This is a genomic window from Leisingera sp. F5 (genome assembly GCF_001593695.1).
Genome location: NZ_LUKH01000013.1, coordinates 55403 through 111758, shown reverse-complemented (window position 1 = coordinate 111758; position 56356 = coordinate 55403). Strand labels below are relative to the sequence as shown.

The following is a 56356-nucleotide window of genomic DNA, read 5'->3' as shown; positions in this document are numbered from 1 at the left end:
TGCTGGCGGGTGCTGGGCATTGTTCAGCCGCCCTTGGCCAGCTGCAGTGCCAGCTGGTAGATTTTGCGCCGCGGCAACCCGTGCATTTCAGCCACGATTCCGGCGGCGTCTTTGACCGAATTGCCCTGAAGTGCTGCGAGCAGGTCGCTTTCCAGATCGCCCTCGCTCACCTCAGGCTCCTGCGCCCGGTCAACCAGCAGCACGATCTCGCCCTTGACCGGTTTTTCCTCCAGCCCAGAGGCCAGATCTGTCAGCGGCGCACGGCGGACTTCTTCAAACTTCTTGGTCAGCTCGCGGCACATTGCAGCAGGACGGTTGCCCAGCACCAAAGCCATATCCGCCACCGAAGCAGCCACCCGTTTGGGAGATTCATAAAAGATAAGCGTGCCCGGAATTTCCCGCAGCTCCTCCAGCCGCTTGCGCCGGGCGCCGGAGGCATTGGGCAGGAAACCGGTAAAGAAGAACGCATCCGTGGGCAGCCCTGCCAGCGTCAGCGCCGTGGCCGCCGCCGAGGCGCCGGGCGCGCAAGTGACGGTATGGCCTGCCTCTGCCGCCGCCCGGCTGAGATCATAGCCAGGGTCGGCAATCAGCGGCATTCCGGCCTCAGAGGCATAGGCAACGGATTTCCCCTCTGCCACCGCCTCCAGCAGTTTACCACGTGCACCGGCGCCGCTGTGGTCGTGGTAAGCAATGATCCGCCGCCCGCTTAATGGAACACCGTGAATCTCCATCAGCTTGCGCAGCGAGCGTGTATCCTCAGCCGCAAGCACATCTGCCGAGGCCAGCACATCCAGCGCACGCAGGGTAATGTCGCGGGCGGTGCCAATGGGCGTGGCAACAAAGTAAAGCCCTGGGGCCAATATGACATTCTGGTGATTCAACGCTGGACCCGCCTTTTTGGTCGTTTATGATCCGCCCTTAAACCCACACGGCGCAGCGGCGCCGGGAGAACGGAGTTTCAAGTCCATTATGTTTGCTGTTTTCAAACGCGCCCGCAAGGCGGCACTGACAGCTGCCGCGGCACTTTCCGCCATTGCCCTGACCGCCTGTGACCCGGTTTCTCTTGGCACCGGCCCGACAATCAACACGTCCAAACCTGTGCCGGTGGCGCTGCTGGTCCCGCGCGGCTCGGCGCAGCAGGGCGACAGCGTGCTGGCGCAAAGCCTGGAGAACGCTGCCCGCATGGCGATTGCCGACCTGCAGGGCGTGCAAATCGATCTGCGGGTTTATGACACGGCCGGCAGCCCCGAAGTGGCCTCGGGTGCTGCGCAGCAGGCGCTGAAAGACGGCGCCCGTGTCATCCTGGGCCCCGTCTATGCCGAGGCCGCCAATGCCGCAGGCATCGCGGCACGCCAGCGCGGCGTGAACGTGCTGGCCTTCTCGAACAACCCTGCGATTGCCGGCGGCAATGTCTTTATCCTGGGCCCGACCTTTGACAATACTGCGCGCAGGCTGACCAGTTTTGCAGCCCGTAATGGGAAGCGAAACATTCTGATTGTCGGCGGCAACGATGCTGCCGGGGTTGCCGGGCGCACTGCCATTCAGCGCGCGGCCAGCCAGACCGGTGCCAATATTGCAGGCAGCGTCGGCTATGAGCTGTCGCAGCAGGGCGTGATCAACGCCATTCCGGCGATCCGCAATGAATCGCGCCAGGCGGATGCGGTGTTCCTGACCTCGACAACCGCAGGCGCCTTGCCGCTGCTGGCTCAGCTGCTGCCCGAAGCCGGTGTGGATCCGGCAGAAAAGCAGTACATCGGCCTGACCCGTTGGGATATTCCGGCCCAGACCCTGGCCTTGCCCGGCGTACAGGGCGGCTGGTTTGCGATGCCCGACCAGGGCAAGGTGCAGCAGTTCAGCGCCCGCTACCAGGCGAGCTATGGCGGTTCGCCGCATTCGATCGGCAGCCTGGCCTATGACGGGATTGCCGCAATCGGCGCGCTGGTGGCTGCTGGCAAATCGGACGCCCTGACCTCCGCCGCGCTGACCCAAGGCGCCGGTTTTCAGGGGGCCGGCGGCATCTTCCGCCTGCTGTCTGATGGCACCAACGAGCGCGGCCTGGCGGTTGCCACCATCCAAGAACAGAAGGTCGTGATCATTGACCCTGCCCCAAGCAGCTTCACCGGCGCCGGATTCTGAACCCGCTGCCAGCGCCGCGCAACACGCGGCCAACGGCTTTCCCGAACCGCTGGGACCGCTGATCTGTGATCCCGCGGACATCTTTGATGCCGCCGCGGTCCGGGCGCAGATCAAGGCCCTGGCGGAAGACAACGCCCCCGCGGCCCTGCGCGGGGAAACCGTCAAGATCCTGAAGGCGGCAAACAAGGCTGGGCGCGCGGCGATTGCCGCGGCCTTTGCCGCGGCCCCCTTTGCGGCGCGGAATTTGACCCGCTCCTACACATTCCTAACCGACGGCCTGGTGACCACGGCGCTTTATGTGGCGGGCGAATTGCTGCATCCTTTGGCCAACCCGACCCGGGGCGAGCGTATCGCGGTGATCGCGGTCGGAGGCTATGGCCGGGGTGAAATGGCCCCTGCCTCAGACGTCGACCTGCTGTTTTTGACACCCTACAAGATCACTGCCTGGGCGGAGAGCGTGATTGAATCCATGCTTTACATCCTGTGGGACTTGCGGTTGAAAGTCGGCCATTCCAGCCGCACCATCAAGGACTGCATCCGTCTGGGCGGCGAAGATTACACCATCCGCACCGCAATGCTGGAGCACCGGTTCCTGGCAGGGCACGGACCGCTGGCAAAAGAGCTGGAAAAGCGTCTGAAGGCAGAGCTGTTTTCCCAGGACGCGCCTGACTTCATCGAGGCGAAACTGGCCGAGCGCGACGCCCGCCACCTTAAGCAGGGCCAGCGTTACATGGTTGAGCCCAACGTGAAAGAAGGCAAAGGGGGCTTGCGCGACCTGCAATCGCTGTTCTGGATCGCCAAGTATCTTTACCAGGTGCAGGACGCCGAAGATCTGGTGCCGCTGGGTCTGTTCCGCCCCGCGGAGATGGAGCGGTTCGCCAAAGCCGCAACCTTCCTTTGGGCAGTGCGCTCGCATCTGCACCTGGCCACCGGCCGTGCCACCGAGCAGCTGACTTTCGACCTGCAGGTCGAATTGGCCAGCCGCATGGGATACCAGGACAAGGCCGGCCGCCGCGGGGTGGAAATCTTCATGCAGGAGTATTTCCGCCATGCAACGCGGGTCGGCGATCTGACCCGGATCTTCCTGACAAAGCTGGAGGCCAGCCAGCAAAAAGGCGCGCCGCTGCTGGAGCGCATCTTCCGTCGGCGCCCGCGGATCAAGCCCGGCTACAAAGTGGTGCACAACCGGCTGGATGTGCTGGATCCGGAGGCCTTTCTGGCCGACCGGGTGAACCTGCTGCGGATTTTCGAGGAAGCCCTGCGCACCGGCATGCTGATCCATCCCGATGCCATGCGGCTGGTCACCGCCAACTTGCGCCTGATTGATGACGGCATGCGCAACGACAGGGAAGCCCGGCGCATCTTCCTGGACCTTCTGCTGAAACACGGCAATTCCGAGCGGGCGCTGCGGCGGATGAACGAACTCGGCGTGCTGTCGGCCTTCCTGCCGGAATTCGAACCCATCGTGGCGATGATGCAGTTCAACATGTATCACTCCTATACGGTGGACGAGCACACCATTCAGGTGATCGCCAACTTCGCCGCCATCGAACGCGGCGAGCTGGAGGATGAGCTGCCGCTGTCCTCCTCGATCCTGCGCAAGGGGCTGAACCGCAAGGTGCTGATGGTGGCGATGCTGCTGCATGACATCGGCAAGGGCCGGGTGCAGGACCATTCAATCCTGGGCGCGCAGATTGCCCGCAAGGTGGCACCGCGGCTGGGGCTGAAGCCGTCGGAATGCGAAACCGTGGAATGGCTGGTGCGCTATCACCTGCTGATGTCGGACATGGCCCAGAAACGCGACATTGCCGACCCGCGAACGGTGCGCGATTTCGCCAAGGCGGTGCAAACGGTCAAACGGCTGGACCTGCTGCTGTTGCTGACGGTCTGCGACATCCGCGGGGTTGGCCCGAACACCTGGAACAACTGGAAAGCCGCCCTGCTGCGGGCGCTTTACGGCCAGACCCGCGCAGCGCTCGAAGGCGGCATGGAGGCGCTGAACCGCGAACACCGCGGGGCGTCGGCCAAGAAAGCCCTGCGCGAGGCGTTGCAGGATTGGTCCAAAGCCGACCTCAAAACCGAAACCGCCCGGCACTATCCGCCCTACTGGCACGGGCTGCACATCACCGCCCATGTGGATTTCGCCGAGATGCTGCGCGATTACACCGCCAAGGGCGATCCAAGCGAGGTGATGATCCGGCTTTACCCGGATGTCGACCGCGACGCGACCCGCGCCTGTTTCGTGATGGAGGACCATCCCGGCATCTTTGCCCGCATCGCCGGCGCGCTGGCACTGGTCGGCGCCAATGTGGTGGATGCGCGCTCCTACACCACCAAGGACGGCTATGTGACCGACGCCTTCTGGATCCAGGACAGCGAAGGCCACCCTTTCGATCCGATCCGCCTGCACCGGCTCAAGCAGATGATCGAAAAGACCCTGAAGGGCGAGGTGATCACCCGCGATGCGCTGAAATCCCGCGACAAGATCAAGAAACGCGAGCGCGCCTTCAAGGTGCCGACACATATCACCTTCGACAACGACGGCTCGGAAATCTACACCATTATCGAGGTCGACACCCGCGACCGTCCCGGCCTGCTCTATGATCTGGCCCGGGCGCTGGCCTCGGCCAATGTCTACATCGCCAATGCGGTGATTGCGACCTACGGCGAACAGGTGGTCGATGCCTTTTATGTCAAAGACATGTTCGGCCTGAAATACTATGCAGAGTCCAAACAGCGGACGCTGGAAAAGAAACTGCGCGAGGCAATTGCTGCTGGCGCAAAACGGGCGGATACATGAAACCGATCAAACTGCTATCGGGCTTCCTGACCGTCGGGTTCTGGACGCTGGCAAGCCGGATCTTGGGCTTTGCACGCGAGATCCTGATCGCCGCCTTCATCGGCCCCGGCCCGGTGCTGGATGCCTTTATCGTGGCCTTCCGCCTGCCCAACATGTTCCGCCGCTTCTTCGCCGAAGGTGCCTTTAACGCGGCCTTTGTGCCGGCTTTCTCCAAACGCTACGAGGCCGGCGAGGATGCCGGAACTTACGCCCAACAAGCCTTTAACCTGCTTGCCGCAGCAGTACTGGCACTGGTTGGCCTCGGCATGGTGTTCATGCCGGGGCTGGTCTGGCTGACAGCGGGCGGGTTTGTCGGCGATGCGCGCTTTGATATGGCAGTGGGATACGGCTACATCGTCTTTCCCTACATCCTGTTCATGTCGCTGGCCGCATTGTTTTCCGGGGTTCTGAACGCCACAGGGCGCTTTGCCGCCGCTGCCGCCGCACCTGTGCTGCTCAACATCTTTGCCTGTGCAGCCATGGCAGCCGGCGCCCTGCTGGGCGGAGATGTTGTGATCTGGCTGGTCTGGACCATTCCGGTTGCAGGTGTGGCCCAGCTGGCGCTGGTCTGGGTTGCCGCCGCCCGTGCAGGCATTGCCCTGCGCCCCGGCCTGCCCCGCTGGAACACCGAGATGCGCAGCCTGATGACTGTTGCCGTGCCGGCGGCGCTGGCCATGGGGGTCACCCAGATCAATCTGGTTGTCGGGCAATACGTGGCCTCTGACATCGAAAAAGCGGCCAGCTGGCTGTTCATCGCGGACAGGCTGTACCAGCTGCCGCTGGGTGTTGTCGGCATCGCGGTTGGCATCGTGCTGCTGCCCGCCCTCTCCCGCCGCCTGCGCGCCGGAGACAGTGCCGGCTCGCAGGACGCCCTGTCACGGGCCGGGGAGTTCTCCCTTCTGCTGGCCGTGCCCTCCGCCGTCGCCTTCATCACCGTGCCGGTGCCGCTGGTCTCGGTTCTGTATGAGCGCGGCGCCACCGGACCTGAGGATGTAGCCGCCATTGCCATCGCCGTCGCCATCTATGGTGCCGGCCTGCCCGCCTTCATGCTGCAGAAGGTCCTGCAGCCGCTCTATTTCGCCCGCGAAGACACCAGAACCCCATTCCGCTACGCGCTGGCGGCGATGGTGGTGAACGCCGCGCTGGCCTTTGGCCTGAAGCCGGTGCTGGGCTGGATCGCCCCCGCCATCGCCGCCTCCGCTGCCGGCTGGGTGATGGTGGCACTGCTGGCACTCGGCGCCCGCAGCATGGGGGATGAGGCCCGGTTCGACACCCGTTTCCGCACCCGTGCCTGGCGCATCCTGGCGGCCTCTGCCGTAATGGGGGCGGTGCTCTATGGCGCAGCCTCAGCCGCGGGCTGGCTGTTTATGCTGGACTACTGGCGCTACCTGTCCCTGCTTGGCCTGGTGGTGCTGGGCGGCGTGGTCTACTTCGCCGCAGGCCAGACCCTTGGCGCCTTCCGCCTGTCGGAGTTCCGCACCGCCCTCAGCCGCCGGAAACAGGCCTGACCCCCGCGCCCCTTCGGGTCGGCCCCGCCTGCAATCGAAAGGGCGCCTTCAGGGAAAACCTGCCCCTGAAGCGCTTCTCAGCAGACCTCCCGCCGCGCGTCAGCGCGGCCCGGCCCAACGGCTGGAAATGCCCCGTCAGGGGCATCGGCAGCGGGCGGGAGCGCTCCGGTCTCAGTCGTGGCGGATACGATTGCGGATCCGCGCCCAGCCGCCCGGCGCCAGGAAGAACGACAGCCCGAACCCGGTGGCAAAGCCTGCCAGATCCGCGACCCAGTCCTTCTGGCCGCCAAACAGCAGCCCGAACAAGAGCTGCGCCCCCATCAGAAAGGCTATCAGCGAAAACGCCCGGCTCTGCTGCGCCCCGACCGAGGCCAGCGACCGCCACAATAGAAACGTGAACGCCCCGATCAGGCCATAGACCGCCGGGAAGCCGCCAATCAAAGGCTGGCCGCCGCTGATCAGCAGCGCATAGCCCAGCGCGCCGCCAGCACCGGACAGCACAAAGATGATAACCATCGCCAGATCGCCCATCACCTCGCCTACCATCTTGCCCATCGCCAGGACAAAGACGCAGACAAACAGCGCGTGGGTAAAGGCACCGTGCACAAAGGGATACGACACAAAGCGCAGCAGATGCTCCGGCAGCCAGCGGCCACTTTCCTGCATCCACCAGAAGATCTCGCTGGAGAACGCATAAGACTGGATCGCCTCCAACCGCCAGCCGATCGCCGATGCGTCGCCTAAGATTCCGCGGGCGCCGAGCGAAAACACCGCCTCGATCCCGATGATGATCAGCACGATTGCAATAACGGCTGCAGGCAGCGGGTTGACCGGTGCGGTATTTTGCGGACTGCTCATTGAGTCTCCTTATAGTGCGGAACTCTCCGCACCTGTTGACCTATCCAAGCCCCATGGGTAAGCCACCGGGGTTGCTATTTCCAGACGGGAGTTACGCCTAGATGAGCGAAACCACATTCACCCCGCGCGTCTTTTCGGGGATTCAGCCCTCCGGCAACCTGCACCTGGGCAATTACCTCGGTGCCTTGAAGCGGTTCGTCGACTGGCAGGCCAAGGATGTGGAGTCCATCTATTGCATGGTGGACCTGCATGCGATCACCGTCTGGCAGGATCCTAAGGACCTGATGAAATCCACCCGCGAACTCTGCGCGGGCTTCATTGCCGCCGGTCTGGACCCGGAAAAATCCATCCTGATCAACCAGTCCCAGGTGCCCGAACACGCGCAGCTGGCCTGGATCTTCAACTGCGTCGCCCGCATGGGCTGGATGCAGCGGATGACCCAGTTCAAGGACAAGGCCGGCAAGAACGCGCAGAATGCCTCGCTCGGCCTGTTTGCCTATCCGGCGCTGATGGCGGCGGATATTCTGACCTACCACGCCACCCATGTCCCGGTGGGCGAGGATCAGAAACAGCATCTGGAGCTGACCCGCGACATCGCAGCCAAGTTCAATCACGACTATGGCGTCGATTTCTTCCCGATGACCGAACCGGTGATCGAAGGCGCGGCCACCCGGGTGATGAGCTTCCGCGACGGTTCCAAGAAGATGTCCAAGTCGGACCCGTCGGATGCCAGCCGCATCAACATGACCGATGACGCCGACACCATCGCCAAGAAGATCCGCAAGGCCAAGACCGACCCGGAGGCGCTGCCCTCCGAGGCCAAAGGCCTGGAAGAGCGCCCCGAGGCGCGCAATCTGGTGAACATCTATGCCGCCCTGAACGAACAGAGCGTCGATCAGGTGCTGGCCGATGTCGGCGGCAAGCAGTTCTCCGAGTTCAAGCCGATGCTGGCGGATCTGGCGGTGTCGAAACTGGCGCCGATTTCAACCGAGATGGCGCGGCTGATGGGGGAGCAGGACGAGATCGACCGTATCCTGACCCGCGGGTCCGAACGCGCGCGTGAAATCACCGCGCCGATCCTGCGCAAAACCTATGAGATCGTCGGCATGGTGCCGCCGGTCCAGCTATAACCACCCCACGCTGCGTCAGCGGGCCAATCAGGCTTGCTGACGCAAACCGCAGCCGTGTTCTCTATTCTGCGTCCGGCGCGGGTTGCCGACGGGAAATCAACCCGTATTTCAGCGCAAAAGACCGCAGTGAAAATCTGCCGCCAAAGGATTTCAGCTGCGGGCGGCCCGATTGGCGGTCGAATTCGTGATTGTCGATCACCCGCTCCGCACAGCCGCAGCCTTCGCCCAGACCGACCTTCTTGTAATAGAACTTCTCGAAACTCTCAGGGTTTGCCATGCCGCCCTCCTATTGGGGCGAAAGTCTAACGCGAAGCGGCGCAAACGCAAAAGAATCTGTGCCGCCTGTTTGCCTCAGGCAATTGTGCGGGCTTGCGCAGGCGTCAAAGCCCTTTGATTCCATTCAAAACCAGATCGGCAGCCAGCCGCGCATAATCGTCGCGTGCCTTGGAACCAGCGCCGGAATTCCACATGTAATACCAGTTCAGCATGCCGAAGACCGACATGGTCGCGCCGCGCAGCTTGGCCGTTTCGCCCTCAAACACGTCGGGCGCCACCGCCGCCAGCGCATCACTCACAAACTGCACCATTTCACGCTGATAGGCGCGCAGCAGCTTCTGCTGATCCTCGGGCAGCGCGCCCATGGCGCTGATCTGCACCTGATGCTCGTGATCTGCGCCCTGATAGGCCAGCATGATTTCCGACACGATGCGGCGCAGCCGGTCCTCGGGGCCGCAGCCCTCCAGCTCCACCCCGCAGACCCGGTCGCGCAACTCGCAAAGGTAGGTATCAAGGAGGCCAAACAGCACGGCATCCTTGCTGTCATAATAGTGGTAGATATTCGCCTTGGAGATCCCGCATTCGCGCGCCAGCTGGGTCATTGACGCCCGGTCATAGCCTGCTTCCGCAAACACTTTGGCTGCGGATTTCAGGATCAGCGTGCGTTTCTGATCATGGTCTTTTGCGATGGTGCGGGCCAAAACTCACTCCCCCGTTCAGGACTTGCCGCGGTTGTCGACGACGCGCTTGGCCTTGCCCTGGCTGCGCTCAACCGATCCCGGGTCGCCTACAATGATCTCGGTGGAAACGCCAACCATATCCTTGATCCGCTTGGTCAGCATCCGCGCCGCGGCGGTCTTGCTCAGCTCATCCGTGGCATCCGGATTGGCTTCCACATAGACCCGCATCGCATCCATCCGGCCGGATTTATACAGCTCGATCTGGTAATGCGGCGCCAGCCCGCCAGTGGCCATCAGCTGCTCTTCCACTTGGCTGGGAAAGACATTGACGCCGCGCAGGATGATCATGTCGTCGCTGCGCCCGGTGATCTTCTCCATCCGCCGCATCGAGCGCGCGGTGCCCGGCAGCAGCCGGGTCAGGTCGCGGGTGCGGTAGCGCACCATCGGCAGGCCTTCCTTGGTCAGCGTGGTGAACACCAGCTCCCCCATCTCGCCATCCGGCAGCACCTCGCCGGTCTGCGGGTCGATGATTTCCGGCAGGAAGTGGTCCTCCCAGATCACCGGACCGTCCTTGGTCTCGACGCATTCATTGGCAACACCCGGCCCCATGATTTCGCTGAGGCCATAGATATCGACCGCATGCATGTCGAAGGCATCCTCGACCTCCTTGCGCATCGCGTCGGTCCAGGGTTCGGCCCCAAACACGCCGACCTTCAGCGAGCTTTCCCGCGGGTCCATGCCAACCTTATGATACTGCTCCAGGATGTTGAGCATATAGGACGGAGTCACCATGATGCCATCGGGCTGGAAATCAGTGATCAGGCCGACCTGTTTCTCGGTCTGCCCGCCCGACATCGGCACCACGGTCGCACCCAGCCGTTCAATCCCGTAATGGGCGCCCAAGCCCCCGGTGAACAGCCCGTAACCATAGGCGTTATGCACCATGTCGCCCTTGCGCAAACCAGCCGCGCGCAAAGACCGTGCCACCAGATCGGCCCAGTTGCTGATGTCATTTGCGGTATAGCCCACCACAGTCGGCTTGCCGGTAGTGCCGGAGGACGCATGCAGGCGCATAATCTGTTCGCGCGGCACCGCAAACAGACCAAAGGGGTAATTGTCGCGCAGGTCGTTCTTGTAGGTGAAGGGAAACTTCGCCAGATCCGACAGCTGCTGCAAATCGTCCGGGCGCACGCCCGCCTCGTCGAACCGCTGCTTGTACATCGGCACATTGTTGTAGGCATGGCGCAGCGACCATTTCAGCCGCTCCAGCTGCAGAGCGCGGATTTCGTCGATCGAGGCGATCTCGATCGGGTCCAGATCAGCCTTGTTGGGGGTCAGGTCTTTCATGGCATCCTCCACGCCTTATTCGTCAAACAACTGGCCTTTGACCGCCCGGGAAAAGCCCCGGAATTCGGCAATCTGCCGGCCGTCCTGATTGGTCACAGTCACGTCGTAAATGCCGCTGCGCCCGGTCAGGGAAATCTCGCGGGCCTTGGCAATCAGCTTGTCTCCCAGCCGCCCGGGCGCGGTGAAGCTGATCACGTTGTGCTGGGCCACGGTCGACTGGTTGCGGCTGTTGCAGGCAAAGGCAAAGGCGCTGTCGGCCAGCATAAACGTGACGCCGCCGTGGCAGATGCCATGGCCGTTGCAGTGGTGCTGCGCAATGGTCAGCTCCAGCGTCGCCTCGCCCTCGTCCACATGGGTGATCTCCATCCCCGCCCACTTGGACGCACGGTCTTCCGCCCACATGGCAGCAGTGGATTTTTCGGCACGCTCTTTCGGGGTCATGGTCATTTGCCTTTGAACACGGGGGCGCGCTTTTCCAGGAAACTGGCAACGCCTTCCGCGTAGTCTGCACTTTCGCCGCAGGTCTTCATCGCGTCTGCCTCAGTTTCCAGCTGGTCTGACAGCGTGTTGACCGCCGCGGCTTGAATGCACTGCTTGGTCAGCCCCAACCCCAGCGTTGGGCCACCCGCAAATTTCTCCGCCATGGCGCGTGCCTCAGCCATCAGCCCGTCATCCGGCAGAGCCTTCCAGATCAGTCCCCACTCCTCCGCCTTCTTCGCAGGCAGCGGGTCAGCCGTCAGGGCCAGACCCTTGGCACGCGCCTCGCCCAGCAGGCGCGGCAAATGCCAGCTGCCGCCGGTATCCGGGATCAAGCCGACCTTGGAAAAGGACTGAATGAACTTGGCGCTCTCGGCGGCCAACACCATATCGCAGGCCAGCGCCAGATTGGCCCCTGCCCCGGCAGCCACACCGTTCACCGCGCAGATCACCGGGAAGTTCAGCGAGCGGATCAGCCGCACCAGCGGCGCGTAAAATGTCCGAACGGTCTGGCTCAGGTCCGGCGGCCCGTCCATCTTGCGCGGGTCGCGGTCGCCCAGATCCTGGCCGGCGCAGAAACCGCGCCCAGCGCCGGTCAGCAGCACCGCCCGGGCACCGCCGTCGCGTGCACCTTCCAGCGCTGCGCGCAAGGCGTTGTGCATATCCTCGTTGAAACTGTTCAGCCGGCCCGGGCGGTTCAGGGTGATCTCCACCCAGGTCCCGTGGTCCTCCACCAGAATTGTATCGCTCATCGCTCCCTCACCCTGTCAGCGGTGCATCTGACAAATTCCTTGCATAAACCGACCGGACGGTCAATATATCTCAGCATCGGATTCCAGCCAGCCGGCCCCGCCGGCCTGACGAAAAGGACAGCATCATGAGCCTTCAAGAGATTTCCAGCTTTGCAGCGGGTCAATGGGTCGCACCGGGCGCAGGTGCGCGCAACATCTCCAGCGCCATCACCGGCGAGGTGATCGCCAGCGCCGGCAACGACGCGCTCGACGTGCAAGGAATGCTCGACTACGCCCGCACCGTGGGCGGCGCCAACCTGCGCAAGCTGACCTTCCACGACCGCGCCCGGATGCTGAAGGCGCTGGCCGGCCACCTGAACCAGCACAAACAGGCGCTCTACGATCTCAGCTTTGACACAGGCGCCACCCAGTCCGACCATATGATCGACATCGACGGCGGCATCGGCACCATGTTCGTCTTCGCCTCCAAGGGCCGCCGCGAGATGCCGGACGGCCACGTCTACCTCGACGGCGATGTCGAGCAGCTGAGCCGCAACGGCACCTTCCTGGGCCAGCACATCTGCACCCCGCTGCGCGGTGTCGCGGTGCACATCAACGCCTTCAACTTCCCGGTCTGGGGCATGCTGGAAAAACTGGCCCCTACCCTGCTGGCAGGCGTCCCCGCCATCGTGAAACCCGCGACCAACAGCTGCTATGTGACAGAGCTGGCGGTGAAACTGATGCTCGACAGCGGCATCCTGCCCGAGGGTGCGCTGCAACTGGTTTCCGGCGGCCTGGGCGACATGCTGGACCACCTGAACATGCAGGACGTGGTCAGCTTCACCGGCTCCGCCAATACCGCGCTGAAACTGCGCGCCAACCCGGTGATCCTGGAAAACTCGGTCCGTTTCGTCGCCGAACAGGACAGCCTCAACGCCTCGATCCTCGGCCCCGACGCGCAGCCCGGCACGCCGGAGTTTGACCTGTTCGTCAAGGAAGTCAGCCGCGAGATGACCACCAAGGCAGGCCAGAAATGCACCGCCATCCGCCGCATCATCGCGCCGCAAGCGCAAGTGGATGCGGTTATCGAAGCGCTGTCAGGCCGGCTGGCGAAGACGAAAATCGGCGACCCGCGCCTGGAAACCACCCGCATGGGCGCGCTGGTCTCCAACAGCCAGAAACGCGACGTGCTGGAGAAGGCCGCGATCATCGGCCAGGAGGCCGAGCGCGTCTTCGGCGACCCGGCAAACTTCTCCGTCGATGGCGCCGACGCTGAAAAAGGCGCCTTTGTGCCGCCGATGCTGTTCCACTGCGCCGACCCCGACAACGCCCAGCGCGTGCACGACACTGAGGCATTTGGCCCCGTCTCCACCATCATGGGCTACCGCGATCTGGACCACGCAATTGAACTCGCCAATCGCGGCCAGGGCTCGCTGGTGGCCTCGGTCATCACCCACGACCCTGCCACCGCCCGCGAGGTCGCCATCGGCGCCAGCGCCTACCACGGCCGCCTCTACTTCAACAACCGCGACTCGATGAAGGAGAGCACCGGCCACGGCTCCCCCCTGCCCCACATGGTGCATGGCGGTCCGGGCCGCGCCGGCGGCGGCGAGGAACTGGGCGGTGTGCGCGGCGTCAAACACTACATGCAGCGCACCGCCATTCAGGGCTCGCCCGATATCCTGTCCGCAATCGGTGAGAAATGGGTGCCTGGCGGTGCCGAGATCAAAGGCCCGGCGCACCCCTTCACCCGCAAGTTCGGCGAATTGTCCATCGGCGAGACGCTCCATACGGCGCCACGCACCGTCACGCTGGAAGATATCGAGACCTTTGCCCATTTCACCGGCGACACCTTCTATGCCCACATGGACGCCGCCGCCGCCAAGCGGAACCCGTTCTTCCCGGGCCGCGTCGCCCATGGATACCTGCTGCTGTCCTTCGCCGCCGGCATGTTTGTCGAACCCGGCGAAGGCCCGGTTCTGGCCAATACCGGCCTTGATAACCTGCGCTTCATGAAGCCCATTTCCGCCGGCGAAAGCATCAAGGTGCGGCTGACGGTCAAGAAGAAGACCCCGCGCAATGAGGACTACGGCGAGGTCCGCTGGCACGTCACCCTCACCAATCAGGACGGCGAGATTGCGGCAGAGTATGAGCTGCTGACGATGAACGCATTCTGAACCTGCGCAAAAGTGGTAGGCAGCGGTAACGCTGCCGTGCGCCCGGACTGGTCTAACCGGTCCGGGCGAACTATATTTATCCCTATGAACGAACAGCAAAACCCCTGGTTTGACACCACCGTCCAGCAGCTGAACGACCCGCAGAACCAGCGGGTCTGGTCGGTAATCGTGTCGCTGTTCGGCGATCTGGCCCAGGACAAGGGCGCCCAAATCAGCGGCAGCGCCCTGACCCGCATCATCACTCCGATGGGGATCAAGCCCGAAGCAATCCGGGTGGCGCTGCACCGGCTGCGCAAGGATGGCTGGATCGAAAGCGCCCGCGCAGGCCGTGCATCTATCCACTATCTGACCGAATACGGCCGCAACCAATCCGCCGCAGTGACGCCCCGGATATATGGCCGCAGTGCCGCAGCGCCTGGTGACTGGCATGTGCTCATCGCCGAGGATGGCACCGGCCAAGCCACCCTGGACGAGGTCCTTCTGCTACCCAACTACGTGGCCGTGAACCGCACCACTGCCCTGGGACATGGGCCGATACCGCACAATCTGGATGACATATTGGCCGCAAAGGTCAGCAGCATCGCAGTTCCAAGCTGGCTGAAGAAACGTCTGTTTCCTCTGCAACTATGTGAAGCCTGTAAGGAATTGCAGCAGGATCTGGAACAAATTGCTCCGCCGCCAACCCGGCTGACTCCGGCTCAAACCGGTACTCTGCGCACCTTAATCGTACACCGCTGGCGCCGCGTAGTTCTGCGCCATCCGGATCTGCCCTCCGGCTTCCATCCTGAAAACTGGACCGGCGAGACCTGCCGCACGCTGGTGTTTGCCCTGCTGGACAAACTGCCCCGCCCGGATCTGGCAGAGTTCGACAGCCTGTCGGAATAAACCGTGCTGCAAGCAGCCCTCGCTCCCGCGACAGTGGTTGTGAAGGGTTTCCCCGGACAAAAAAGAACGCGCAAATGTTTGAAGTTAAGCCGCTTTTTCACGTGGTTTGAAAAATGCCCGAAGAATCCGTGATTCTCTCCCTTTTCTGCTTGACCCGGCAGGCCGCATTCCGTAAATCGCGTCCACACAGAGCGGCGGAGTAGCTCAGTTGGTTAGAGCAGCGGAATCATAATCCGCGTGTCGGGGGTTCAAGTCCCTCCTCCGCTACCACCCCTCCTCAAAACGCTGACAATCCAGGCGCCCGGCGGAAGATCTGCCGTGGATTTCGGCTTGAGACCTAACCGATAGCCTGAGCGATCAAACCCAGCGCCACCTGCCTCGCATCCCGGGCCGGAGCGCTGCTGTGACTCATCGCTGCCAGCACAATCGCCCCCTCCTTCAAGATCATCAGCTGACGGGCCAATGCCGTTGAATCCCGGACACCGGCCTTGGCAGCCAGCCCCGTGAAATGCTCCTGCAACAACCGCTTGTGCTCCGCCGATTGCACGTTGATCGGGTCCTGGCCAGACTGGTATTCAGCGCTCGCCTTGATGAACATGCAACCCTGAAAGCCGGGCTGCTCAAACCACTCCTCCAGCACGTCAAACAACGCCTCCAGCTGGCCCCGCGGAGTATCGGCACGCTCCTCCAGCCGCCGGTACAGCCAATTTCGGAAGTCCTCGTCCCTGAGCCGCAGCACCGCCAGGATCAGCTCCTCCTTGGAGCGGAAATGCTTGTAGATCGAGGTTTTCGACACCCCGGTCTCCGCCGCCACCAGATCCATTCCGGTGGCGTGGAAACCGTTCCGGTAGAACAGATCCAGCGATTTTCGAATCAGCTCGGCACGTTTGTTGGGCCGCATGACAGCTCCTGAGGCTCAGTTTTTTTGTACTGATCAGTACATATTATCCCCGTGGCTGCGGTCAAGCTAACCGGCCTAAATGCCGGCGTTTTGTGCGCTGAAACCCCGAAATCAGGAACGCCTCTGCGCAAGATTATCGATTCTGCCTCTTGATTTAATTTACCGATCTGTTCACTTTTGTTGCAAAGTTGACAGATCGGTAAACAAACATGACAGAAGCTCCCCGCCCCCCGCTGCCGCCCTTCACCCGCGAGACCGCAATTGCCAAGGTCCGCGCTGCCGAGGATGCCTGGAACAGCCGCTCGCCTGATATCGTGGCACCGGCCTATACTCTGGACACAGTCTGGCGGAACCGGGCTGATTTTCCCAACGGCCGCGAAGAAATCCACGCCTTCTTGAGCGGAAAATGGGACCGCGAACAGGATTACCGGCTGATCAAGGAGCTGTGGGCCTTCACCGGCAACCGCATCGCCGTGCGCTTTGCCTATGAATGGCGCGATGCCGGCGGCCAGTGGTATCGCTCCTATGGCAACGAAAACTGGGAATTCGCCGAGGATGGCCGCATGGCGCACCGCTTTGCCTCGATCAACGACTTGAAAATAAGCGGAGAAGACCGCCTATTCCATTGGCCGCAAGGCCCGCGTCCGGCGGATCACCCCGGCCTCAGCGATCTCGGTCTTTGACCAGAAGAGGCGCACCGCGTTATACCTTGCCGGGTAAATCATCGGGTCCGGCAAGGCACAGCAGGAATGTTAAAACGGCCGTTCCTGATGCGGTGATTTACCAAAATACCGGCGGTAGACCTTGGCAAAGTGGGTCTGGCTGTTGAACCCGGACGCCAGCGCCACATCAATGATCCGCATGTTGGTCTGCAACAGCAGGCTGCGGGCATAATCCAGCCGCAGCTTGGTGTAATAGACCTTGGGCGTGGTTTGCAGGTATTTCGAGAACAGCCGCTCCAGCTGGCGTACTGACAGGCCAACCAGGTCTGAGATGCCGCCAGGCGTCAGCGGCTCCTCCAGGTTGCTGCGCATCAGGCTGAGCGCGGCAGCGAGTTTTTCATGCCGAACGCCAGTCCGGCCATATTCGGAAACCGTCTGATCCTGATTGCCCTTGCGCGCCGAAGAACAGACCATCAGATCCGCCGCTCCCGTTGCGACGGCAGCCCCGTGATGATCCGAGATCAGGTTCAGCATCATGTCGATGGTGGCAGTGCCGCCGGCGCAGGTGATCAGTTTTCCGTCCATGGTGAACAGCGAGTTCCTCACCTCCACGTCCGGATGCGCCTCGGCTAGAACGGCCCGCAGCGCCCAATGGGCCGAGACCTGGCGTCCCGTCAGCAGCCCGGAGCGTGCCAGCGCCAGCACACCGCCTCCCAACGCCCCAAGCGCCGCCCCCATGCGTTGCGCTTTACGCAGCCAGCCCAGAACCTTAAGCGACCCCCCCGGCTCCTGCCCCTGGCCGCCGCAAACAAAGATCATATCGCCGCGCAGAAGTCCCGGCAGGCCGCCGTCTACTGCCACGCCAAGCCCGTTCGGAGCGGTGACGGACAGGCCGTCTTCGCTGACCACGCGCCAGTTATAGCGCGCGGTCCCGTCGTGTGTGTTGGCCGCCTCCAGTGCTGCCACCGCGCTGGACAAATCCAGCGGTGAAAACGTCGGCAGCAGCAGGAAGATGCAGCGGCAGGCCGGTGCCGCCTCCACCGCTTCGGGGAGCGTCCGCATGGGGCTGGTCATGATGTCCGCTCCCCCGCTCTGATCAGGCGCGCATGTTGGCGCCATTGGCGTCGTAAACCGGTGCGCCCAGCACCTCAACGTCATACATCTCGCCCAGGATCTCCACCTGCAGCCTGGTGCCGGCCGCCGCGTGTTCCGCCGTCACATAGCCCATCGCCATCGAGGTCTGCGCGTGATGCGCATAGCCGCCCGAGGAGATATAGCCCACCGCTGCGCCATCCTTCAGGATCGCCTCATCGTTCGACACATCAATGCCGTCCACGTCGATGGTCATGGTGACCAGCTTGCGGCTGGGGCCTGCTTCCTTGGCAGCCAGCGCGGCCTCCTTGCCGACAAAATCCTTCTTCCAGTTGATGAAGACATCCATGCCGCTTTCCGCCGCGTCGAAATCGGGACGGAAGTCCAGCGTCCACACGCCCCAGCCCTTCTCCAGCCGCATCGACATCAGCGCCCGCGCCCCGTACCAGCGGTAGCCCAGATCGGCGCCCGCGTCCTCAATCGCCTCCGCCAGGCGCAAGAGGTACTGCGGCTTGCAATAGATCTCATAGCCCAGCTCGCCCGAGAAACTGATCCGGTTCAAAATCACCGGCACGCCGCCCACAAATGTCTGGCGCAGGTCGCGGAACTTGAACGCCTCGGCAGAGACATCCTCGCGCGTGATCCGCTGCAGCAATTCACGCGATTTCGGCCCCGACAGCGCAATGCCGTGCCAGTCGTCCGAGACATTCTGATAATTCACGTCCTCCGGCAGATCCTTTTCAAACCAGCGGCGGTGCGCCTCCTGCATGGCACCGGATCCGAACAGCATGAAGTGATCCTCGCCCAGGCAGGCCACGGTCAGGTCACCGTACAGCTTGCCCTTCGGCGTCAGCATCGGCGTCAGGGTCAGACGGCCCGGTTTCGGCACATACCCCGCCAGCACGTGGTCCAGATAGGCCCGCGCGCCCGCGCCCTTGAACTCATGCTTGGCAAAGTTGGCAACCTCGATGCCGCCCACCGCCTCGCGCACCGCGTTGACCTCGCGCGCCACATAGTCATGCGAGCGGTTGCGCTCAAACGTTGGCTCCTCATGGGCATCCTCGGGACCATCGGCAAACCACAGCGCATTTTCCAGGCCAAAGCCCTGCCCCATCCGCGCGCCCTTGGCGACCAAGCGATCGTACAGAGCAGTTGTCTTCTGCATCCGCCCCTTCGGCAGCGTCTCATTCGGGAAGGTCATCACGAAGCGGCGCTCGTAGTTCTCGGTCGATTTCACGGTGCCCCAGCCGGGGGTTGCAAACTCGCCAAACCGCGCCACATCCATCGCCCAGACGTCGATGGACGGCTCGCCGTCGATCATCCACTCGGCCATGGTCAGGCCGACGCCGCCGCCCTGGCAGAAGCCTGCCATGACACCCACGGCGCACCAGTAGTTCTTCATGCCCGGCACCGGGCCGATCATCGGGTTGCCGTCGGGGCCGAATGTGAACGGCCCATTGATCATGTCCTTGATGCCCGCTTCCCCGATTGCCGGGATACGCTCAAACGACATCTCCAGACGGTCAGCAATCCGGTCCAGATCGGGCTGCAGCAGCTCATGCCCGAAATCCCAGGGCGTGCCATCCACTTTCCAGGGCGTGCCCTTCGGCTCATAGGTGCCCAGCAGCATCCCCTGCCGTTCCTGCCGGAAGTAGATGTTGGCCTCATAATCGATGCCGGCCGGCAGGCGGGTCGGGTGGTTGGCGACCGCGTCGATCTTGTCGGTGATCAGGTAATGGTGCTCCATCGGCTGCACCGGCAGGTTGACGCCCTGCATGTGGCCGACTTCCCGCGCCCACAGTCCGCCGCAGTTCACGATATGCTCGGCATTGATCACGCCGTTTGGCGTTGTCACGTCCCAGCTGCCATCAGCGCGCTGGGTGGTGCCGGTCACCGGCGTATGGGTGAAATACTTTGCGCCATGCACCTTCGCCGCCTTGGCAAAGGCATAGGTCGCACCCGACGGATCCAGATCGCCGTCCTGATCATCCCACAGCGCAGCGTGATAATGTTTCGGGTCGATCAGCGGGTGGCGTTCGGCCACTTCCTTGGGGCTGATGAATTCCTGGTTCAGACCCATGTAACGTGCTTTCGAACGCTCGCGCTTCAGATAGTCATACCAGGTCTTGTTCGACGCCAGATAAAATCCGCCGGTGATGTGCAGGCCAACACTGTGGCCAGACAGCTCTTCGATCTCTTTATACAGGTCGATGGTATAGGATTGCAGCCGCGAGATGTTCGGGTCCGAGCTGATGGTATGGATCTGCCCCGCCGCGTGCCAGGAGGAGCCAGAAGTCAGCTCGTCTCGTTCCAGGAGCACCACATCCTTCCAGCCGAACTTGGCCAGGTGGAACAGGATCGAGCAGCCAACAACGCCGCCGCCGATGATCACCGCCTTGGCGTGGCTCGGCAGCTTCTTGTCGCCGGTGCTCTCTTCCTTGTGGATGTTAAGCGTCGATTGGGCAAAATTGTCTGACATGGGTTTTGTCCTCAGGTCTGGGGCAAGCGGCAGCTGGGCCGTGAGAGATCTTGGTTAGCGGGCCGAAGCAGCGGGTTAGTACCAGGCGTCCGGGATTTCTTCTTTGCGGCGGGCGACATAGGCGGAGAGTTCTTCCTTCACCGCTTCGTCCATCGGCGGCGCCTGATACTCGTTCAGCATCTGGTTCCAGCGTTCATAGGCGCGCTGGCGCATATCCTTGGAGCCGCCCTCCTCCCAGCTTTCGACATTCTCGCTGTCGCTTAGCTTCGGCTCATAGAACGCGGTCTGGTAGTTGCGCATGGTGTGGCCGGAGCCGAGGAAATGGCCGCCCGGTTCCACCTCGGTGTAAGCATCACGGGCAAAGGCTTCGTCGCTGGTGTCCAGGCCTTGACTCAGCACCTTCTGATAAGATCCCAGCCGGTCCGCATCCATGATCAGTTTCTCAAACCCGGTGCACAGGCCGCCCTCCATCCAACCGGCTGAATGCAGGACGAAATTCGCGCCCGCCAGCATGGTCGAATGCATCGAGTCGGCACTTTCATAAGCCGCTTGCGCATCCTCGATCTTGGACGCCGTCAGCGACCCGCCGCAGCGCAGCGGCAGGCCCGCACGCCGGGCCAGTTGGCCAATGGCATAGTTCGACACTACCGGCTCCGGCATGCCAAAAGTCGGCGCGCCTGATTTCAGCGACATGGACGACAGGAAGTTGCCCAGCACAAAGGGCGCGCCCGGGCGCACCAGCTGGCTGAAGGCACAGACCATCATCGCCTCCGCCATCGCTTGCGCCACAGAAGCCGCAGTGGAGACCGGCCCCATCGCGCCCGTAAGGATAAACGGCACAACGATAATTCCCTGCCCGCGGGCGCAATAGGTGCGCACGGCTTCGGTCACCACCTTGTCCACCAGCAGCGGCGAGTTGGTGTTCACATTGCCCATGATCACGCAGTTTTCGTCCATGACATCTTTGCCAAAGACGATCTCGGCCATATCGACACTGTCCTGCGCCCGGCTCATCTCGGTGATCGCACCCAGATGCGGTTTGTCGCTCAGCGTCATATGCGCATAAAGCATGTCAAAATGGCGCTTGCTCACCGGCACATCGCAAGGCTCGCAGATCACCAGCCCGCCATGATGCAGGTTCGGATGCATATAGGTAAGCTTCACCAGTTTCTCAAAGCTCTCCATATCGCCATAGCGCCGCCCGCCTTCCAGATCGCGCACAAACGGCGCGCCATAGATCGGGGCAAAGACCTGATTGGTACCGCCAATGGTTACCGAGCGTTCCCGGTTGCGGGCCAGCTGGGTGAATTCCCGCGGCGCCTTGGCGCACAGGGCCCGGATCCACTGCGCATCCGCACGGACGGTGTCGCCGTCGATCCGCGCGCCGGCTTCTTTCCAGATCCGCAGCGCCTCCGGATCGTCACGGAACGCAATGCCGACATCTTCAAAGATCCAGTCCACCTGGGCCTCGATCTTGGTCAGTTTCTCCTCATCCAGCACATCAAAGAACGGCAATGTGCGCTGGACAAAGGGCGATGCAGGGGCACCCGCCGGGGCGGTGTTTCGATCGCGGGATGCGCGGGCGCGTCGGGCCATGGGGCTCTCCAGTCTCCAAATGATGACTCACACTATTCCCGCCGCCCGCGTTTGTGACGGTTGAAAAATCTGATCGTTTGGATAATCAAGAGTTATGCAAGAACTCTGGAAGCTCCTCACCAGCCCCCGCCACTTGATTGTTTTCGAGGCCGCCGCCCGGCACGGCTCCTTTACCCGCGCGGCGGAGGAGCTGAACGTGCAGCAGCCGGCTGTCAGTGCCGTAATCAAGCAGATGGAAGCGTCATTGGGCGTTATTTTATTCCGCCGCAGCCACCGCAAGGTCGAGCTGACCGGGGCGGGAATGCGGCTGTATACTGATGTCTCCAAGGCGCTGGGGGACATCCTGTCCTCCGCCAAAGCAGTCCGGCAATTCGGGCGGAATGACCATGTCACGCTCAATTGCTCCTCGGCTTTTGCATACTACTGGGTGATGCCAAGGCTGACCCAGCTGCACGAGGCGCACCCCGATATCGACCTGCGGCTGCAAAGCTCGGACCGGGAGCCGGATATCAACACCGAAGGGATTTCTCTGGCGGTGCGGCGCGGGGGTGGCAACTGGCCGGGCTGCCATTCAGCCTTGATTGCGCCTGAGGTGATTTATCCAGTTGCCAGCCCGCGGGTGATGGCCTCGGCCGTCAATCTGGCAACAGTGCCGAACCTGCTGCACGAACGTTTGATCCACTTGGAGGAACCGATCCGCGAACGCCCCAGCTGGCAGCAGTGGTTTTTCCATTTCGGGGTGACGGGCCGGCTGCCCGCGGCAGGTTTGCGGCTCAACGATTACGCGCTGGTGCTGCAGGCGGCGATTGCCGGCGAGGGCTTTGCCTTCGGCTGGCAGCATGTGACGCAGCCGCTGATCAAACAGGGGTTGCTCGCCGCACGCACGGAATGGTCCTGGACCACCGGCGCGGGCTTCTATCTGGTGTGGTCCAAGAGCCAGGACCTGGTCCCTAACGCCGAACTGGTGCGGCAATGGCTCTTGGATATGGTACAATCCGGCCCCGCGTGACTTATGCGATCCCGGAAGGATCCTTGGCACGCCGCATCGAGGCCTGGCGGGTCAGGTAGAGCCGCCGCACGAAGGCGAGGATAAACAGCGCGGTCAGGATCAGCACAATGGTCGGCGCGGGCGCGCTGTCGAGAAAGAAGCTGGCATAGGTGCCCGCCAGCATTGAGAACATACAAACCAGCACGGCAACCCACAGCATGGTGCTGAACTTGCGCACCACCAGAAATGCGATCGCCCCCGGCGCAATCAGCAACCCGATCGCCAGGATCAGCCCCGCCGCCGACAAGGTTGCGACAATGGTCAGCGACAGCGCCGCCAGCAGCCCGTAATGCAGCACCGTCACCGGCAGGCCGGAGGCCTGCGCCTGGGCCGGGTCAAAGCTGTGCAGCAGCAGGTCTTTCCATTTCAAGACAAGCGCCGCACCGACCACCAGGGAAATGATGCCCGCCGTCAGCAGCTCATGCGGCTCCACCCCCAGCATGTTGCCGAACAGGATGTGATCCAGATGGGCGTTGGTCTCAACCGAGACATAAAGCACGATGCCAAGGCCGAACATGCCAGAGAACACCACCCCCATCACGGTGTCCTGCTTGACCCGGCTGTTGCCCGACAAATAGCCGGTGGCCACAGCGCAGAGCATACCTGCGGCAAAGGCGCCTAGGATCAGCGGCAGCCCCACGATATAGGCCAGCACGATGCCGGGCAGCACCGCATGGCTGACCGCATCGCCCATCAGCGCCCACCCCTTCATCACCAGAAAGCAGGAAAGCAAGGCAGTGGGCACAGAAACAATAAGCGAGATCAGAAAGGCGTTCTGCATGAACGCAAACTGGAACGGCATCAGCAGCGTATCGAGGTCCATTACACGGCTCCCTCTTGTGCCATGGACCCGCGCTTCAACGCCTCGCGTGCCTTGCGTTTGGCGGCCAGCAGCCCGTGTTTCGGTGCAAAGACAAAGACCGCCAGGAAGATCAGCGTCTGCAATGTCACGATGATGCCGCCAGTAGCGCCGTCCAGGAAGTAGCTGGCATAGGCGCCAAAGAAGCTGGTGAGGGCGCCGATCAGCACCGACACCATGATCAGCCGCGGGAAGCGGTCGCACAGCAGATACGCCGTCGCGCCGGGCGTCACCACCATGGCGATCACCAGAAAGGCACCGACGGTTTGCATTGCCGCGACCACCGAGGCCGACAGCAGCACAAAGAACACTGCTTTCAGCAGCCCGGGCCTGAGGCCAATGGTGCGGGCGTGGTTTTCGTCAAAGAAGGTGACCATCAGGTCTTTCCACTTGGCCAGCAGCACCGCCAGCGAGACAAAACCGATGATCGCCAGCTGCAGCGTGTCCTCGGGTGTGATCGCCAGGATGTTGCCCATGGTGATGGTCTGCACCGAGACCGACATCGGGCTGATCGACACGATGAACAACCCAAGGCCGAAGAAGGAGGTGAAGATCAGGCCGATGATCACATCAACCTTGAGGCCTGAGCGCTCCGACAGGAACAGCATCGCCCCCGCCGCTAGCCCGCCAGCGATGAACGCGCCCAGCGCAAACGGCAGGCCCAGAATGTAAGCCCCCGCCACACCCGGCACCACCGAGTGCGAGAGCGCATCACCGATCAGCGACCAGCCTTTCAGCATCAGGTAAGCCGACAAAAAGGCGCAGACGCCGCCGACCAGGGCTGAGACCCACATCGCATTGGTCATATAGCCGTAGGAGAACGGCTCCAGCAGGTATTCCATCATTCCTGTTCCCGGCTCTCGCGGGTCTGCGTTCTTTCGCCGTATTGGACAAAGGGGCGCTCGTCGTCGGTCAGGATGGTGACCTCGCGGGTGTCGCCGTCATCATGCAGCGCATCGCCGCCCAGGGTGAAATGCCGCAGCACCCCGCCAAAGGCATGTTCCAGATTGGCGCGGGTAAAGGTGGTCTCGGTCGGCCCGAACCCCAGCACCGTGCCCTTGACCAGCACCGTGCGGTCGCAGAACTCGGGCACGCTGCCCAGATTGTGGGTGGAAACCAGCATCACCCGGCCCTCCTCGCGCAACTCGCGCAGCAAGGCGATGATCTGCTCTTCGGTTTTTACATCGACGCCGGTAAAGGGCTCGTCCAGCAGGATCACCTGCCCGTCCTGCGCCAAGGCACGGGCCAGGAACACCCGCTTGCGCTGGCCGCCGGACAGTTCGCCGATCTGGCGGTGGCGGAAGTCCTGCATATTGACCCGGCGCAGGGCCTGATCGACGGCCTCGTGATCCACTGCCTTGGGGCGGCGCAGGAAACCCATATGGCCATAGCGGCCCATCATCACCACATCCTCAACCAGCACCGGAAAGGCCCAATCGACCTCCTCGGATTGCGGCACATAGGCGACCAGGTTCTTGCGCAGTGCTTCCTTGACCGTGATGCCAAGAATGCGGATTTCGCCATGTGCGGCCGGCACAAACCCCATGATCGCCTTGAACAGGGTCGATTTGCCGGCCCCGTTCACCCCGACCAGCGCCGCAACGGTGCCGCGGGGAATGGAAAAGCTCGCATTCCACAGCGCAGTATGGCCGTTCCGGTAGGTAACGGTGACATCTGTTGCGGCGATCCCGTCATCGGCGGGCGTGGCGCTGGTATTCATTATGTGGGTCTCGCTGGCATCAAGCATGGGGCTGTCCTGCAGAGTTACACACAGAAAATGTGCTTTGTGAAATGAAATGCCCCGCAACATGTGCTGCGGGGCGGAGATATTTACCGTGAAAAGCTCAGTTGGTGACCTCGGTCAGACCACGTGCCACAGTTTGCGACGTGACCCTGAGCAGGTCCAGATAGGTGGGCACCGGGCCATCCGCTTCGCTGAGCGAGTCGACATACAGCTCACCGCCATAGGCGACGCCGGTTTCACGGGCCACCTGCTCAGCCGGGGCGGTGTTCACGGTGCTTTCGCAGAACACCACCGGGATATCGTTGGCCCGCACCCCGTCGATCACACCGCGCACCTGCTGCGGGGTGCCGACCTGGTCGGCGTTCATCGGCCACAGGTACAGCTCCTTCATGCCGAAATCGCGGGCCAGGTAGCTGAAGGCGCCTTCGCAGGTCACCAGCCAGCGCTGATCTTCGGGGATTGCTGCGATCGCCTGGCGCAACGGATCGATCGTGGCGCGCAGCCGGTCTTTGTATTCGCCCGCGTTCTTGACATAAACGGCAGCGTTTTCCGGATCGTGTTCGGCAAAGGCTTCGACGATGTTGTCGATATAAATCAGCGCGTTATCCAGACCCATCCAGGCGTGCGGATTGGGCTTTCCCTCATAAGATCCGGCAGCGATCGGGATCGGGTCGATCCCGTCGGTCAGTGTCACCGAAGGCACGTCCTCCATATTGGACAGGAACTGTTCGAACCACAGCTCCAGGTTCATCCCGTTCCACAGGATCAAATCCGCATCAGACGCCCGCACGATATCACGCGGGGTCGGCTCATAGCCGTGAATCTCTGCCCCCGGCTTGGTGACCGAAACAACTTCGGCGGCATCCCCCGCCACATTTGCTGCCATGTCTGCCAGCACGGTGAAAGTGGTGACAACCTTCATCTTGTCTTCAGCCATGGCGGCACTGGCCGCAACAGCCGCAACAGCGGCGGCGGAAACTGTCTTGAGCAGGTTCGGGAACATCCGATTCTCCGTTTTGAACGATGTCTTTGATGCATCGTTATTGCAAATCATTCGCAACTGTCAACGAAAATGAGAATGATTTGCAAAAGCAGCTCGCCCCGCAGAACAGGCTGCCCTGTAACCGCTCCCTGCCAAATGGTTAACAGCAGTTAACGGCGTCTTAATGTTGCCCGGATCGCAACCGGCATTTCGCCCCAATCACCGCCTAAACCTGAAGCTGCAGCCAGAACGGCGCGGGACTGAACCTGATCCTTCGACCTACTGAGCGAGCACATTTCCCATGATTTCACCTGGACATCTCTCCAGCTGTTCCGATGCTATCCGGCTGCTGATCACTGGCACAGCTGAGCCCGGCAGCCCGGCGCAGATTGTTCAACTGCAATGCAGCAGAACCCTGCGGCAACCGCTTTGCGAAGCGCTGGCCAACGGCTTGCTCCAGAAATTTCCTGGCGCCGCGGTTACCGCTGCAGACGAGCAGCAGGCCAGTCCAGACCTGACCTTGCGTTTCGTCGAACAAACTCAGTCGGTTGACTGGATCTCCGGCAGTTTGGCCTGGCAGCATAGCGACGGCCGCAGCGGCCAAGGCCCGGTCATCGAACAGTCGGTCATGGATGGGCAGCTGACCGCAGACGACCTTGCGGATTATGCCGCCCAATTGGTCCAGCACACTGAATTCCCTTTGTAATTTAACGATCTAGGATGGAACACGGTCATGTGTGAATATTGCGGTCAAGCCAATCACAGAATTCCCGAAAGCACCGACGGCAGCGGCTCCGGCTCAGGCGGCCAGTCTGCCGGCAGCAAGCCCACCTACACCGTCGATCAGGTGGCAGAGTATCTTTACAAGGGATATTGGCAGTCGACGGGCCGCACGGAGCGCTCCTTTGATGTCGAAACCGGCGGCCAGCTCACCGTCAACCTCAGCGGGCTTAACGGCACCGGCAAAGAAACCGCTCGCAAGGCGCTGGAAAGCTGGACCGCGCTGAGCGGGATTGAGTTCGTCGAAACCACCGGCAGCGCCAAGATCACTTTCGACGACAACCGGTCAGGCGCCTATGCCAGCTCCTCGGTCAGCAACGGCACAATTCTAAGCTCCAGCATCAATGTTGATGATGCCTGGGCCCAATACGGCAATTATTACCTGCAGACCTACATCCATGAGATCGGCCACGCCTTGGGCCTGGGCCATACCGGCAGCTACAACGGCAGCGCCAGCTACGGCTCGGACGCGCATTTTGCCAATGACAGCTGGCAAATGTCGATCATGTCCTATTTCAGCCAGTCTGAGAACACCGCGGTGGATGCCTCCTTTGCCTATCTGGCGACTGCACAGCTTGCTGACATCGCGGCTGTTCACCATCTCTATGGCACGCCGGTGAACATCGAAACCGGCAACACCACGTATGGCGACGGGCAAACCACCGGCCGCTTTGGTATGGACCTGAACGGCGGCTTCGGCGTTGCGATTGTCGATAACGGCGGCATTGACCTGATTGACCTCGGTTCACGCAGCTACAATCAGGTTCTGAACCTGAATGAGGAAACATTTTCCAGCCTGAACGGAAAGAATGGAAATTTCGCCATTGCCCGCAGCACCGTGATCGAAAACGCCATTACCGGTTCGGGTGTTGACCATATCACAGGAAACGCAGCGGATAACCAGCTGGAAAGCGGTGCCGGCAATGACCAGATCGAAGGCGGTGACGGAAACGATACCCTGATCGGCGGCGATGGTGCTGATTTGCTGACCGGCGGCAATGGCGCCGACCGTTTCGTATACACAAGCCTCAGCGAAAGCGGTGATTCCATTGCTGATTTTGACCTGGCATCAGGCGACAGGATCAACATCGCGCAGCTGCTGCAAGCGATTGGCTATGAAGGGGATGACCCGGCAGGCGACGGCGTTGCAACGCTGCAGGCCGGCAGCGGCGGATCCTGGCTGAAAATTTCGCACGGCGGCAACAATGCCCTTTTGGTCTTTCTTGTCGGCGTGAATGAGGACGCCAGCCTGGCAGAAATCATCAACATCTCCGGCACCCCGGGGCCGGCACCGGACCCCACACCCGATCCGGAACCCACACCGGATCCTGATCCAACGCCCGATCCTGACCCGACACCCGACCCGGATCCGACACCTGATCCGGATCCGACACCCGAACCGGATCCGACCCCGGGAACCATTGATAACGATTATGTATTCGACGACACTTTCGTGACGCAATGGACCGTTCAGCTCGGCACCGTCACGGACACAAATGGCGGCATCGACACCCTGGATCTAAGCGCGGTCACGCGGGCGTCCACGATCGACCTGGCCAGCGGAGCTTTCGGAAGAATCGGTTCCAAGACCCTGACAATCAGTGAAGGCACCGAGATCGAAAACGCCATTCTGGGCAGCGGCAACGACAAGGCCTATGGCAACGACCTTGCCAATCTGATCGAAGGCCGTGCCGGCAACGATCTTCTGGAAGGGCGCGGCGGCAATGACACGCTGAACGGCGGCACCGGTAACAACAAGATCTATGGCGGCCTGGGCGATGACAGCCTGACTGCCGAGGACGGAAACGACAAAATCTACGGTGGCGACGGGGACGACGCACTCCATGGCGGCGGTGGAAGAAACTTCCTGACCGGCGAAGAGGGCGATGACACCGTGACGGCCGGTTCCGGTGCAGACCGGATTTACGGCGGCCTGGGCAATGACAATTTGGACGGCGGCGATGGCAAGAACCGGATTGCAGGCGGCGAAGGCGACGACGCCCTTACCGGCGGTATTGACAAAGACCAGCTGTCAGGCGGCGATGGCAACGATACGATGTCTGCCGGCGATGGTGACAACAAGCTGGATGGCGGCGAAGGCGATGACAGTATGTCCGGCGGCAGCGGCAAAGACAAAATGTCAGGCGGCGAAGGCGACGACACGATGTCTGCCGGCGATGGCGACAACAAGCTGGACGGCGGTGCGGGTGATGACGTCCTCACCTCTGGCAGCGGCAAGGACAAGCTGACAGGCGGTGAAGGGGATGACACCCTGTATGCCGGCGATGGCGATAACAAGCTGGACGGCGGTGCCGGCGATGACAGTTTGTCCGGCGGCAGCGAAAAGGACAAAATAAAGGGCGGCGATGGCGACGACACGATATACGCCGGTGATGGAGACAATAATCTGGATGGCGGTGACGGGAACGACCAGATCACCAGCGGCGCAGGCACTGATAAACTGAAAGGCGGAATGGGGGATGACACGCTTTCGGCTGGTAACGGCAATAACAAGGCTGATGGCGGCGATGGCGATGACATGCTCAGCAGCGGCAGCGGCAGTGACCAGTTGAAAGGCGGCAATGGCGATGACACGCTGTCGGCCGGCGCAGGAAATGACAAGCTGGATGGCGGCAAAGGGGATGACAGCCTCAGCGGCGGCAGCGGCACTGATAAGATCAAGGGCGGATCGGAAAACGATGACCTTTCGGGCGGTGCCGGAATTGACACGCTTGATGGCGGGTCCGGTATGGACCGGCTGGAAGGCGGCGCCGGGGGGGACCAACTCAAAGGCGGCAAGGATGCCGATGTATTTGTCTTTGCTTCGGCCGAGGACGCAGGGGATACAATCGCCGATTTCAAGCTGAGCGACGGGGACATGCTCGACATTGACGGGCTGCTTCTGGATCTGGGCACCAATCTTGAGGATGCCCTGTCCAGCGGCAACCTGAGCCTTAGCGACAGCCGTGCGGTTTGGCTGGAGTATGACGCGGACGGTGAGGGCGGCGAGGACGCGTTTCAGATCGCCTATCTGAAAAGGGTCAAGTCAAGTGATGAGCTGACCGACGACTGGTTCATCTAAGGCTCGCGTGAAAACGGACGCCCGGTCTCCGGCAAGGGGGCCGGGTGTTTAATTCATGCGTTGCAACCTGCAGAAGGCTGCGGTCAGGATTTCGGCTGCTGAAACCGGGCCGCACCACGCGCGCCATCCGGGGTGATCGACGTCAGCGACAGCGTGTGATCCATGTTTTTCATCCTGTGCCGCAGCATCATCCGTGTCAGCCGGTTCAAATCGCTCGCGTAGTCCGGCTGCCCGGCCACATTCTCCAGCTCCCCCTGCCCTTCGCTGTCAAACAGCATCGGTGGCAGATCAGCGGCGAACTCAACCAGCGTGAACCTCGCATCCCGCAAGATCCCCAGACAGCTGTCGCTGGACGAGGTTCCCAGCGCCTGCTGCCATAGCGTCGGCTTCAGCGGCTCTGAAAAATCCAGTTCCGAGAAGGAATATTGCCGCCAATCCTGCGGAGTCTCTCCCTGCAACAGCGGTAGCAGCGACCGCCCGTCCATCGAATTCGGGATCTCCTGCCCGGCCCACTCCAGAATGGTCGGCGTCACATCAATGGATTCGGTCATGTGGCTGAGACAGGCGCCTGCGTTGCCTTCATTGCCTGGCATCCGGATGATCAGCGGTGTATGATAGGCCGCGTCATAGACTGTCATCTTTCCCCAGGAATGCCGGTCGCCCAGCATCTCGCCATGGTCAGCAGTGATCACCACCATGGTGTCGTCATACTGGCCCGTGTCTTTCAGGAATTGGATCACCCGCCCGACATGATGGTCCACTTCGCTCGCGAGTCCCAGATAGACCGCGCGCAGGGTGCGGATGTTGTCATCCGTCGGCTCAAGATCCGGAAAACCTTCGACGAACCCCGCAATCGTGCTCTTGCGCAGTACCGGATCAAAGAACGGATGCTGTTCGCATTCCGCATCCGGTGTCGCCAGCCGTTCCGGCAGCGGCAGCGACGCCGGGTCGTACATGGTGTTGTAGGGGGCCGGCGCCACCAGCGGCGGATGCGGGCGGATATAGGTCAGATGCGCGAACCAGCTTTCCTTGCGGTAGGCCGTCATCTTTCCCAGAAACGAGTTGGTGAGGAACGCCGTATCGCTGTCTTCCGCCGAGTAAAGCGCAGGGTCATTCAGCTTGGGCGCGCCGCCACCTGGCGACACCGGTTTGTAGACATCCCAGTAGTTTTCGAACGCATAGCCCTGATTCATCAGATGCGATTGCCACGGGTAGGACATCTCCATCCGCATCTCGGTCATCTCATGGAACCCGTTCATCGGGAACTCATAGGTCCGCAGCGCCGGATCATTGGCATCAAAGGCGCGCGGATCCTGCGATGTATCGGTGTAACCGAACAGCATCGGCAGATAGCCCGCTTTGCGCATTTCGGTGGCAATGTTCGGCGTATCGTGGCGCAAAGGCGTGCCATTGCGGACCGAGCGGTGGTTCATCGCGTATTGCCCGGTCAGGATCGACGCCCGCGACGGCCCGCAGGGATTGGTGACCGAAAAATGCCGTTTGAACGACACCGCATCCTGCATGAAGGCGCGGATGTTCGGCAGCTCCGCATGTTTAGCCAGCGCCCCGAACACGCAGTCTGCTCGCAGCTGATCAATGATGATGAACAGCACGTTCCGGTTTACGGGACAGGTCTGGGAACGGGTGGCGGGCATCCGGGCATCCTTGCAGGCACAAGACAGATTTCGAATGGCAATCTGTGGCGATCTGCACAGGGATTACAAGCGCAGTTTGCGCTGCGCTGTAAAACGGCACGGACCGAATATTGTCAGCTGACAAATCCCGGACAATTTTACCTATCGGGCCGCCAGACTCCGTGTGAACAACCTGCCGAATTGCGGCTGAGAATCCGTAACGCCAGCGAGGTGCAGCATATGCCAGGCCAGTGCCTGATTGCTGGAGATCACCGGCACCCCGGCCTGCGCCTCAATCTCCGGAATGATCTGCAGGCAGCGCAGATTGGTGCAGGAAATCACGATGGCATCGCAGTCCCCTGCCCTGGCAACCTGCTGAGCCGCCTCTGAAATCGCCGCTTCGGTGATCCGCGCCACCACCCGGTCGTCCATTTCCTCAAACGAGCCGAAGCCTGCGATTGCGAACCCCGCCTGTTCCAGCTTCTGCCGCATCTGAGCGGAGACTTCCGGCAGGTAGGGCGTGACAAAGCCCAGCCGGGATGCGCCCAGCGCCTTGCCCGCGGCGATGATTGCCGCCAGCGGGTCGGTCACCTTAGCCTTGGGCAAGACTGTTTGCACCGCTTCCGCAACCTTGGCCGAGCCGATCACCGTTGATGCCGAGGTGCAGCCATAACCGACGACGTCGAAATCCAGCGAGGACGGGAACAGCCGGGCTGAGGCCGGCAGATCGGCCTGCATCTGCGCAAGCGTCTCGGGACGGATTTCCGGCGCCATCGGGATTCGGCTGTGATAAAGCGCCACGCCTTCATGCGCCATCATCCGGGAGAACTCCGGCTCCAGCGTCTCGTCGGTTTCCAGCACGATCACACCCAAGGTCGCGCGGGTTCCGATACCGGCGTCCGTATCATAGGGTAGTTTCATCGCCGCAGCTCCTTTCAGATCACCGGCAGTTCAGGTGCGGCGCGGGTTGTCAGCAGCTCAGCGCCATCCGCCCGGATCACGATGTTTTCCTCATGCACCATGATACGGCCATCACCGTACCCCAGCGAGGGCTCCAGCGTCAGCACCATGTTTTCCTCGATTACCGTGCCGTCAAAGGCCGCGTGCGAGGGCCATTCGGTCAGCTGCATTCCCAGCCCATGGCCCAGCCGCCCCACGTCGCCGCCTTGATCGTCCATCTCGGCAATCACCGCCTGCATCGCCTGGAACAGGTTGCGGCAGGTGGCACCGGGCTTGGCGGCTGCAATCCCGGCCTCGGTCGCCCGCCACAGCACGTCATAGGCGCGGCGCGACAGATCATCGGCCCGGCCAACGGCAAAGTTGCGGTCAAAATCGCAGAAGTACCCATCCCAGGTAGAGCCGGTATCCAGCATCACGATGTCGCCGGCCTGCAACGGCCGCCCGGTCGGCGGAGAAATCACGTCGCTATAGCCGCCCTGATCAGCACCGCCGACCAGATAGGGCACATCGTCCGCGCCCTGCGCCAGCGCTTCGCGGCGGAAGGCGCGGAACAGATCCTCGAACGGCTGGCCCGCATGGGCGATCTGCGGCACCTGCGCAAAGCTGCGCGAGCCGATTGCACAGATATGCGCCAGTTTTTCGATCTCTGCCGCGGATTTCACCATCCGCAGGCTGCGCACCAGCGGCGTCGCGTCTGCGACCTTCAACCCCGGCAGGCCATTCATCAGGCGTTCATAATCACCCAGCGGCATCCGCAGCGCGGTTTCATGCCCCTTCATGATGCCAATGCTGCCGCCGCGCCCGGCAATCGGCGACAGCAGCTCGGTCAGCAGACTGACGCCGTCATCCTCGGGAGCAGGCGCGCTCCAGGTGCGGATATCCTCGATCCAGGTGCGGCGCATCAGGTCGGCGCCGATCTCCGGGATGATGGCAATCGGCTTACCCGCCGGCGGCACAAACAGGAACCAGGGCCGGGTCGGGCTTTGCCAGAACAGCGTGTGAAAACCACTGAAATAGCGCACCTCCGGCTCGGTCAGCAGCAGCAGCCCGTTCAGCCCCTGTTGCGCCATCAGTGTCTGGGCCTTTGCGGTCCGGGCTGCGAACTCCGCGTCCGGAAAGCCGCGCACCGGCGCCTTAGACATTGTCCTGTCCTGCCATGATCGCGGCATAGATCGCCGGGTCGGTGACACCTTCGGAACCGATCAGCAGCACGCGGGCCTTTGATCCCAGCCCCAGCTGTTCGGCAAGGTCCGGCGCCTGGCAGGCGGCAATCAGGGCCGCAAGACCAGCCACTGCGCTTTCGCCCGCTTCAACCGCCGGATCGCCGGTTTCCGCATTGGCCAGCAGCCGCACGGCAGGAGCCACAATGCTGTCCGGAATGGTCAGGAAGTCCGAGGCTTCCTCAGCCAGGATTTCCCAGGCCATTTCCGACGGCTCGCCACAGGACAGCCCGGCCATGATGGTCTCTTCCTGGATTGCGAAACTGGTCGCCTTGCCGTTGCGTGCGCTGTCAAACAGGCAGGCGGCCAGCTCCGGCTCGACGATGACAACCCGCGGTGCCTCGGCGCCGTAATACTGCCGCAGCGCCGCCGCGACCGAAGCCGCCAGCCCGCCGACGCCGCCCTGCAGAAAGACATGGGTCGGAGCCCGCGCCAGCGTCTCGCAAACCTCGCGGGTCATCACGCAATAGCCGGCCATCACATCGCGTGGCGGCTCGGTGTAGCCTTCCCAGGAGGTATCCGAGACCACAAACCAGCCGTTTTCCTTGGCTTCTTTCTTGGCCAGCAGCACCGAGTCGTCATAATCACCCGCGGTGCGGATCACCTCGGCGCCCAACTCGCGCATGGCGACGGCGCGGCCTTCGCTGACCTCAGCATGGATGTAGATCCGGCACGGCGCGCCAAAACGCTGACAGCCCCAGGCCAACGAGCGGCCATGATTGCCGTCGGTGGCCGAGACCAGTGTGATCCCGGCGCAGGCCTGTTTATGTGCCCCTTTGCGGATATCTTCCAGGCTGACGTCCTGGCCCAATTGGCGGCTCAGCTCGCGCTGCAGCACCCGCAGCGCCGCATAAGACCCGCCCAGCGCCTTGAAGCTGCCCAAGCCGAACCGCGGCCCTTCGTGTTTATAGTCGATCCTGTCAACGCCGATTTTGTCCGCCAGCCCCGCCAGCGAGACCAGCGGAGTCTCTTCATAGCCGTCCCACGCAGTGATTTCTGCGCAGGCATTGCCAAAGTCCTGCTCGGACAGAACGGTATAAGCGGCATCGCCGGATTTCGGGCTGCCTGCCGTGTGGCGCATGGCAACAGTGAATTTTTCAAACATGGTCAGTCCTTTCCCGCCGGCAACCGGTCACGCACCAGCTGCACCCAGAACTCTGCACCGATGGGCAGCAGAGCGTCGTTGAAATCATAATCCGCCGAATGCAGCGGCTGGCCGTTCGGCCCGTCCTCGCCATTGCCCAGCAGCAGAAAGCACCCCGGCACAGCGGCGGCGAAATGGGCGAAATCCTCAGAAAAGCTCATCGGCGGGCGGTTGCGGATCACTTCGCAACCCGCGGCTTCGCCTGCGCGGCAGGCGGCCTCGGCTGGGCCTTCCGCATTGATGGTTTCGACAAATTCGGTGTTGAAGCTCATCTCGACCTCCACCGCATGGGTAGCAGCAACGCCAGCAGTTATCTGGCGCATGAAGGCTTCGATTGCTTCGCGGTCCGCAGGCACCCGGGCGCGGACATCGCCCTTCAGCACCGCATGCCCCGGCAGCACATTGCGCTGGCCGTCGGTCAGGAATTCGGTAACCGACACCACCGCGCCAGCCCCCGGCGCCAGCTTGCGGGAGACAATGGTTTGCAGCGCCAGCACCATTTCCGCCCCGACAGTGATCGCGTCGACCCCCGCCTGCGGCATCGAGGCGTGGCCGCCCTGCCCTTTTATCGAGATTTCAAACAGGCTTTCGCTGCCGCAAATCTGTCCCGCGCGGGTCGAGACCTGCCCTGCAGGCGCGCCTGGCAGGTTGTGGATGGCATAGACTTCTTCGATCGGGAACCGCTCCAGCAGCCCTTCGGCAATCATCGCCTGGGCACCCAGCCCGTGCTCCTCGTTGGGCTGGAAGATGAACACTACAGTGCCGTCAAACCCCTGCTCCTGCACCAGCCGTTCGGCGGCCCCCAGCAGCATGGCCATATGGCCGTCATGACCGCAGGCATGCATCTTGCCGGGTGTTTCAGAAACATAATCGTGGGTGGAGATTTCAGTGATAGGCAACGCGTCCATGTCGGCCCGCAGCCCGATAGCCCGGTTGCCGGTGCCCGCCCGCAGCAGGCCGACAACGCCCGCGCCTTCATGCACCTCCAGCCCGAGGCCGCGCAGATGGTCTGCCACCTTGGCCCTGGTCCGGTCTTCCTGAAAGCCAAGCTCAGGATGCCGGTGGAAATCCTGGCGCAGCGCGGTCAGACGGTCCTGAAAGCTGTTCATATGCGGTCCCCAAGCTGTTTGCAGCGACCATATTCTGCAAAACGGGACTTGGCGCGTATTTATCCGGCAGCGCTGTGACGAAATTTATTGCTGCGGCCGGGCTACAGGCTGAAATTCGTATCTGTCAATGCAGGCCGCGCGAGCTGCGGTCCGGGATCAAGGACCTAGATTTCCTCGCCCTTTTCCAGCAGTTCCTCGATCAGCTGCCGCTGGATGCCCGGGCTGTCGCCGCCGCCGAACTGCAACGCTCCGCCGGTGTAAAGCGTGCCATAGGTGCGGGCGATATTGACGGTCTGACCAAGCGAGGAAATCAACTGGTCTTTCTCCAATGGCGACAACGGATGGATGAACACCGCCCAAAGCCGCCCCTTGGCCACGGCATAGCGTGCATCCAAGGCTGTGTCGAAATTGGCCTGCATCATCCGCATCATGTCTTCCGCTGTCAGCCCCTCGGCCGGGCGCAGCGGCACCATCGCCCGCATCCGGTCCGCTGCCTGGTCCGTCACGATCAGCACCGGCACGCCTGAAATGGACAGCTGAAACCCGGTGCCCGCGGGCTGCGCGTTTTCGTCCAATGCAAAGAGGATCCGCCCCAGCCGTTCATAGGTCATCGGCGGTTCCGGGGATTCAGGGGATACAGGGGCCTTCGGCGCGTCCTGCGCCAAGGCAGGCACCGCAAGAACACACGCTGTCATTATCGTCCGCAGCCAGGCCATAACGGCACCTCCTCATTGACACCTGCCCACAGGCTACTGCGCCGCGGCGCGAGGCTCCATGCACAGATGAGTGAGGCGCCGTGACTAAGCCCAAACGAAGATCGGGACGATCTGCAATATCAGGCGGACGAACGGGAATTAAACGTCCAAGATTTCGGACATAAGTTCAACTCATCGGGCTGCACAGCCTGAACTGAACAGAAAAACCCGCAACTGAACCTGATGAGGACCACCATGAGAATTCTTCTGACAACTGCCCTGATTTCGCTGACTGCCGCACTGGCCGCCCCGGCCTTTGCCGCCGATGAACTCAACGTCTCAAACGGTATCTCTGCCGGCGGGGCGCCGCTGGCCGCGCATGGTGTTGACCTTGTGTCGCTGCTGGACAGCCGCAACCCGGTGGAAGGCGTGGCAAACTACTCCGCAACCGTGGACGGCGCCTCTTATTACTTCACTTCTGAGGAGAACAAGACCGCGTTCGAGGCCGATCCGGCTAAGTACCTGCCGCAGCACGGCGGCTTCTGCTCCTATGGCGTGTCGGTCGGCAAGAAGTTCGACGGCGACCCGGACCAGTATCTGGTGCACGACGGCAAGCTGTTCCTGTTCCTGAACGCCGCCACCCGCGCGGCCTTCCTCGAGGACGTGCCCGGCACTGCCAAGACCGCCGACACCCAGTGGGGCCAGATCAAGCACACCGCTGTCGGCGAGCTCTGATCGCGCGCAATCCCGTGTCCCGAAAGGCCAGGCGGTTCCGCTCCGTCCCGCTTGCCCTTGTACCCGCGGCTGATGCGTCAGCTGCGGGTGTATTTGGTTGATTGATGTTTATGCCAGTGTTTCGCCGGCCGCGCGGCGGGCTTCGATCACCGTGATCGCCTTGGCCAGGGCTTCCTTGATGCTCAGATCGCTGGTGTCGACCAAAATGGCATCAGCCGCCGGGCGCAGGGGCGCCTCTGCGCGATTCATGTCGCGCTCGTCCCGGGCCTTCACGTCGCCCAGCACCTCGTCCAGCGTGATCACCTTGCCGGCCGCGGCGAGTTCCAGAAACCGGCGGCGGGCGCGGACTTCGGCGCTGGCGGTGACAAAGAACTTCACCTGCGCATAAGGGCAGATCACGGTACCGATGTCGCGCCCGTCCAGCACCGCGCCCCCGGCCCGGCGGGCAAAGGCGCGCTGAAAATCGACCAGCGCCGCCCGCACCTCGGCAATCACCGCCACCTTGGAGGCGGCCTGCGCAACCTCCGGCCCGCGTAAATCTTCCCGTGCCAGATCTTCCGGTGTCAGGTTTTCCGCAGCTTCAACCGGGGTCACACCATCCAGCATCTTGGCCCCAACCGCACGGTACAAGAGGCCGGTATCCAAATGGCTGAAGCCGTAATGGGCCGCCAGCGCCTTGGACAGCGTGCCCTTGCCAGCCGCCGCCGGACCGTCGACAGCTATCGTGTAACTTTCGCTCATGTGCGCTCCAGCTTGGCGCCGAGATCTCCCATCAGGGTCTCGAAAATCGGGAAGGAAGTGGCAATCGGGCCGCCGTCATCGACCGAAACCGCATTCTGCGCCCCCATGCCCATCACCATGAAAGACATGGCAATGCGGTGATCCAGGACGCTTTCGCAGGTACCGCCGCCGGGCACGCCATTGATGCCCAGGCCGGTGACTTCCCACCAGTCTTCGCCTTCCTCGACCGTCACGCCATTGACCCGCAGGCCCTTGGCCATCGCGTCAATGCGGTCGCTTTCCTTGACGCGGAGCTCCTTGACACCGGCCATCATGGTCTTGCCTTCCGCAAAGGCGGCCACCACCGAAAGCACCGGGTATTCGTCGATCATCGAGGCCGCGCGTTCCGGCGGCACTTCGATGCCCTTCATATTCGGTGAATACTTGGCCCGCAGATCGGCAACCGGCTCGCCGCCCTCTTCGCGCATGTTCTCAAACGTCAGATCTGCGCCCATGTCCTGCAGGGTATAGTAAAGACCCGCGCGGGTAGGGTTCAGGCCGATGTTCGGCACCAGCACGTCGGAACCGGGCGTGATCAGCGCCGCACAAACCGGAAAAGCTGCCGAGGACGGATCGCGCGGCACCGCGATGACCTGCGGCTTCAGCTCCGGACGGCCGGTCAGGGTAATAACGCGGCCTTCTTCGGTTTCCTCGGTGGTGATTTCGGCGCCAAAGCCGGCCAGCATCCGCTCGGTATGGTCGCGGGTGGCTTCTTTCTCGATCACAACGGTCTTGCCCGGCGCATTGAGGCCGGCAAACAGCACTGCTGATTTCACCTGCGCCGACGGCACCGGAACCTCGTAACGGACTGGCACCGGGTCGGCGGCACCCACAATTGTCATCGGCAGACGCCCGCCGCTGCGGCCAACAGATTGCGTCCCGAACAACGCCAGCGGGTCAGTGACCCGCGCCATCGGACGTTTGTTCAGTGAGGCATCGCCGGTGAAAGTCGCGGTGATCGGAGAGGTCGCCATCACCCCCATGATCAGCCGCACCCCGGTGCCGGAGTTGCCGCAGTCGATCACGTTTCCCGGTTCGGCAAAGCCGCCGACGCCGACGCCGAACACCGACCAGCTGCCGCCGCCGTGATTCACCACCTCAGCACCAAAGGCCTGCATCGCCTTGGCGGTGTCCAGCACATCCTCGCCTTCCAGCAGGCCGGAGATCCTGGTCTCCCCCACCGACAGCGCGCCCAGGATCAGCGAGCGGTGCGAGATCGACTTGTCGCCGGGCACATCTGCCACGCCTTTCAGCGGGTCGGCACGGTGGGAGGTCATCGGGATGGGCGTGCCGTGTCCGGACATGGGGCTTCCTTCGTCTGTCGGTGCTTACTTACGTTGGCGCTATCGGTAACGGATTGGCGCTGGACGGTCCAGAGCCTTTGCCCGGCAGCGGTCCGCAGCCCTAGCCGAGGCGGCGGAAGGTCAGGTAATGCGGTGTGCGGCCTTCGCGCAGGGCCTTCTGTTCATAGCGGGTGGAAATCCAGTCGTCCCAGGACTGGCGCCAGTCTTCGGGGCCTTCGGCCAGCCATTCGAAACCGGCTTTGGGCACCTCCTCCAGGGTCTGGCGCACATAGTCTGGAATATCGGTTGCCACCCGGAAAATCGCACCGGGCTTCAGGCAACGGGCCAGCGGCTCCAAATGCTCTTGCGTCACAAATCGGCGGCGGTGGTGGCGGGCCTTGGGCCAGGGGTCCGGATACAGCAGGAAGGCACGCGAAATGGAGGCCTCGGGCAGCACATCCATCAGATCGCGCGCGTCACCGGGATGCACCGCGATATTCTCTGCACCCGCTTTGCGGATCTTGCCCAGCAGCATGGCGACGCCGTTGATAAAAGGCTCGGCGCCGATGATGCCAACGTCCGGGTTGCTGGCGGCCTGATGCACCAGATGCTCGCCACCGCCAAACCCGATCTCAAGCCAGGCATCCTTGCCGCCGAACAGCGCGTTCAGGTCCAGCGGGGTGCGGTCCGGGTTCACATCCCAATCCACGGCGCCAGGGCTGAGGCTGGCCAGATCTTCGTCCAGATACCGCTTTTGGCTGTCCTTCAAGGTCTTGCCCTTGAAGCGGCCATAGAAGTTGCGCCAGGGCGCGCCGCTGGCGTGTTTATCGGCCGCATTGGCAACAGCGGTCCGGGCAGTCTTGGTCTGGTCGTCGCGGGGCTTTTGGTCGCCGGACATGCGTCTGGGCTCCTGTTCAGGGCATCTTTTAAAAGGCTGGACGCTCATCTGACGCAAGCGGGCCTTCTGGTCAAGCCTGTGTCAAGCCGGCTAGCGGGTTTGCCCCTGCCGGACCTCCCGCAGAACACCCGCTGCAATCAGCCGCAAGCGGCTGGGATACCATTCGCCATCCGGGTCCGTGCGCAGCGTCTCAATCGCAAAGCCGGGATCGACGCCGCGCGCCACCATATAGCTGAGATGGTCATAAACTTCGCGCTGCGTGTCCTCGTATATCCAGGACCCCAAATCATACGGTGTTGCCCAGCGGCGGCGTTTGCGTTCGCTGCGGTAGTATTTATGCACTGCATCGGCAGGCCAGTTGCGTTGATGGAAGCCGATGCTGGACCCGATTGTCATCCGCCGCCGGGCGCCGGCCAGAAAGACATCGACACAGGCGCTGATACAGGTTCCATCAACCAAAGTGTCGAGCCCGTATTCCAGTACCAATCCAGCGATTTCTTCCCCGGCATAGACGCTGCCGCCAATGCTGTTGAGCTGCAGCTCCGAAATTTCCGGGCTTTTACTCAGGATATCCCGCAGCGCTAAGGCATCGTCATCGGTGATTTCTGACGGTTCCCCATCCACCTCTGTTTCGGTGTCATAGATCAGCGTTTTGCCTTGCAGGCTGAACTTTTGCGGCAGCACCTCTTTGGCGGTCACAGCGGACGCAAATGCCAGACAGGAAAGTACAGTCATCACTCGCAGCATCGCGGTCCCGGCAGCTGAAACACCCTTCCCAGCACTATGGCGCAGCCCGGCGGCGCACTCCAGCCTCAAAAGGTCAGATAGTCTGCCGCAATGTTTCGCGTGCGAAACATCCGGTCAGCATTGTTGACCGGTCCGCCGCGCTGCAGCACGGCGCCCGACCCAACGGCAGAGGCGCATTCCCTGAACGCGCAGAAGCCGGCGGGAGCAGAGGCTTGAACAAAAAAGAGCGGACCCTTCGGCCCGCTCTCCTGTCTCGAACAATCCGGCTTCAGACCGCTTTCCTCAGCGCCTCGGCCAGATCGGTGCGCTCCCAGCTGAAACCGCCATCGGCTTCCGGGTCGCGGCCAAAATGGCCATAGGCTGCGGTGCGCTGATAAATCGGCTTGTTCAGGCCCAGATGCGAACGGATGCCGCGCGGGGTCAGGTCCATCACCTGATCAATCGCCTTTTCAATCGCTGCAGCGTCCACTTCACCGGTGCCGTGCGTGTCCGCATAGATCGACAGCGGCTTGGACACGCCGATGGCATAAGACAGCTGAATGGTGCATTTATCCGCCATGCCGGCGGCCACCACGTTTTTGGCCAGATAGCGCGCGGCATAGGCTGCCGAGCGGTCCACCTTGGTCGGGTCCTTGCCGGAAAACGCACCGCCGCCATGCGGGGCCGCACCGCCATAGGTGTCCACGATGATTTTACGGCCGGTAAGACCTGCATCGCCATCCGGACCGCCGATCACAAACTTGCCGGTCGGATTCACGTGCCATTCGGTGGCATCAGTCAGCCAGCCTTCGGGCAGGGTTTCACGGATGTAGGGTTCGACCAGGGCGCGGATGTCGGCCGAGGTCAGGCTTTCGTCCAGGTGCTGGGTCGACAGCACCAGCGAGCTGACGCCCACCGGCTTGCCGCCCTCATAGACCACCGACAGCTGCGATTTCGCATCCGGGCCCAGCGCAGGCTCAGTGCCGTTTTTGCGCACTTCCGCCAAACGGCGCAAGATCGCGTGGGAGTACTGGATTGGCGCAGGCATCAGCGCATCGGTTTCATTGGTGGCAAAACCAAACATGATGCCTTGGTCGCCGGCGCCTTCGTCCTTGTCGCCGGACGCATCCACGCCTTGCGCGATATGGGCGGACTGCTCGTGCAGCAGGTTGGTCACTTCCACGGTTTCGTGGTGGAACTTGTCCTGCTCGTAGCCGATGTCCTTGATGCAGGCACGGGTGATCTCATCGATCTTGCCCATGTAGTCGTGCAGCTTGTCCTGATCGGACAGGCCGACTTCGCCCCCGATGACAACACGGTTGGTGGTGGCGAAAGTCTCAGCTGCCACGCGTGCTTCGGGTTCTTCCGCCAGAAAAGCGTCCAGAACCGCATCTGAAATGCGGTCGCAGACCTTGTCCGGGTGGCCTTCGGAGACAGATTCCGAAGTGAAAGTGTAGTTCATACGGGTCATGAAAAGTGCTCCACTGGTTCCATCCTTGCCACGCCAGGAAGCCGTTGTGGCAGGTATCAAGCCGCAGTACGCGGCTCGTCCGCGCGGGTCAATCATATTCGAATAGAGTTAAGCGGCTATGACCGCGGCACAAGGGCGCGGGAGCGCAGGAAAACCGCGGCAGCAGCGAACAGGCACAGCAGGAACACCGGCCAATCCCCGGTGCGGCTGTAGAGGGTCGGCGGCAACGGCGCAGGCAAGGCCGCATCGATGTAACCCGCGTCACCCAGCGGCAGGCTGTTCAGCAGGGTTCCGTCCGCTCCGATCATTGCAGACACCCCGGTATTTGCAGCCCGGATCATTGGCAGGCCTTGCTCGATGGCCCGCATCCTGGCCTGCACCAGATGCTGAAAGGGGCCGGACCGGGTGCCGAACCAGGCGTCATTGGTGACCTGCACCAGCATGTCGGGGCGGGTCTCTGCGGCATTCACATCCTGTGGAAAAACAGCCTCGTAGCAGATCAGCGGCAAGGCGCGGCCAATAGGAAGATTCATGATTTGGGGCCCGGGCCCGGCGGCATAACCTGCACCTGCCCGCGACGCAAAGCCATAGATCCCGAACCGGGCCATGACGTCGCCAAAGGGCACATATTCCCCGAACGGCACCAGATGCGCCTTGTCATAGGTAGAAGCGGGCTGACCGTCCATGTCCAGCAGCACCGCAGAATTGTAAAACGCGCCCGATTCTTCCCGCTGGATGCCCAGAAGCACCGGCACCCCGCCGGCGTTTTCGGAAATGACCCGCAGGGTGTCATCCGCATAATTCAGCAGCTGCGGCACAGCAGTTTCCGGCCAGACAATCAGATCCGGACGCGGCGTTTCGGCAGAAAAAGCAACAGCGCGGCGTACAAATTCCCAGCGGTGATCCGGGTGCCACTTCAAATCCTGCGGTGCGTTGGGCTGGACGATTCGCACGGTCTTGCCAGTTGGATTTACCTGCGGCGGGGCGGGAGCTGCAAAGGCAGCGGCTGCCGCCAGTCCCAATGGCACCAAGGCTGCCGCCGGGGTCCGCCGCAGCAAGGCCAGCGGCAGGAAGGCCGCAAGCGTCAGCAGCGCCAGCCCTTGCGGCCCGATCCAGGGCAGCAGGTTTGCAGCAGGCGTATCAATCCAGAATTGTCCGAAAGCCGCCCAGGGAAAGCCGGTCAGCAGATAAGCGCGGCCAAATTCCGCCAGGGACCAGGCAGCAACCAGCATCGGGATCCGCCAGGCGCCGGCGCTGAACCGGATGGCCAGCCCAAACGCAGCACCCCAAAACAAGGCAAGCCCGCCTGCCAGAAACACCAGCGCAAACGGGGCCATCCAGGCATGGCGTTCCGGATCGATCTGAAAGGGTTCAAGAATCCAGGACAGGCCAAAGGCAAAATACCCCAGCCCGAACAACCAGCCGGCCAGCATTGCCGTTCGCGCCGTGGCGGCCTGCAGAACCAGCCAGCCTGCGGCCCCCAAGGCAGCAGGCAGACCGAACCAAAAGCTCCAGGGGGCAAGTGCCAGAGACGCCAGCGCGCCGCCGCCAAAGGCCAGGCCGGCCCCGGCCGGCCGGAGCTGCCGCACCGCCTGCCGCAGCCCGATTGTTATCATGCGGCGGCGTCCGGCAGCCGCACCCGCAGCCGCTTGATCCGGCGGGGGTCGGCATCCATCACTTCAAATTCAGCGCCTTCGGGGTGCTCGATCACCTCGCCGCGGGCAGGCACCCGGCCCGACAGCATGAAGACCAGTCCGCCAAGCGTGTCGATCTCTTCCTCATCCACGTCATCGTGGCTGGTCAGCGAATGCCCGGTCTCGGCCTCGAACTCCGGCAGCGAGGTGCGGGCCAGCGCAATGTAGCAGCCGGGCTTTTCCTCAAACCAGGTCTGCAGTTCGTCGGCGTCATGCTCGTCCTCGATTTCACCGACCACCTGTTCGATCAGATCCTCGATGGTGACAAGCCCGTCAACACCGCCGTATTCATCGATCACCAGAGCCATGTGGCGGCGCTCGGCCTGCATTTTGGTCAGCAGCACGCCGATCGGCATCGACGGCGGCACAAACAGCAGCGGGCGCAGCATTTGGGACAGTTCGAAATCCGACGTGCCGCCGTTGAAGCCGTGGGTCAGCGAGAAATCCTTGAGGTGGACAAAACCCAGCGGCGTGTCCAGCGTCCCCTCATACACCGGGATCCGGGTAAAGCCGCTTTCGCGGAAAATGCCGACAAGATCGTCCTTGGCGATGGAAACCGGCACAGCAGCGATTTCTGCAGACGGGATCGCAACATCCTCAACCCGCAGCCGGCGCAGGTTCATCATGCCGCGCGGTTCCGTCCCGGCAGCGGGCTGTGCGCTGCCACTGTCTTCTTCAGACTGCGGCGCTGCGCTGAAAGCCCCGAAGAGCCGTGCCCAGAAACCGGTTTTCCCGGAGGCCGGCGCATCCGCTGCCGTGCCATTGATGTTCTGCAGCGCGCCCTGCGCCGCGTTAGAACTGCCTTCTATGTCGCCCATCGATCCTATCCAAATGCCCCGCTTAAGGGGCGTCCTCGCTCATATATGGGTTCGCGATACCCATTTTGCCAAGTAGCAGCACCTCAATCCCTTCCATCAATGCGGCATCACGGTCACGAATGTGATCATAACCGAAAAGATGCAACATTCCGTGAACGATCAAATGGCGGGTATGATCGCCCAGCGGCTTGCCTGCATCCGCCGCTTCACGGGCGCAAGTGTCATAAGAAATCGCAATGTCACCCAGCGGGTATTCGCCAGTGAAATCGGCCTCGGGCTGCGCCGGGGAGCCGCCGTCCTTGCCGGAGGCAAGCTCTTCGGCGGGCCAGCTCAGCACATTTGTCGGCTTAGCTTTTTCACGGAATTCTGCGTTGAGACCCGCAATGCGCGGATCATCACAGGCCAGAAGCGAGATTTCGCAACCCTCCGGGTCTAATGCAAAATGCGCCAGAACGGCTGAGACGGCCTCTGTGGCCAGCGCCTCAAGCCCGGCCCTCTGCCAGCGGCTGTCTTCTATGGTGATGTCAAGCGTCATGGAGCCGTTGCACATGCGGGGGCCAGCCCCCGCACCCCCGGAGTATTTTTACAAAGATGAAACCGGACAGAGCTTTCGCATCAGGCCGGTTTAGCATCCGCGTCATAGGCTTCGATGATCGCCGCCACAAGGGGGTGGCGCACCACATCGCGGGCAGTGAAGTAATTGAAGCTGATCTTGGGGATGGTTTTCAGCAGGCGTTCGGCGTCTGCCAGGCCCGATTGCACCCCGCGCGGAAGATCGACCTGGGAGCGGTCGCCGGTGATCACCATGCGCGAGCCTTCGCCAAGGCGGGTCAGGAACATCTTCATCTGCATGGTGGTCGCGTTCTGCGCCTCATCCAGGACCACAAAGGCATTGGACAGCGTGCGCCCGCGCATGAAAGCAAGCGGCGCGATTTCGATTCGTTTTTCCTCAATCAGCTTGGCCGCCTGTTTTTCCGGCAGGAAGTCGTTCAGCGCGTCATACAAAGGCTGCATATAAGGATCGACCTTGTCCTTCATGTCGCCGGGCAGGTAGCCGAGCTTTTCGCCCGCCTCCACAGCCGGGCGGGACAGGATGATACGGTCCACATGGCCGGTGATGAACATGGAAACGCCCACCGCAACAGCGAGATAAGTCTTGCCCGTGCCTGCCGGGCCGATCCCGAATGCCAGTTCGTTTTCGAACAGCGAATGCACATAGGCCTTCTGTGCTTCGGTGCGCGGTTCCACCAGTTTTTTGCGGGTCTTGATTTCCACCCGGCCGCCGCGGAACATTTGCAATTGGCCGTCCGGTTCGGCCTCCTGACTGTCGGAACCCATGCGCAGCTCGCGGTCGATATCGCCGGGTTCGACGCTGCGGCCGGTTTCCAGCCGGTCATAGAGCGCCGTCAGCACGCCCGCCGCCTGGTCGCGCGCCGTCGCCTCGCCCATGACCGACAACTGGTTGCCGCGGCGGACAATCTGCACGCCCAGTTTCTGTTCGATGTCAGCCAGGTTGCGGTCATATTCGCCGCACAGGTCGATCAGCAATCGGTTGTCGGGAAATTCCAGAAGCACTTCATGGGTTGCGGACTGGTCTTGCGCGTCATTCAGGGCACTGATGGCCAAGCTGATCTCCTTTGTCAAAGGTTACCCCTTCAGTCTGCCCGCGAAGTGGAACCTGCGCAAGATCCGGCGCGCGAAATTCACGCCGCTGAAACAAAACAGCCGCCCTAGAGGGCGGCTGAACAGCAGACAGCACGAAGACCGCTTACAGCGCGTCGCCGAAGGTAGAGCCGGCTTTGAACGGGCCGGTGGCAGTGTTGCGCGGCAGGTTGCTGTTGCAGACCGGCTTGCCGTCTGGTGTGCGGCGCAGGTCGGCGTAGCCTTCGAGACCGTCGTCGATGATCCAGTGTTCGCAGCCCTGCGGGTCGACCCAGATACCGGCGGTCATGTTCGACAGATGGCTGGAGGAGCCATCGCCGGCATGCTGGTCACGGGTCTTGTCCAGGGTTTCGGAACAGGCCGGGACCAGGGCCGCGGCGGCGAGGAGCAGAAGTGTTTTACGCATCAGCATGGGTTTTGTCTCCTCAGCGCAGGCAATAGATTTCGACGCGGCGGTTCTGCGACATATTTGCAGCGCTGGTGTTGGGCACCCGCGGGTCGCGTTCGCCATAGGCGCGCACGTCGTTGATCCGCGCACCCACCGAGCGGCCCACTTGTGCCACCGCGCCAGCGCGGCGCTCGGACAGGCGTATATTGTATTCATCCGATGCCCGGCTATCGGTGTGGCCGGCGATTACAAAGGCACGGGCGCCATTGGATTTCGCCCGCTGGAAAAATTCCCCCAGGCGCTTGCGGCCTGCTGCATTGATGTAATGTTTATCAGTGGCAAAAAACTGGTCTGTCGGCATCACGCCGCAAATGTTGCCGCGGCGGCAGACCGGCTTGCCGTCCGGGGTCACATGCGGGGACATGAAGCCTTCGGCCCCGTCATCCATCACCCAGTGTTCACAGCCGTCCGGGTCAACCCAGATGGTAGGAACATAGCGTTCGCCCTTGATGGTCCGCTGAGTTTGCGCGCTGGCAGGCGCGGCAGCGATGCTGAGCGCGGCCGCAGCAGCGGCGGCCAGCGCAACCGCCTTGTTAATATTGAGTGTCAACACAACCAGATTTCCTTCACCTAAGTTCCCCCAGCGCAGCTTGCCGCTTACGCGCCCACCGCTCAGGCCATAAGAGTCAAACTACCTGAAATTGATGCAGTATACCTGCTAAATTAATTGTTATTCCGCGCAAATTAATCGCATTTGCCGGGGCACTCAAAGCTCCCAAAAGAAATTGTCGCCGGAACCGATGCAATCGGGACTCACCTGCGCAATCCGGAAAGACGGAAATAGAACCGCCCCGAAAGAAGCGGTTGGAAAGATTCGCTCTGTAGCGGGGGCTTTAGCCGATCAATTCTCCTGCCAGGGAATTGGCACCAGAGGAAATAATGCGCACCCGGGCCAGGTCACCCGCTGCGCGGTCGCATTCAGCGACATGAACAGCGTGGAGGTAATCGGATTTGCCAACCATTTGACCCGGCCTGCGGCCAGGCTTTTCAAACAGAACGCCAACTTCGCGTCCAACCATGCTGTCCTGGACCTCGCGCTGCTGCCGGGTCAGAAGGGCCTGAAGGCGCTGCAGCCGGTCGTCGGCTGCGGCCGGGTCGACCTGGGCGCGTTCGGCTGCCGGGGTGCCGGGGCGGGTCGAGTATTTGAAGGAATAGGCGGTGCCGTATTTCACCTCTTCCACCAGATCCATGGTGGCTTGGAAATCTTCCTCGGTCTCTTCCGGAAAACCAACGATGAAGTCGCCGGAGATCAGGATGTCCGGCCGCGCGGCGCGGATGCGTTCGATCAGGCGCAGATAGCTTTCGGCGGTGTGGGCGCGGTTCATCCGCTTCAGGATCTTGTCCGATCCCGCCTGCACCGGCAGATGCAGATAGGGCATCAGCTTGGCACAGGTGCCATGCGCCTCGATCAGGTCATCCTGCATGTCGTTGGGATGCGATGTGGTGAACCGGATACGCTCCAGCCCGTCGACCTTGTTCAGTTCCCAGATCAGCTGCGCCAGGGTGAGGTCGCCATTGGGACCGGCACCGTGATAGGCATTCACATTCTGGCCCAGAAGGGTGATTTCGCGCACGCCGCGCTCCACCAGATCACGGGCTTCGGTCAGAATGCGGTCAGCCGGGCGCGAAACCTCGGCACCGCGGGTATAGGGCACCACGCAGAAGGCGCAGAATTTGTCGCAGCCTTCCTGCACGGTCAGGAACGCCGTCGGGCCGCGCTTGGCCTTGGGGCGGTTCTTGAGCTTTTCGAACTTGTCTTCCTCGGGGAAATCAGTGTCCAGCACCTTCTCCCCGTCCCGCGTCTTGGCTTCCATTTCGGGCAGACGGTGATAGCTTTGCGGGCCGACCACCAGATCCACCAGCGGCTGGCGGCGCATGATCTCTTCACCCTCGGCCTGGGCGACGCAACCGGCCACGCCGATCTTGAGGTCTGGCTTCTCTGCCTTCAGCCCTTTGAAACGACCCAGCTCGGAATAGACCTTTTCCGCCGCCTTTTCCCGGATGTGGCAGGTATTCAGCAGGATCATGTCGGCGTCATCTGCCGATTTGGTCTCGACATACCCCTCGCCGCCCAGCGCTTCGGCCATGCGTTCGCTGTCATAGACATTCATCTGACAGCCATAGGTCTTGATAAACAGCTTCTTCGGGGCACTCATGCGGGTCAGCCTTCCAGCCAGGGTGGGTAAACAGCGGCCTGACTTACAGACAAATGCCACCGCTTGCAATGAGGCGGGATTTACCCGATTTTGACCGCAATGGCCAGAAAGGCAAAAGGCAGACGGGCATGATGTATTCTTCGCTGCAGGATTTCCTGAAAGAGGGCAAGCCGCTGCTGGCCAAGGGACCGGTTGCGCTGGTCTTCATCGAGGACGAAGTGGAGATCGCCACCACCCTGCGCCATCACCTGCAAAGCGGTTTCAAGGCCGTTGTGGCCCTGATGCCGGATGCCTTTGACCTGCCGCAGGATGTGCGCACCAAGGTGCACCGGGTGCCGTTTGACTGCAGCCCCGATGGTGCGCTGACAGGTGCCGTCAATGCGGTGATCGCCGCGGCACAGCCCGGTTGCTGGCTTTATTACTGCTACAATGCGGAATATCTGTTCTACCCGTTCTGCGAGACCCGCAGCGTTGGTGAAATGCTGACCTTCCACACAGAAGAGCGGCGTGACGCGGTGCTCAGCTATGTGATCGACCTTTATGCCGGCGATCTGGAGGAGTGCCCCGGCGCAGTCTCTTTGGAGGCGGCCTATCTCGACAAGTCCGGTTACTACGCCCAGTCGCGCAAGGACCCCGAAACCGGCCATCCGCGCGAACGGCAGCTGGATTTCTTTGGCGGCGTGCGCTGGCGGTTCGAAGAGCATATCCCTGACAAGAGCCGGAAAATCGACCGGATTTCTCTGTTCAAGGCCAAACCGGGACTGGTGCTGCAGCAGGACCACACCTTCAATAATCAGGAATACAACACCTATGCCTGCCCCTGGCATCACAACCTGACGGCAGCCGTCTGTTCGTTCCGCACCGCCAAGGCGCTGAAGCGCAACCCCGGTTCGACCTTCGACATTGAAACCTTCCGATGGCACAATTCCGCACCGTTTGAATGGCATTCCCGTCAGCTGCTGGACCTGGGGCTGATGGAGCCGGGACAGTGGTTTTGAACCGGCCAAAGGCATCTGCGGAGACTCCAGGATTGCAAGCTGCGCAATTGCAGGCCTGCCCTACCCTGCCCTCTCAGCTTGAACCGCTTGGCGCACCGTCTCCAGCGTGCCGCGCAGCTCTGCCATCGGCAAGCCGCCAAACGCCAATCTCAGGGCTTGCGGTGCGGCGGCGGTGGTTGCAAACGGGTCTGCGCCGGACACTGAAATGCGCTGATCTTTCAAACGCGTCACGATGGGGTCCGCACGCGTGCCTTTGCCAAGCGGCAGCCAGGCAAACCCCGCGTTGCGATGCGAAACGACCGAAGCCGCGCCAAAGACTTCCCGGCACACCGATTGACGCGCAGCGCCATCTTGCCTGCGGGTTTCCTCGGACTTTTCAAGTGTCCCGTCTTCGATCCAGCCTGTGACCAATGCGGAAATCAGCGCCGGCGTGTTCCAGGTTGTTGCGCGGACCGCTTCCAGCAGAGCTGCGGTGCGACCTGCAGGCGCGATCACATATCCCAGCCGCAAACCGGTGGCGAGGCTCTTGGAGAAACCGCTGATATGCACTGTCCTGTCCGGTGCTATCGACAGGAACCCGGGCGGCGGATCCGGTTCCAAAAACGCATAGGCTGCGTCCTCGATAATAAGGAGGTTGTGCCGCTGCGCCACGTCAAGCAAGCGCAGACGTGTGGTTTCATCCATGACCGTCCCCAGCGGGCTTTGGACTGACGGCATCAGATAGACCGCACGTATGGTCCGCAAGCGGCATTGCCGGTCCAGATCATCCGGGTTCATGACGCCGTGCTGCGCCTCCACCGGGGCAAGCTCCAGACCGTTCAAGGCGGCAGCGGATTTGAACCCTGGATAGGTAAGGGCATCGGCAGCGATCACATCGCCGGGCTGAAACAGCCCCAAACAGGTGATCGCCAGGCCGTGCTGGCTGCCTGAGGTGACCAGCAAGTGCTCGGGGTCAATCCGGCCCAGCGACCGCCCAAGGCTTCCGGCGATGATCCGGCGTTCGTGAATGCGGCCGCCGTGGGGCTGATAGCGCAGCATCGCATCCAGATCGCCAGCCGCCGCAAGCCGCCGCAAGCCGGCCCGCAATATGTCTGCGTCCGCAGGCCCGCCAGGCATGTTGAAGACCAGATCCGTGATCCCCTCAGCCGCTGTTTGATGCACCCCCAGTGTCATGGGCAAGCCAGGATCGCGCACAAAGGTCCCGCGCCCGGCCTCGCCGCTGACAAGCCCCCTGCGCTCCAGTTCCTTGTAAACACGGGTTGCAGTCGCCAGCGCGACGCCGGTTTTCTCCGCAAAGGCCCGGTGCGTCGGCAGTTTGGAGCCAGGTGCCAGTTTGCCCTCGCGGATCGCATTGGAGAGCATATCGGCAAGGCGGATGTATCTGGCTTTCTTCATCTGCTCACTGTCATTAGGACAATAGAAAAATTGTCATACGTCGGAACTTCATGGCATTGCAGAGGCAAGTCAACCTGCGAGGCCCGCCCAATGCTCCGATTTCTGTCTGCTGCTTTGCTTGCAGTGATTCTGTTCACTGTGACCTTTGCCGTTAACCTGCAGGCGCCGCTGTATGACGCCTACGCCGTGCAGAACAATGCCGGCGCCGCCGCTGTTACAATTGCCTTCGCCGCCTATGCTGGCGGCCTGATGCCAACGCTGCTGCTGCTTGGCGGGCTGTCAGACCGGATCGGGCGGCGTATTCCCATTGCTCTCGCTCTGATCCTTGGCGCGGTTGCGACAGCGGTACTTGTACAGTTCCCAAACTGGGCAAGCCTGGTCGCGGCGCGGGTTTTGCTGGGTATCGGGACCGGGCTGGCGACCACTGCGGGCACTGCGTATATGGCGGAAATCCTTGGCGCCGGCCGGGCACGCACTGCGGCCTTGATTGTGACATCGGCAACGTCGCTTGGTTTCGGCGGCGGCGCTCTGGCAACCGGGCTGAGCCTTGGCCTGCAAGGGCCGACATTCCTGCCATTCAGTTATCTGGCGCTTCTTACAGCAGCGCCGGTTCTGGCCGCAGCTGCATTGGCCCTGCCCAAGGCGGACAGTCCGAAACCCGTCACACCGCTGCGGCTGCCGGTCTTTCCGTCCGGCACCTGGGTGTTCGGTGCAGCCATGGCGCTGGCCTGGTCGACAACCGGCATGACCATTGCCGTCGTGCCGTTGCAATTGGCTGCCAATGGGCTTGGCGGCTGGACCGGACTTGTCATCTTTCTGGCGATCTTCGCGGGGTTCATCTGCCAGCCTGTCGCCCGGCGCATGTCCAACGGCCGGGCACTTGCCCTGGGATTTGTGCTGATCCCGTTGGGCTTTCTTGTTCTTCTGGCCGGCGTCTGGCTGGCATCCCTGGTGCTGGTCCTTGCCGGAACCTGCATCACCAGCGCGGCAAGCTATGGCTTTACCTACCTTGCCTCCCTGGCAGAGGTGTCGCTGCGCGCACCTGACGACAGGGCGCGGGCAACGGCGGGGTTGTTTGTCTATGCCTACTGCGGGTTTTCGCTGCCGGTCATTGCAAGCGGCGCATTGGCCGACACCTTTGGACTGCTGGTTGCAATGGCCCTTTTTGCCGCCGTGCAGATATCCGTTACGGGGGTCATCGTTATGTTTTGGAAACGCGGCCTGCGCCCGGCCCGAACAGGCCCAGAGCAGGAATTGAGAGCTGTTTGATCCGGTCCGACCGCCGCGAGCACTGATCAAGAACCGGAGAATATCTCCGCCCACGCACCCAGTGCCGCGTCTGCCGCGTCATCACGCAGGGTCAAAAGCAGATGTTCGCCGCAGGCTGAGGCCACGATAATGCGTCTCTGAGGCGAGACCGGCAGCAGCAGGCATTCCGGCTTGGACGCAGGCATTCTGGACGTGGAGGGGCAAGCCCCCTTGGCCGCGAGGACGGTGCGCACTGCCTCCAACTGGCAAAGCAGGTCATCCGGCCCGCCGCTGCCGGACAGATTTCCACCCCGCCCGCATGAAATCCAAGCCTCTGCCTGAGGGGTAGCGCGAGCGTGGAACCGGTCCAGCGGACTGCTGCCTTCGGCTGCGCCCATGGCGTCGCTCAGCATCTTGGCGGTACAGCTGCCCGCTCCTTCGGTTGCCTTGCAAGGACGGCGTTTGATTGTGAAGCCTGCGCCATTGGCAGCGGCGTCCAGAGTGCGCAGCCGCGCGGCAAAGATCCGGGCAGCTGCGTCTGAATTCTCTGCACCGTCAGCGGGGTCTGCTGTTCGGCCCAGGGTCAGCCCGGTAAGTCTGCGCTGCGCAATCGTGAGCACAGCGGCAGGCTGCTGGCGGACACAGATGGTCAGTTCCCGCGGCAATACGGTTTCGCTGATTTCGCGCAGCACTGCAGCGGCGAGCGGTTCCTTCCCGGCCGCAGCCTGCTGCACGCGGGCACGGATTGCAGTTGGCGTATCTGCAAGCCGGATCAACGCCTCCTGCAGAGCCTCCGCAGTTCCGGGCCGTCGCGGCAGGAAATCAGCAGCCGCGTCTGCCATCATGCCTCCCCGGCCATAGCGGCCAGCAGGCCCCGCGCCGGGACAGCAAGCCGCCCAGCGCTCGCCGCATCGGAGCAGACACACAGCACCGCATCACCCGATCCATCTGCGGCGCGAACGAAAATGCGTGCTTCGCCTGGGGTCAGAACCAGAATATCATCGGTTGGCACAGCAGCTTGCGTATCACCGGCCGCCACAGCAGCATCAAGCAGCAGAAACCCCAGCCGGGCCTGCTGACAAAGGCCGTCTAAGTATTCCTGTGGCTGGCTAGCGGCGCTGCTGCTGCGCAAGACCATGCTGGTGCCGAGATCACCAAAAGCAGCCAAACGGGAGCCCTCCGCGGTCTGACGCAGCGCGTCAAGCTGCAGGGAAAGCGTCACTGGCTGCCTCCGTTCCCGGCAAGGGCCGGTGTGCCTTCTGGTGCGGGACGTTTGGGTATCATGCGTTACTCACCAGTAGGATGGATTTCGGGCCGGGTCCGGGCCGGCCGTTTGCTGCGCTTGGCCGGGGTGACCCGGCGCGGCGTCACACGGTCGCCGGTGTCCGCGCAGGCAGGGTTTCCTTGCAATTGCGGCTGTCCGCCGCTGTCGCGCTTGCCGCCAAAGTCCAGCACATCAGCCCTTAACGGCTGCACCGTTTGCGGATTTGACGCAGAAGCCGCAGGATTGGATTGTGCAGGCGCAACGCGGTTCGGCTTTGCCCAAGTCACAAGCATATCCACCAGATATTCAATGAAACTGTCAGCGCCACTGGTCTTCCAAACTTCCATATCCTCGCCCGCGGCCAGCGCCTGGCTGAGCGACAGCGGAAAAATTGCGCCGAAGGCTTCGCCGGTTTCCTTGCGGACACGCCGGGCCACGCGGTCCTGATCCCGGCTGCTTCGCAGCTTGTCAAAATGCGTGATCAGCAATGTGTTCGGGCCTTCAAGGCGCTCTGAAATCTCCTCCCACACAGCGGCTTCAGACTGGCGCCAAGCCTGGGTGGCATGGGTGCACCAGATAACGCCGTCTACCTCGGGCAGCAGGTTTTGCCAGACACTGGACGGCATGTTGGGGTCCGATATGCCCGGCATGTCAATAAGATCGCACAGCTCCAGCGCCTCCGCCGGGAGTGTCAGGCGGATCAGCGCAGTGGTGTCCATCGGCACCTTGGCAAGGTCTTCAAGCGGCAGCGGTGTTTCGCTGCCGTCGGTGCCGGTAATGCTGGCCCCTTCAGGCCCGTGTGATATCCAGACAGGCGGCAACCGGGTGGCGGTCACACGGGTGGGCAACGGCTGGCGCCCCACAAGCAGGTTGGTGAGGGTGCTTTTACCGGCGCTGAATTCACCCATCAGCGCCAAGCGCGGCTTGCGCTGCGGTGCGGCAGCCGGGGAGACGGAGGTTTGCATGGCGATTTCCTGTGTCATTCGGTAAAGCTCCTGAGCGTTTGCAAGGCGTCGTCGGCCTGTGTCCGGCGGTTGTCATCGGCAATCAGCCCCTGCATATCGCCGCCGCGGCGGCAGTGGTCTGCGATTTCCATCAGGATGTCGCGCTGGTCGTCGAAGAAACTCTGCAGCGGGGCAAGGACGGCAGCGCCGGCATCTGCTGTTTGCACGAATTTAAGCTGGGTCATGAAATCTTCGGTTTCCCCGGCAATCAGGCTGCGGAAACGTTTGGCAAAGGCCTGATAGCCGCGGGTGCGGCGCCACCAGGCCGCCCACCAGCTGTCATTGAAATCCAATGCAATGGCCTGCCCCAGCGCAATCGGAGAGCTGGCCGGGGGCACCTCGGGGACTGACAGCTGAATACCCTGGACCGCTGCGCCGAAACCGTCATAGAGCAGCTCCGCGACGTCCTGCACCGCGGTCTCATACCGGGCTTGGGCGGCAGCCTGCAGGCGGCTGGTCATCACCGAATAGGCAGAGCGCAACAGCATCCGCAGCCCGGCGGGATCATATTCCCAGTGGCAGTCCTCGCCCCATTTTTCCAGGTGCTCGATCAGCGCGTGGGTGGCGCGGTCGGTGAAGGTGGCATGGGCCCGGTCGGCGCGGTCGCGGAAGGAGTCGAGGATCTGCGCGGTCTCGGCTTCCAGTGCGTCCAGATGGGATTTGCAGATGTTCTCAAACGAGGTGCAGGTGTCATGAAGACCGGCTTGCGCGCCGCCCTCGCCCTGCACCCTGACTGCATGTGCCG

The 56356-nt window shown here is 62.3% G+C and carries 52 protein-coding genes, 1 tRNA gene and 1 riboswitch (2 of these 54 cut by a window edge); of the genes, 13 read left to right on the top strand and 40 right to left on the bottom strand.

Annotation, left to right across the window (positions count from 1 at the left end; translation table 11 throughout):
* A protein-coding gene (locus A2I95_RS11085) for a YraN family protein (RefSeq protein WP_291729816.1) crosses the window boundary here: on the bottom strand, positions 1 to 20 show its 5' end (the start). The gene continues 355 nt to the left of window position 1, outside the view; only the first 20 of its 375 coding nucleotides appear in the window; it begins with the start codon at positions 18 to 20; its stop codon lies off the left edge, out of view.
* 3 nt (positions 21 to 23) lie between these two features.
* Positions 24 to 881 carry a 16S rRNA (cytidine(1402)-2'-O)-methyltransferase gene (gene rsmI / locus A2I95_RS11080; RefSeq protein WP_291729815.1) on the bottom strand — a complete coding sequence of 286 codons (858 nt, stop codon included), beginning with the start codon at positions 879 to 881 and terminating at the stop codon, positions 24 to 26.
* An 88-nt stretch (positions 882 to 969) separates the two neighbouring features.
* Here rsmI and A2I95_RS11075 point away from each other — a divergent pair, with 88 nt between their 5' ends.
* Genes A2I95_RS11075 through murJ form a run of 3 tightly spaced genes read left to right on the top strand, consistent with a single transcriptional unit; the run spans position 970 to position 6483 of the window.
* Entirely contained in the window at positions 970 to 2136 is a 1167-nt protein-coding gene (locus A2I95_RS11075) for a penicillin-binding protein activator (protein ID WP_291729814.1), read from the top strand.
* Positions 2096 to 4936 (top strand): [protein-PII] uridylyltransferase, encoded by a 2841-nt coding sequence (locus tag A2I95_RS11070; RefSeq protein WP_291729813.1) that lies wholly within the window; start codon positions 2096 to 2098, stop codon positions 4934 to 4936. Before A2I95_RS11075 ends, A2I95_RS11070 begins: the two co-directional genes overlap by 41 nt.
* On the top strand, positions 4933 to 6483 hold the full coding sequence (murJ, locus tag A2I95_RS11065) for a murein biosynthesis integral membrane protein MurJ (RefSeq protein WP_291729812.1): 1551 nt from the start codon (positions 4933 to 4935) through the stop codon (positions 6481 to 6483). Before A2I95_RS11070 ends, murJ begins: the two co-directional genes overlap by 4 nt.
* A gap of 171 nt (positions 6484 to 6654) precedes the next feature.
* Here murJ and A2I95_RS11060 read toward each other — a convergent pair whose 3' ends face one another.
* Positions 6655 to 7341 carry a rhomboid family intramembrane serine protease gene (locus tag A2I95_RS11060; protein WP_291729811.1) on the bottom strand — a complete coding sequence of 229 codons (687 nt, stop codon included), beginning with the start codon at positions 7339 to 7341 and terminating at the stop codon, positions 6655 to 6657.
* A gap of 101 nt (positions 7342 to 7442) precedes the next feature.
* On the opposite strand from A2I95_RS11060, the gene trpS reads away from it, so the two are divergent.
* Positions 7443 to 8471, top strand: coding sequence for a tryptophan--tRNA ligase (gene trpS, locus A2I95_RS11055; protein WP_291729810.1), 1029 nt, complete (start codon positions 7443 to 7445; stop codon positions 8469 to 8471).
* A 61-nt stretch (positions 8472 to 8532) separates the two neighbouring features.
* Here the strand turns inward: trpS and A2I95_RS11050 are convergent, their stop codons facing one another.
* The 5 genes from A2I95_RS11050 to paaG form a co-directional block, all read right to left on the bottom strand.
* On the bottom strand, positions 8533 to 8748 hold the full coding sequence (locus A2I95_RS11050; protein WP_291729809.1) for a hypothetical protein: 216 nt from the start codon (positions 8746 to 8748) through the stop codon (positions 8533 to 8535).
* Positions 8749 to 8851: 103 nt separating this feature from the next.
* A complete protein-coding gene (locus A2I95_RS11045) occupies positions 8852 to 9448 on the bottom strand; it encodes a TetR/AcrR family transcriptional regulator (RefSeq protein ID WP_291729808.1) in 597 nt (198 codons plus the stop codon).
* 15 nt (positions 9449 to 9463) lie between these two features.
* Positions 9464 to 10774, bottom strand: coding sequence for a phenylacetate--CoA ligase PaaK (gene paaK, locus A2I95_RS11040; RefSeq protein ID WP_291729807.1), 1311 nt, complete (start codon positions 10772 to 10774; stop codon positions 9464 to 9466).
* Between the two features lie 15 nt (positions 10775 to 10789).
* Positions 10790 to 11215, bottom strand: a complete 426-nt coding sequence (paaI, locus tag A2I95_RS11035) for a hydroxyphenylacetyl-CoA thioesterase PaaI (protein WP_291729806.1) — start codon at positions 11213 to 11215, stop codon at positions 10790 to 10792.
* Positions 11216 to 11217: 2 nt separating this feature from the next.
* Complete coding sequence (gene paaG, locus A2I95_RS11030; RefSeq protein ID WP_291729805.1) at positions 11218 to 12003, bottom strand: 2-(1,2-epoxy-1,2-dihydrophenyl)acetyl-CoA isomerase PaaG; 786 nt, start codon at positions 12001 to 12003, stop codon at positions 11218 to 11220.
* Between the two features lie 125 nt (positions 12004 to 12128).
* On the opposite strand from paaG, the gene paaZ reads away from it, so the two are divergent.
* From paaZ to A2I95_RS11015, 3 genes are all read left to right on the top strand, one after another.
* A complete protein-coding gene (gene paaZ, locus A2I95_RS11025) occupies positions 12129 to 14159 on the top strand; it encodes a phenylacetic acid degradation bifunctional protein PaaZ (RefSeq protein WP_291729804.1) in 2031 nt (676 codons plus the stop codon).
* A gap of 84 nt (positions 14160 to 14243) precedes the next feature.
* Positions 14244 to 15044: a PaaX family transcriptional regulator C-terminal domain-containing protein gene (locus A2I95_RS11020; protein ID WP_291729803.1), complete on the top strand. Its 801-nt coding sequence runs from the start codon at positions 14244 to 14246 to the stop codon at positions 15042 to 15044.
* A 193-nt stretch (positions 15045 to 15237) separates the two neighbouring features.
* Positions 15238 to 15314: transfer RNA gene (locus A2I95_RS11015), tRNA-Met, on the top strand.
* A gap of 67 nt (positions 15315 to 15381) precedes the next feature.
* Here A2I95_RS11015 and A2I95_RS11010 read toward each other — a convergent pair.
* Complete coding sequence (locus tag A2I95_RS11010; protein ID WP_291729802.1) at positions 15382 to 15945, bottom strand: TetR/AcrR family transcriptional regulator; 564 nt, start codon at positions 15943 to 15945, stop codon at positions 15382 to 15384.
* 209 nt (positions 15946 to 16154) lie between these two features.
* On the opposite strand from A2I95_RS11010, the gene A2I95_RS11005 reads away from it, so the two are divergent.
* Complete coding sequence (locus A2I95_RS11005) at positions 16155 to 16628, top strand: nuclear transport factor 2 family protein (RefSeq protein WP_291729801.1); 474 nt, start codon at positions 16155 to 16157, stop codon at positions 16626 to 16628.
* 69 nt (positions 16629 to 16697) lie between these two features.
* On the opposite strand, the gene A2I95_RS11000 is transcribed toward A2I95_RS11005, so the two are convergent.
* The 3 genes from A2I95_RS11000 to A2I95_RS10990 form a co-directional block, all read right to left on the bottom strand.
* Complete coding sequence (locus A2I95_RS11000; RefSeq protein ID WP_291729800.1) at positions 16698 to 17681, bottom strand: GlxA family transcriptional regulator; 984 nt, start codon at positions 17679 to 17681, stop codon at positions 16698 to 16700.
* Positions 17682 to 17703: 22 nt separating this feature from the next.
* Positions 17704 to 20178, bottom strand: coding sequence for an FAD-dependent oxidoreductase (locus A2I95_RS10995; protein WP_291729799.1), 2475 nt, complete (start codon positions 20176 to 20178; stop codon positions 17704 to 17706).
* A gap of 75 nt (positions 20179 to 20253) precedes the next feature.
* A complete protein-coding gene (locus tag A2I95_RS10990) occupies positions 20254 to 21774 on the bottom strand; it encodes a trimethylamine methyltransferase family protein (RefSeq protein WP_291729798.1) in 1521 nt (506 codons plus the stop codon).
* A gap of 94 nt (positions 21775 to 21868) precedes the next feature.
* Between A2I95_RS10990 and A2I95_RS10985 the strand changes: the two genes are divergently transcribed.
* On the top strand, positions 21869 to 22783 hold the full coding sequence (locus A2I95_RS10985) for a LysR substrate-binding domain-containing protein (RefSeq protein ID WP_291729797.1): 915 nt from the start codon (positions 21869 to 21871) through the stop codon (positions 22781 to 22783).
* A gap of 1 nt (position 22784) precedes the next feature.
* Here the strand turns inward: A2I95_RS10985 and A2I95_RS10980 are convergent, their stop codons facing one another.
* From A2I95_RS10980 to A2I95_RS10960, 5 genes are all read right to left on the bottom strand, one after another.
* Positions 22785 to 23645: a metal ABC transporter permease gene (locus A2I95_RS10980; protein ID WP_291729796.1), complete on the bottom strand. Its 861-nt coding sequence runs from the start codon at positions 23643 to 23645 to the stop codon at positions 22785 to 22787.
* Positions 23645 to 24523: a metal ABC transporter permease gene (locus A2I95_RS10975; protein ID WP_291729893.1), complete on the bottom strand. Its 879-nt coding sequence runs from the start codon at positions 24521 to 24523 to the stop codon at positions 23645 to 23647. The genes A2I95_RS10980 and A2I95_RS10975 overlap by 1 nt, the downstream gene beginning before the upstream one ends.
* Positions 24523 to 25428, bottom strand: coding sequence for a manganese/iron ABC transporter ATP-binding protein (locus A2I95_RS10970; RefSeq protein ID WP_291729795.1), 906 nt, complete (start codon positions 25426 to 25428; stop codon positions 24523 to 24525). The genes A2I95_RS10975 and A2I95_RS10970 overlap by 1 nt, the downstream gene beginning before the upstream one ends.
* Before the next feature lie 97 nt (positions 25429 to 25525).
* Positions 25526 to 26428, bottom strand: a complete 903-nt coding sequence (locus tag A2I95_RS10965) for a metal ABC transporter substrate-binding protein (protein WP_291729794.1) — start codon at positions 26426 to 26428, stop codon at positions 25526 to 25528.
* A gap of 286 nt (positions 26429 to 26714) precedes the next feature.
* On the bottom strand, positions 26715 to 27095 hold the full coding sequence (locus A2I95_RS10960; RefSeq protein ID WP_291729793.1) for a hypothetical protein: 381 nt from the start codon (positions 27093 to 27095) through the stop codon (positions 26715 to 26717).
* A 45-nt stretch (positions 27096 to 27140) separates the two neighbouring features.
* On the opposite strand from A2I95_RS10960, the gene A2I95_RS10955 reads away from it, so the two are divergent.
* The gene (locus A2I95_RS10955; protein WP_291729792.1) at positions 27141 to 30269 is read left to right on the top strand and encodes a M10 family metallopeptidase; all 3129 of its coding nucleotides are present in this window, start codon (positions 27141 to 27143) and stop codon (positions 30267 to 30269) included.
* Between the two features lie 83 nt (positions 30270 to 30352).
* Here the strand turns inward: A2I95_RS10955 and A2I95_RS10950 are convergent, their stop codons facing one another.
* From A2I95_RS10950 to A2I95_RS10925, 6 genes are all read right to left on the bottom strand, one after another.
* Complete coding sequence (locus A2I95_RS10950; RefSeq protein WP_291729791.1) at positions 30353 to 31924, bottom strand: alkaline phosphatase family protein; 1572 nt, start codon at positions 31922 to 31924, stop codon at positions 30353 to 30355.
* Positions 31925 to 32065: 141 nt separating this feature from the next.
* Entirely contained in the window at positions 32066 to 32824 is a 759-nt protein-coding gene (locus A2I95_RS10945; protein ID WP_291729790.1) for an aspartate/glutamate racemase family protein, read from the bottom strand.
* 14 nt (positions 32825 to 32838) lie between these two features.
* Positions 32839 to 34005, bottom strand: a complete 1167-nt coding sequence (locus A2I95_RS10940) for a Xaa-Pro peptidase family protein (RefSeq protein WP_291729789.1) — start codon at positions 34003 to 34005, stop codon at positions 32839 to 32841.
* Positions 33998 to 35188 carry a diaminopropionate ammonia-lyase gene (locus A2I95_RS10935; RefSeq protein WP_291729788.1) on the bottom strand — a complete coding sequence of 397 codons (1191 nt, stop codon included), beginning with the start codon at positions 35186 to 35188 and terminating at the stop codon, positions 33998 to 34000. Before A2I95_RS10935 ends, A2I95_RS10940 begins: the two co-directional genes overlap by 8 nt.
* A 2-nt stretch (positions 35189 to 35190) precedes the next feature.
* Complete coding sequence (locus A2I95_RS10930) at positions 35191 to 36336, bottom strand: amidohydrolase (RefSeq protein WP_291729787.1); 1146 nt, start codon at positions 36334 to 36336, stop codon at positions 35191 to 35193.
* A gap of 164 nt (positions 36337 to 36500) precedes the next feature.
* Positions 36501 to 36947 carry a hypothetical protein gene (locus A2I95_RS10925; RefSeq protein ID WP_291729786.1) on the bottom strand — a complete coding sequence of 149 codons (447 nt, stop codon included), beginning with the start codon at positions 36945 to 36947 and terminating at the stop codon, positions 36501 to 36503.
* 339 nt (positions 36948 to 37286) lie between these two features.
* On the opposite strand from A2I95_RS10925, the gene A2I95_RS10920 reads away from it, so the two are divergent.
* On the top strand, positions 37287 to 37766 hold the full coding sequence (locus tag A2I95_RS10920; protein ID WP_291729785.1) for a YHS domain-containing (seleno)protein: 480 nt from the start codon (positions 37287 to 37289) through the stop codon (positions 37764 to 37766).
* Positions 37767 to 37874: 108 nt separating this feature from the next.
* Here the strand turns inward: A2I95_RS10920 and A2I95_RS10915 are convergent, their stop codons facing one another.
* The 12 genes from A2I95_RS10915 to miaB form a co-directional block, all read right to left on the bottom strand.
* Positions 37875 to 38507 carry a d(CMP) kinase gene (locus tag A2I95_RS10915; RefSeq protein ID WP_291729784.1) on the bottom strand — a complete coding sequence of 211 codons (633 nt, stop codon included), beginning with the start codon at positions 38505 to 38507 and terminating at the stop codon, positions 37875 to 37877.
* Positions 38504 to 39850 (bottom strand): 3-phosphoshikimate 1-carboxyvinyltransferase, encoded by a 1347-nt coding sequence (gene aroA, locus A2I95_RS10910; RefSeq protein WP_291729783.1) that lies wholly within the window; start codon positions 39848 to 39850, stop codon positions 38504 to 38506. The genes A2I95_RS10915 and aroA overlap by 4 nt, the downstream gene beginning before the upstream one ends.
* Before the next feature lie 100 nt (positions 39851 to 39950).
* The gene (locus tag A2I95_RS10905) at positions 39951 to 40727 is read right to left on the bottom strand and encodes a tRNA (guanosine(46)-N(7))-methyltransferase TrmB (protein WP_291729782.1); all 777 of its coding nucleotides are present in this window, start codon (positions 40725 to 40727) and stop codon (positions 39951 to 39953) included.
* A 90-nt stretch (positions 40728 to 40817) separates the two neighbouring features.
* Positions 40818 to 41462, bottom strand: a complete 645-nt coding sequence (locus tag A2I95_RS10900; RefSeq protein WP_291729781.1) for a hypothetical protein — start codon at positions 41460 to 41462, stop codon at positions 40818 to 40820.
* Between the two features lie 280 nt (positions 41463 to 41742).
* Positions 41743 to 42924, bottom strand: coding sequence for a methionine adenosyltransferase (gene metK / locus A2I95_RS10895; RefSeq protein ID WP_291729780.1), 1182 nt, complete (start codon positions 42922 to 42924; stop codon positions 41743 to 41745).
* Positions 42925 to 42930: 6 nt separating this feature from the next.
* A riboswitch (SAM-SAH riboswitch) is annotated at positions 42931 to 42980 on the bottom strand.
* A 60-nt stretch (positions 42981 to 43040) separates the two neighbouring features.
* Entirely contained in the window at positions 43041 to 44540 is a 1500-nt protein-coding gene (lnt, locus tag A2I95_RS10890; RefSeq protein WP_291729779.1) for an apolipoprotein N-acyltransferase, read from the bottom strand.
* Positions 44537 to 45436 carry a hemolysin family protein gene (locus A2I95_RS10885; protein WP_291729778.1) on the bottom strand — a complete coding sequence of 300 codons (900 nt, stop codon included), beginning with the start codon at positions 45434 to 45436 and terminating at the stop codon, positions 44537 to 44539. The genes lnt and A2I95_RS10885 overlap by 4 nt, the downstream gene beginning before the upstream one ends.
* Positions 45437 to 45458: 22 nt before the next feature.
* Positions 45459 to 45971 (bottom strand): rRNA maturation RNase YbeY, encoded by a 513-nt coding sequence (ybeY, locus tag A2I95_RS10880; RefSeq protein ID WP_291729777.1) that lies wholly within the window; start codon positions 45969 to 45971, stop codon positions 45459 to 45461.
* Positions 45972 to 46051: 80 nt separating this feature from the next.
* Positions 46052 to 47062 carry a PhoH family protein gene (locus A2I95_RS10875; RefSeq protein WP_291729776.1) on the bottom strand — a complete coding sequence of 337 codons (1011 nt, stop codon included), beginning with the start codon at positions 47060 to 47062 and terminating at the stop codon, positions 46052 to 46054.
* A gap of 142 nt (positions 47063 to 47204) precedes the next feature.
* Positions 47205 to 47510, bottom strand: a complete 306-nt coding sequence (locus A2I95_RS10870; protein WP_260006438.1) for a hypothetical protein — start codon at positions 47508 to 47510, stop codon at positions 47205 to 47207.
* A gap of 13 nt (positions 47511 to 47523) precedes the next feature.
* Positions 47524 to 48105 (bottom strand): OmpA family protein, encoded by a 582-nt coding sequence (locus A2I95_RS10865; protein WP_291729892.1) that lies wholly within the window; start codon positions 48103 to 48105, stop codon positions 47524 to 47526.
* A 274-nt stretch (positions 48106 to 48379) separates the two neighbouring features.
* Positions 48380 to 49702: a tRNA (N6-isopentenyl adenosine(37)-C2)-methylthiotransferase MiaB gene (miaB, locus tag A2I95_RS10860; protein WP_291729775.1), complete on the bottom strand. Its 1323-nt coding sequence runs from the start codon at positions 49700 to 49702 to the stop codon at positions 48380 to 48382.
* Positions 49703 to 49830: 128 nt separating this feature from the next.
* Between miaB and A2I95_RS10855 the strand changes: the two genes are divergently transcribed.
* Positions 49831 to 50700 (top strand): hypothetical protein, encoded by an 870-nt coding sequence (locus tag A2I95_RS10855; protein ID WP_291729774.1) that lies wholly within the window; start codon positions 49831 to 49833, stop codon positions 50698 to 50700.
* A gap of 60 nt (positions 50701 to 50760) precedes the next feature.
* Here A2I95_RS10855 and A2I95_RS10850 read toward each other — a convergent pair whose 3' ends face one another.
* A complete protein-coding gene (locus tag A2I95_RS10850; protein ID WP_291729773.1) occupies positions 50761 to 52095 on the bottom strand; it encodes a PLP-dependent aminotransferase family protein in 1335 nt (444 codons plus the stop codon).
* Between the two features lie 90 nt (positions 52096 to 52185).
* On the opposite strand from A2I95_RS10850, the gene A2I95_RS10845 reads away from it, so the two are divergent.
* Positions 52186 to 53364: an MFS transporter gene (locus A2I95_RS10845; protein ID WP_291729772.1), complete on the top strand. Its 1179-nt coding sequence runs from the start codon at positions 52186 to 52188 to the stop codon at positions 53362 to 53364.
* Between the two features lie 26 nt (positions 53365 to 53390).
* Here the strand turns inward: A2I95_RS10845 and A2I95_RS10840 are convergent, their stop codons facing one another.
* From A2I95_RS10840 to A2I95_RS10825, 4 genes are all read right to left on the bottom strand, one after another.
* Positions 53391 to 54188: a hypothetical protein gene (locus tag A2I95_RS10840; protein ID WP_291729771.1), complete on the bottom strand. Its 798-nt coding sequence runs from the start codon at positions 54186 to 54188 to the stop codon at positions 53391 to 53393.
* Positions 54185 to 54565 (bottom strand): hypothetical protein, encoded by a 381-nt coding sequence (locus A2I95_RS10835; RefSeq protein ID WP_291729770.1) that lies wholly within the window; start codon positions 54563 to 54565, stop codon positions 54185 to 54187. Before A2I95_RS10835 ends, A2I95_RS10840 begins: the two co-directional genes overlap by 4 nt.
* A gap of 65 nt (positions 54566 to 54630) precedes the next feature.
* A complete protein-coding gene (locus tag A2I95_RS10830; RefSeq protein WP_291729769.1) occupies positions 54631 to 55590 on the bottom strand; it encodes a dynamin family protein in 960 nt (319 codons plus the stop codon).
* Positions 55587 to 56356 carry the 3' portion of a dynamin family protein gene (locus A2I95_RS10825; protein ID WP_291729768.1) on the bottom strand. Its footprint extends 1276 nt past the window's final position, so 770 of the gene's 2046 nt are visible here — the last part of the coding sequence; its start codon lies off the right edge, out of view; its stop codon occupies positions 55587 to 55589. Before A2I95_RS10825 ends, A2I95_RS10830 begins: the two co-directional genes overlap by 4 nt.

Excerpts from the sequence above, each read along its gene's own strand:
- A2I95_RS11075 (WP_291729814.1), top strand. The coding sequence starts at position 970 with ATGTTTGCTGTTTTCAAACGCGCCCGCAAGGCGGCACTGACAGCTGCC.
- murJ (WP_291729812.1), top strand. The coding sequence starts at position 4,933 with ATGAAACCGATCAAACTGCTATCGGGCTTCCTGACCGTCGGGTTCTGG.
- A2I95_RS11060 (WP_291729811.1), bottom strand. The coding sequence starts at position 7,341 with ATGAGCAGTCCGCAAAATACCGCACCGGTCAACCCGCTGCCTGCAGCC.
- trpS (WP_291729810.1), top strand. The coding sequence starts at position 7,443 with ATGAGCGAAACCACATTCACCCCGCGCGTCTTTTCGGGGATTCAGCCC.
- A2I95_RS11050 (WP_291729809.1), bottom strand. The coding sequence starts at position 8,748 with ATGGCAAACCCTGAGAGTTTCGAGAAGTTCTATTACAAGAAGGTCGGT.
- paaK (WP_291729807.1), bottom strand. The coding sequence starts at position 10,774 with ATGAAAGACCTGACCCCCAACAAGGCTGATCTGGACCCGATCGAGATC.
- paaI (WP_291729806.1), bottom strand. The coding sequence starts at position 11,215 with ATGACCCCGAAAGAGCGTGCCGAAAAATCCACTGCTGCCATGTGGGCG.
- paaG (WP_291729805.1), bottom strand. The coding sequence starts at position 12,003 with ATGAGCGATACAATTCTGGTGGAGGACCACGGGACCTGGGTGGAGATC.
- paaZ (WP_291729804.1), top strand. The coding sequence starts at position 12,129 with ATGAGCCTTCAAGAGATTTCCAGCTTTGCAGCGGGTCAATGGGTCGCA.
- A2I95_RS11020 (WP_291729803.1), top strand. The coding sequence starts at position 14,244 with ATGAACGAACAGCAAAACCCCTGGTTTGACACCACCGTCCAGCAGCTG.
- A2I95_RS11010 (WP_291729802.1), bottom strand. The coding sequence starts at position 15,945 with ATGCGGCCCAACAAACGTGCCGAGCTGATTCGAAAATCGCTGGATCTG.
- A2I95_RS11005 (WP_291729801.1), top strand. The coding sequence starts at position 16,155 with ATGACAGAAGCTCCCCGCCCCCCGCTGCCGCCCTTCACCCGCGAGACC.
- A2I95_RS11000 (WP_291729800.1), bottom strand. The coding sequence starts at position 17,681 with ATGACCAGCCCCATGCGGACGCTCCCCGAAGCGGTGGAGGCGGCACCG.
- A2I95_RS10995 (WP_291729799.1), bottom strand. The coding sequence starts at position 20,178 with ATGTCAGACAATTTTGCCCAATCGACGCTTAACATCCACAAGGAAGAG.
- A2I95_RS10990 (WP_291729798.1), bottom strand. The coding sequence starts at position 21,774 with ATGGCCCGACGCGCCCGCGCATCCCGCGATCGAAACACCGCCCCGGCG.
- A2I95_RS10985 (WP_291729797.1), top strand. The coding sequence starts at position 21,869 with ATGCAAGAACTCTGGAAGCTCCTCACCAGCCCCCGCCACTTGATTGTT.
- A2I95_RS10980 (WP_291729796.1), bottom strand. The coding sequence starts at position 23,645 with ATGGACCTCGATACGCTGCTGATGCCGTTCCAGTTTGCGTTCATGCAG.
- A2I95_RS10975 (WP_291729893.1), bottom strand. The coding sequence starts at position 24,523 with ATGGAATACCTGCTGGAGCCGTTCTCCTACGGCTATATGACCAATGCG.
- A2I95_RS10970 (WP_291729795.1), bottom strand. The coding sequence starts at position 25,428 with ATGCTTGATGCCAGCGAGACCCACATAATGAATACCAGCGCCACGCCC.
- A2I95_RS10965 (WP_291729794.1), bottom strand. The coding sequence starts at position 26,428 with ATGTTCCCGAACCTGCTCAAGACAGTTTCCGCCGCCGCTGTTGCGGCT.
- A2I95_RS10955 (WP_291729792.1), top strand. The coding sequence starts at position 27,141 with ATGTGTGAATATTGCGGTCAAGCCAATCACAGAATTCCCGAAAGCACC.
- A2I95_RS10950 (WP_291729791.1), bottom strand. The coding sequence starts at position 31,924 with ATGCCCGCCACCCGTTCCCAGACCTGTCCCGTAAACCGGAACGTGCTG.
- A2I95_RS10945 (WP_291729790.1), bottom strand. The coding sequence starts at position 32,824 with ATGAAACTACCCTATGATACGGACGCCGGTATCGGAACCCGCGCGACC.
- A2I95_RS10940 (WP_291729789.1), bottom strand. The coding sequence starts at position 34,005 with ATGTCTAAGGCGCCGGTGCGCGGCTTTCCGGACGCGGAGTTCGCAGCC.
- A2I95_RS10935 (WP_291729788.1), bottom strand. The coding sequence starts at position 35,188 with ATGTTTGAAAAATTCACTGTTGCCATGCGCCACACGGCAGGCAGCCCG.
- A2I95_RS10930 (WP_291729787.1), bottom strand. The coding sequence starts at position 36,336 with ATGAACAGCTTTCAGGACCGTCTGACCGCGCTGCGCCAGGATTTCCAC.
- A2I95_RS10925 (WP_291729786.1), bottom strand. The coding sequence starts at position 36,947 with ATGACCTATGAACGGCTGGGGCGGATCCTCTTTGCATTGGACGAAAAC.
- A2I95_RS10920 (WP_291729785.1), top strand. The coding sequence starts at position 37,287 with ATGAGAATTCTTCTGACAACTGCCCTGATTTCGCTGACTGCCGCACTG.
- A2I95_RS10915 (WP_291729784.1), bottom strand. The coding sequence starts at position 38,507 with ATGAGCGAAAGTTACACGATAGCTGTCGACGGTCCGGCGGCGGCTGGC.
- aroA (WP_291729783.1), bottom strand. The coding sequence starts at position 39,850 with ATGTCCGGACACGGCACGCCCATCCCGATGACCTCCCACCGTGCCGAC.
- A2I95_RS10905 (WP_291729782.1), bottom strand. The coding sequence starts at position 40,727 with ATGTCCGGCGACCAAAAGCCCCGCGACGACCAGACCAAGACTGCCCGG.
- A2I95_RS10900 (WP_291729781.1), bottom strand. The coding sequence starts at position 41,462 with ATGACTGTACTTTCCTGTCTGGCATTTGCGTCCGCTGTGACCGCCAAA.
- metK (WP_291729780.1), bottom strand. The coding sequence starts at position 42,924 with ATGACCCGTATGAACTACACTTTCACTTCGGAATCTGTCTCCGAAGGC.
- lnt (WP_291729779.1), bottom strand. The coding sequence starts at position 44,540 with ATGATAACAATCGGGCTGCGGCAGGCGGTGCGGCAGCTCCGGCCGGCC.
- A2I95_RS10885 (WP_291729778.1), bottom strand. The coding sequence starts at position 45,436 with ATGGGCGACATAGAAGGCAGTTCTAACGCGGCGCAGGGCGCGCTGCAG.
- ybeY (WP_291729777.1), bottom strand. The coding sequence starts at position 45,971 with ATGACGCTTGACATCACCATAGAAGACAGCCGCTGGCAGAGGGCCGGG.
- A2I95_RS10870 (WP_260006438.1), bottom strand. The coding sequence starts at position 47,510 with ATGCTGATGCGTAAAACACTTCTGCTCCTCGCCGCCGCGGCCCTGGTC.
- miaB (WP_291729775.1), bottom strand. The coding sequence starts at position 49,702 with ATGAGTGCCCCGAAGAAGCTGTTTATCAAGACCTATGGCTGTCAGATG.
- A2I95_RS10855 (WP_291729774.1), top strand. The coding sequence starts at position 49,831 with ATGATGTATTCTTCGCTGCAGGATTTCCTGAAAGAGGGCAAGCCGCTG.
- A2I95_RS10850 (WP_291729773.1), bottom strand. The coding sequence starts at position 52,095 with ATGAAGAAAGCCAGATACATCCGCCTTGCCGATATGCTCTCCAATGCG.
- A2I95_RS10845 (WP_291729772.1), top strand. The coding sequence starts at position 52,186 with ATGCTCCGATTTCTGTCTGCTGCTTTGCTTGCAGTGATTCTGTTCACT.
- A2I95_RS10840 (WP_291729771.1), bottom strand. The coding sequence starts at position 54,188 with ATGATGGCAGACGCGGCTGCTGATTTCCTGCCGCGACGGCCCGGAACT.
- A2I95_RS10830 (WP_291729769.1), bottom strand. The coding sequence starts at position 55,590 with ATGACACAGGAAATCGCCATGCAAACCTCCGTCTCCCCGGCTGCCGCA.